General features: G+C 42.1%; 53 protein-coding genes (1 of these 53 only partly in view). 27 read left to right on the forward strand and 26 right to left on the reverse strand.

Annotation, left to right across the window (positions count from 1 at the left end; all coding sequences use genetic code 11):
• Positions 1-930: 930 nt before the first annotated feature.
• Positions 931-1,842 carry a polysaccharide deacetylase family protein gene (locus RRG12_RS06205; protein ID WP_069070109.1) on the forward strand — a complete coding sequence of 304 codons (912 nt, stop codon included), beginning with the start codon at positions 931-933 and terminating at the stop codon, positions 1,840-1,842.
• 149 nt (positions 1,843-1,991) lie between these two features.
• Here RRG12_RS06205 and RRG12_RS06210 read toward each other — a convergent pair whose 3' ends face one another.
• Positions 1,992-6,677, reverse strand: coding sequence for a glutamate synthase-related protein (locus tag RRG12_RS06210; RefSeq protein ID WP_420758698.1), 4,686 nt, complete (start codon positions 6,675-6,677; stop codon positions 1,992-1,994).
• A gap of 778 nt (positions 6,678-7,455) precedes the next feature.
• Between RRG12_RS06210 and RRG12_RS06215 the strand changes: the two genes are divergently transcribed.
• The 9 genes from RRG12_RS06215 to RRG12_RS06255 all read left to right on the forward strand — a co-directional run bounded on the left by RRG12_RS06215 (position 7,456) and on the right by RRG12_RS06255 (position 17,096).
• Positions 7,456-9,498 carry a phosphodiester glycosidase family protein gene (locus RRG12_RS06215; RefSeq protein WP_420758699.1) on the forward strand — a complete coding sequence of 681 codons (2,043 nt, stop codon included), beginning with the start codon at positions 7,456-7,458 and terminating at the stop codon, positions 9,496-9,498.
• A 268-nt stretch (positions 9,499-9,766) separates the two neighbouring features.
• The gene (locus RRG12_RS06220) at positions 9,767-10,186 is read left to right on the forward strand and encodes a cupin domain-containing protein (RefSeq protein ID WP_069070111.1); all 420 of its coding nucleotides are present in this window, start codon (positions 9,767-9,769) and stop codon (positions 10,184-10,186) included.
• Positions 10,187-10,434: 248 nt separating this feature from the next.
• On the forward strand, positions 10,435-10,758 hold the full coding sequence (locus RRG12_RS06225) for a HesB/IscA family protein (RefSeq protein WP_069070153.1): 324 nt from the start codon (positions 10,435-10,437) through the stop codon (positions 10,756-10,758).
• Positions 10,759-10,882: 124 nt separating this feature from the next.
• The gene (rpsL, locus tag RRG12_RS06230) at positions 10,883-11,266 is read left to right on the forward strand and encodes a 30S ribosomal protein S12 (protein WP_015214573.1); all 384 of its coding nucleotides are present in this window, start codon (positions 10,883-10,885) and stop codon (positions 11,264-11,266) included.
• A 524-nt stretch (positions 11,267-11,790) separates the two neighbouring features.
• Positions 11,791-12,261 carry a 30S ribosomal protein S7 gene (rpsG, locus tag RRG12_RS06235; RefSeq protein WP_069070112.1) on the forward strand — a complete coding sequence of 157 codons (471 nt, stop codon included), beginning with the start codon at positions 11,791-11,793 and terminating at the stop codon, positions 12,259-12,261.
• A gap of 138 nt (positions 12,262-12,399) precedes the next feature.
• Positions 12,400-14,478 carry an elongation factor G gene (gene fusA, locus RRG12_RS06240; protein ID WP_069070113.1) on the forward strand — a complete coding sequence of 693 codons (2,079 nt, stop codon included), beginning with the start codon at positions 12,400-12,402 and terminating at the stop codon, positions 14,476-14,478.
• A 23-nt stretch (positions 14,479-14,501) separates the two neighbouring features.
• On the forward strand, positions 14,502-15,731 hold the full coding sequence (tuf, locus tag RRG12_RS06245) for an elongation factor Tu (protein WP_069070114.1): 1,230 nt from the start codon (positions 14,502-14,504) through the stop codon (positions 15,729-15,731).
• Between the two features lie 187 nt (positions 15,732-15,918).
• Positions 15,919-16,236: a 30S ribosomal protein S10 gene (gene rpsJ, locus RRG12_RS06250; protein WP_008232935.1), complete on the forward strand. Its 318-nt coding sequence runs from the start codon at positions 15,919-15,921 to the stop codon at positions 16,234-16,236.
• 212 nt (positions 16,237-16,448) lie between these two features.
• Positions 16,449-17,096: an LON peptidase substrate-binding domain-containing protein gene (locus tag RRG12_RS06255; protein ID WP_420758700.1), complete on the forward strand. Its 648-nt coding sequence runs from the start codon at positions 16,449-16,451 to the stop codon at positions 17,094-17,096.
• Positions 17,097-17,210: 114 nt separating this feature from the next.
• Here RRG12_RS06255 and pheA read toward each other — a convergent pair whose 3' ends face one another.
• Positions 17,211-18,086, reverse strand: a complete 876-nt coding sequence (gene pheA / locus RRG12_RS06260) for a prephenate dehydratase (RefSeq protein WP_069070116.1) — start codon at positions 18,084-18,086, stop codon at positions 17,211-17,213.
• Between the two features lie 434 nt (positions 18,087-18,520).
• On the opposite strand from pheA, the gene RRG12_RS06265 reads away from it, so the two are divergent.
• On the forward strand, positions 18,521-19,108 hold the full coding sequence (locus RRG12_RS06265; RefSeq protein WP_069070117.1) for a DUF1997 domain-containing protein: 588 nt from the start codon (positions 18,521-18,523) through the stop codon (positions 19,106-19,108).
• A gap of 115 nt (positions 19,109-19,223) precedes the next feature.
• Here the strand turns inward: RRG12_RS06265 and RRG12_RS06270 are convergent, their stop codons facing one another.
• The 4 genes from RRG12_RS06270 to RRG12_RS06285 form a co-directional block, all read right to left on the reverse strand.
• Entirely contained in the window at positions 19,224-19,880 is a 657-nt protein-coding gene (locus RRG12_RS06270) for a ribonuclease HII (RefSeq protein ID WP_420758701.1), read from the reverse strand.
• A gap of 8 nt (positions 19,881-19,888) precedes the next feature.
• Entirely contained in the window at positions 19,889-22,063 is a 2,175-nt protein-coding gene (locus tag RRG12_RS06275; RefSeq protein WP_069070119.1) for an Rne/Rng family ribonuclease, read from the reverse strand.
• A gap of 934 nt (positions 22,064-22,997) precedes the next feature.
• Entirely contained in the window at positions 22,998-25,724 is a 2,727-nt protein-coding gene (locus RRG12_RS06280) for a TIGR03960 family B12-binding radical SAM protein (RefSeq protein ID WP_420758702.1), read from the reverse strand.
• Between the two features lie 150 nt (positions 25,725-25,874).
• Positions 25,875-26,204: an STAS domain-containing protein gene (locus RRG12_RS06285; protein ID WP_420758703.1), complete on the reverse strand. Its 330-nt coding sequence runs from the start codon at positions 26,202-26,204 to the stop codon at positions 25,875-25,877.
• A 472-nt stretch (positions 26,205-26,676) separates the two neighbouring features.
• Between RRG12_RS06285 and RRG12_RS06290 the strand changes: the two genes are divergently transcribed.
• Entirely contained in the window at positions 26,677-26,877 is a 201-nt protein-coding gene (locus RRG12_RS06290; RefSeq protein WP_069070122.1) for a hypothetical protein, read from the forward strand.
• A 299-nt stretch (positions 26,878-27,176) separates the two neighbouring features.
• On the opposite strand, the gene RRG12_RS06295 is transcribed toward RRG12_RS06290, so the two are convergent.
• Positions 27,177-27,530 (reverse strand): hypothetical protein, encoded by a 354-nt coding sequence (locus RRG12_RS06295; protein WP_069070154.1) that lies wholly within the window; start codon positions 27,528-27,530, stop codon positions 27,177-27,179.
• 305 nt (positions 27,531-27,835) lie between these two features.
• Between RRG12_RS06295 and clpS the strand changes: the two genes are divergently transcribed.
• From clpS to RRG12_RS06320, 5 genes are all read left to right on the forward strand, one after another.
• Complete coding sequence (gene clpS, locus RRG12_RS06300; RefSeq protein WP_069070124.1) at positions 27,836-28,117, forward strand: ATP-dependent Clp protease adapter ClpS; 282 nt, start codon at positions 27,836-27,838, stop codon at positions 28,115-28,117.
• A 66-nt stretch (positions 28,118-28,183) separates the two neighbouring features.
• Complete coding sequence (locus RRG12_RS06305) at positions 28,184-29,014, forward strand: CPBP family intramembrane glutamic endopeptidase (protein WP_420758704.1); 831 nt, start codon at positions 28,184-28,186, stop codon at positions 29,012-29,014.
• A 235-nt stretch (positions 29,015-29,249) separates the two neighbouring features.
• A complete protein-coding gene (locus RRG12_RS06310) occupies positions 29,250-29,753 on the forward strand; it encodes a pentapeptide repeat-containing protein (protein WP_420758705.1) in 504 nt (167 codons plus the stop codon).
• Positions 29,754-30,174: 421 nt separating this feature from the next.
• Positions 30,175-30,402: a DUF2281 domain-containing protein gene (locus RRG12_RS06315; protein WP_420758706.1), complete on the forward strand. Its 228-nt coding sequence runs from the start codon at positions 30,175-30,177 to the stop codon at positions 30,400-30,402.
• Complete coding sequence (locus RRG12_RS06320; protein WP_420758707.1) at positions 30,399-30,782, forward strand: type II toxin-antitoxin system VapC family toxin; 384 nt, start codon at positions 30,399-30,401, stop codon at positions 30,780-30,782. Before RRG12_RS06315 ends, RRG12_RS06320 begins: the two co-directional genes overlap by 4 nt.
• 70 nt (positions 30,783-30,852) lie before the next feature.
• Here the strand turns inward: RRG12_RS06320 and RRG12_RS06325 are convergent, their stop codons facing one another.
• Positions 30,853-31,041 carry a hypothetical protein gene (locus RRG12_RS06325; RefSeq protein ID WP_420758708.1) on the reverse strand — a complete coding sequence of 63 codons (189 nt, stop codon included), beginning with the start codon at positions 31,039-31,041 and terminating at the stop codon, positions 30,853-30,855.
• 269 nt (positions 31,042-31,310) lie between these two features.
• Here RRG12_RS06325 and RRG12_RS06330 point away from each other — a divergent pair, with 269 nt between their 5' ends.
• Positions 31,311-33,053, forward strand: a complete 1,743-nt coding sequence (locus tag RRG12_RS06330; protein WP_420758750.1) for an IS1634 family transposase — start codon at positions 31,311-31,313, stop codon at positions 33,051-33,053.
• Here RRG12_RS06330 and RRG12_RS06335 read toward each other — a convergent pair.
• From RRG12_RS06335 to RRG12_RS06350, 4 genes are all read right to left on the reverse strand, one after another.
• Positions 33,020-33,682 (reverse strand): hypothetical protein, encoded by a 663-nt coding sequence (locus tag RRG12_RS06335; RefSeq protein WP_420758709.1) that lies wholly within the window; start codon positions 33,680-33,682, stop codon positions 33,020-33,022. The two genes, RRG12_RS06330 and RRG12_RS06335, sit on opposite strands and share 34 nt — an antisense overlap.
• A gap of 172 nt (positions 33,683-33,854) precedes the next feature.
• On the reverse strand, positions 33,855-34,493 hold the full coding sequence (locus RRG12_RS06340) for a pentapeptide repeat-containing protein (protein WP_420758710.1): 639 nt from the start codon (positions 34,491-34,493) through the stop codon (positions 33,855-33,857).
• The gene (locus RRG12_RS06345) at positions 34,490-35,878 is read right to left on the reverse strand and encodes a DICT sensory domain-containing protein (protein ID WP_069070155.1); all 1,389 of its coding nucleotides are present in this window, start codon (positions 35,876-35,878) and stop codon (positions 34,490-34,492) included. The genes RRG12_RS06340 and RRG12_RS06345 overlap by 4 nt, the downstream gene beginning before the upstream one ends.
• 87 nt (positions 35,879-35,965) lie before the next feature.
• Positions 35,966-37,558 (reverse strand): photosystem II high light acclimation radical SAM protein, encoded by a 1,593-nt coding sequence (locus tag RRG12_RS06350; RefSeq protein ID WP_069070129.1) that lies wholly within the window; start codon positions 37,556-37,558, stop codon positions 35,966-35,968.
• Positions 37,559-38,145: 587 nt separating this feature from the next.
• Between RRG12_RS06350 and RRG12_RS06355 the strand changes: the two genes are divergently transcribed.
• The 4 genes from RRG12_RS06355 to RRG12_RS06370 all read left to right on the forward strand — a co-directional run bounded on the left by RRG12_RS06355 (position 38,146) and on the right by RRG12_RS06370 (position 40,633).
• Positions 38,146-38,541: a DUF1830 domain-containing protein gene (locus RRG12_RS06355; RefSeq protein ID WP_069070130.1), complete on the forward strand. Its 396-nt coding sequence runs from the start codon at positions 38,146-38,148 to the stop codon at positions 38,539-38,541.
• Positions 38,542-38,672: 131 nt separating this feature from the next.
• The gene (locus tag RRG12_RS06360; RefSeq protein ID WP_069070131.1) at positions 38,673-39,134 is read left to right on the forward strand and encodes a DUF4079 domain-containing protein; all 462 of its coding nucleotides are present in this window, start codon (positions 38,673-38,675) and stop codon (positions 39,132-39,134) included.
• Positions 39,135-39,237: 103 nt separating this feature from the next.
• A complete protein-coding gene (locus RRG12_RS06365) occupies positions 39,238-39,804 on the forward strand; it encodes a hypothetical protein (protein WP_420758711.1) in 567 nt (188 codons plus the stop codon).
• 55 nt (positions 39,805-39,859) lie between these two features.
• Entirely contained in the window at positions 39,860-40,633 is a 774-nt protein-coding gene (locus RRG12_RS06370) for an ABC transporter ATP-binding protein (RefSeq protein WP_420758712.1), read from the forward strand.
• A 102-nt stretch (positions 40,634-40,735) separates the two neighbouring features.
• Here RRG12_RS06370 and RRG12_RS06375 read toward each other — a convergent pair whose 3' ends face one another.
• Positions 40,736-41,509 (reverse strand): response regulator transcription factor, encoded by a 774-nt coding sequence (locus tag RRG12_RS06375; RefSeq protein ID WP_069070133.1) that lies wholly within the window; start codon positions 41,507-41,509, stop codon positions 40,736-40,738.
• Between the two features lie 588 nt (positions 41,510-42,097).
• Between RRG12_RS06375 and RRG12_RS06380 the strand changes: the two genes are divergently transcribed.
• Positions 42,098-42,346, forward strand: coding sequence for a DUF6761 family protein (locus RRG12_RS06380; RefSeq protein ID WP_069070134.1), 249 nt, complete (start codon positions 42,098-42,100; stop codon positions 42,344-42,346).
• A 577-nt stretch (positions 42,347-42,923) separates the two neighbouring features.
• On the opposite strand, the gene grxD is transcribed toward RRG12_RS06380, so the two are convergent.
• From grxD to RRG12_RS06415, 7 genes are all read right to left on the reverse strand, one after another.
• Complete coding sequence (grxD, locus tag RRG12_RS06385; protein WP_420758713.1) at positions 42,924-43,247, reverse strand: Grx4 family monothiol glutaredoxin; 324 nt, start codon at positions 43,245-43,247, stop codon at positions 42,924-42,926.
• Positions 43,248-43,338: 91 nt separating this feature from the next.
• Entirely contained in the window at positions 43,339-43,596 is a 258-nt protein-coding gene (locus tag RRG12_RS06390) for a BolA family protein (RefSeq protein ID WP_069070136.1), read from the reverse strand.
• Positions 43,597-43,816: 220 nt separating this feature from the next.
• Positions 43,817-44,425 (reverse strand): hypothetical protein, encoded by a 609-nt coding sequence (locus tag RRG12_RS06395; RefSeq protein WP_069070137.1) that lies wholly within the window; start codon positions 44,423-44,425, stop codon positions 43,817-43,819.
• Positions 44,426-44,920: 495 nt separating this feature from the next.
• Positions 44,921-45,676, reverse strand: a complete 756-nt coding sequence (locus RRG12_RS06400) for a lysophospholipid acyltransferase family protein (protein WP_420758714.1) — start codon at positions 45,674-45,676, stop codon at positions 44,921-44,923.
• 113 nt (positions 45,677-45,789) lie between these two features.
• Complete coding sequence (tadA, locus tag RRG12_RS06405; protein ID WP_420758715.1) at positions 45,790-46,275, reverse strand: tRNA adenosine(34) deaminase TadA; 486 nt, start codon at positions 46,273-46,275, stop codon at positions 45,790-45,792.
• Between the two features lie 239 nt (positions 46,276-46,514).
• Positions 46,515-46,829, reverse strand: coding sequence for a glutaredoxin 3 (grxC, locus tag RRG12_RS06410; RefSeq protein ID WP_420758716.1), 315 nt, complete (start codon positions 46,827-46,829; stop codon positions 46,515-46,517).
• Positions 46,830-46,877: 48 nt separating this feature from the next.
• Entirely contained in the window at positions 46,878-47,450 is a 573-nt protein-coding gene (locus RRG12_RS06415; protein ID WP_420758717.1) for a DUF981 family protein, read from the reverse strand.
• A gap of 353 nt (positions 47,451-47,803) precedes the next feature.
• On the opposite strand from RRG12_RS06415, the gene glpX reads away from it, so the two are divergent.
• Together glpX and RRG12_RS06425 are read left to right on the forward strand one after the other, a co-directional pair.
• Entirely contained in the window at positions 47,804-48,841 is a 1,038-nt protein-coding gene (glpX, locus tag RRG12_RS06420; RefSeq protein ID WP_069070142.1) for a class II fructose-bisphosphatase, read from the forward strand.
• Positions 48,842-49,073: 232 nt separating this feature from the next.
• Positions 49,074-50,360 (forward strand): glutamyl-tRNA reductase, encoded by a 1,287-nt coding sequence (locus RRG12_RS06425; RefSeq protein WP_069070143.1) that lies wholly within the window; start codon positions 49,074-49,076, stop codon positions 50,358-50,360.
• Positions 50,361-50,688: 328 nt separating this feature from the next.
• Here RRG12_RS06425 and RRG12_RS06430 read toward each other — a convergent pair whose 3' ends face one another.
• The 6 genes from RRG12_RS06430 to RRG12_RS06455 form a co-directional block, all read right to left on the reverse strand.
• Positions 50,689-52,674, reverse strand: coding sequence for an ATP-binding protein (locus tag RRG12_RS06430; protein WP_420758718.1), 1,986 nt, complete (start codon positions 52,672-52,674; stop codon positions 50,689-50,691).
• Positions 52,675-52,776: 102 nt separating this feature from the next.
• Positions 52,777-53,646 carry a substrate-binding domain-containing protein gene (locus RRG12_RS06435; RefSeq protein ID WP_420758719.1) on the reverse strand — a complete coding sequence of 290 codons (870 nt, stop codon included), beginning with the start codon at positions 53,644-53,646 and terminating at the stop codon, positions 52,777-52,779.
• Between the two features lie 209 nt (positions 53,647-53,855).
• Positions 53,856-54,431 (reverse strand): Uma2 family endonuclease, encoded by a 576-nt coding sequence (locus RRG12_RS06440; protein WP_420758720.1) that lies wholly within the window; start codon positions 54,429-54,431, stop codon positions 53,856-53,858.
• 66 nt (positions 54,432-54,497) lie between these two features.
• Entirely contained in the window at positions 54,498-55,061 is a 564-nt protein-coding gene (locus RRG12_RS06445) for a YfbM family protein (protein ID WP_420758721.1), read from the reverse strand.
• Between the two features lie 132 nt (positions 55,062-55,193).
• Positions 55,194-55,976, reverse strand: coding sequence for an ABC transporter ATP-binding protein (locus RRG12_RS06450; protein ID WP_069073151.1), 783 nt, complete (start codon positions 55,974-55,976; stop codon positions 55,194-55,196).
• Entirely contained in the window at positions 55,966-57,099 is a 1,134-nt protein-coding gene (locus RRG12_RS06455; RefSeq protein WP_069073152.1) for a branched-chain amino acid ABC transporter permease, read from the reverse strand. Before RRG12_RS06455 ends, RRG12_RS06450 begins: the two co-directional genes overlap by 11 nt.
• Positions 57,100-57,274: 175 nt before the next feature.
• On the opposite strand from RRG12_RS06455, the gene RRG12_RS06460 reads away from it, so the two are divergent.
• Together RRG12_RS06460 and RRG12_RS06465 are read left to right on the forward strand one after the other, a co-directional pair.
• Positions 57,275-57,472, forward strand: coding sequence for a hypothetical protein (locus RRG12_RS06460; protein WP_069073153.1), 198 nt, complete (start codon positions 57,275-57,277; stop codon positions 57,470-57,472).
• A gap of 51 nt (positions 57,473-57,523) precedes the next feature.
• A protein-coding gene (locus RRG12_RS06465) for a cytotoxic translational repressor of toxin-antitoxin stability system (protein ID WP_069073154.1) crosses the window boundary here: on the forward strand, positions 57,524-57,671 show its 5' portion. It continues 110 nt past the right edge of the window; only the first 148 of its 258 coding nucleotides appear in the window; the start codon lies at positions 57,524-57,526; its stop codon lies beyond the right edge, outside the window.

The raw sequence follows: 57,671 nt of genomic DNA on the forward strand, positions 1-57,671 counted from the left end.
GGTGACGGTAAATATTAAATTGTACTATTAATTGAGATATAAATTTCCTTAGTTATCGAGAAAAACATTAACAGGTAGAAAGCTACTAGTAATTTCGGCTAAAGTATCAGCATCCAAAAGAGAACTAAACAGGCGATAGAATTGCTTTTGCTGAATGAGTCAAAAGTATCTACATTAACGAATAAGTGCCCCCTGGCAATGAGAAACTATATTGAATCAATTTTCGTCTGATCTATTTCCTAGAAGGTACAAGATAACATTCTGTCACTAGAAAACTTAACTTTTTCTTAAAAAGGAAGTAATAGCAGCAGGCAGTAGAATATATCTTATCAAGAATAGAACTAATAGTTTACTAGACTCTTTTTTGAAAGATACCTCGCCCTTCTTAAGTAGTTTTGTATGTTAATCAAATAATTTGCTAAGTTGTAAATTATACAGCTTTACTGTCAGAATGCTTGACTATAAAAACTTCAGTTCGCGAAAAGTGCAAATTGTAGGCTTGACAGTTTAGCTCATCTTATTTGCAAAACTATAAAACTTGAAAGGATAATGCTGCCTTAGCGGTGAATTGAAAAACAGCAACTAATTCAGAACTCCTATTAAGAGGATTTTGGGGTGTGGTTAATTATCTGATTGTGCTCCTTCTTAGAGCTAGCGGTAATAGCGTGCAAGTGCAGACTTTACCTTTTATAAGTGGGTTGACGTTCAATATTACCAAGTATCGTATATTCAACACTCGTCCAAATCTAGAGTATCTAGATTTCAGTTGAATCAGTATAGTCTGTCTTCTCGATTCTGAATTTCCGTTATTCTCAATTTCAATTTTCATGATTACCAGAAAGCAACTGGTATCTAAATATCTAAATAAAATGTGCTATAACGTACCGTCATAACCGTGGTTGATGGTTCGATCTTTGAAGGAGCTATGAGGTGGAAAACAATAAGTCGTTTCTGTGGCCAGAAGGAATATTAATTGCACTGCTTGCATTAGGTGGTGTTTTTAGCCTTGCTTTTATGATGCTTTTAAGACCAAATGTTTCAGAAGCTCAAAGTAGACAAAGTATAAATGTAAAGCGTGTAGCTGCAAACGTAGGAACTCAGCAGCGCATTGAGAAATTAAAGGCGTCGATGCTTACAAGTTGGCAGCAAGAAGCACAAACAAAAGGATTATCATATGCTTTACCATCACGTTTTCAAGGGGCAATAGTTAAAGCAGCAAAACTCATTCAGAGTGAGAAAGTGATTGCTCTCACCTTTGATGATGGCCCTTGGCCTGAAACCACAGGGCAAGTGCTAGATATTCTGAAATCAAATAATATCAAAGGGACGTTTTTTGTTGTCGGTCAGAACCTAAAGAATTATCCAGAATTAGGAAAGCAGATTGTCGCTCAAGGTCACGTCATTGGCAATCATACTTGGCATCACTGGTATCACTTCTTTAATCAACAAGCTGCTGCTTTTGAAATTGATCGTACAACAGAGCTAATTTATCAAATTACAGGTGCTAAAACAAATCTGTTCCGACCGCCTGGTGGCAACCTGCACAATGGATTAGTTACTTATGCTAAAGGTCAAAAATATAGTGTGGTGATGTGGTCAGCTGACTCCATAGACTACAAGTTGCCAACTGTACCAAAGTTAATCGATAACGTAATTAAAGATTCAAAACCTGGTGGTATTGTGCTAATGCATGATGGTGGTGGTAACCGTTCCAGAACTGTGCAAGCTTTACCAGAAATTATTAGCAACTTTAGAAAGCAAGGCTATCGCTTTGTGACTATTCCAGAACTTTTAGAAATGGAAGATACTGAGCAAAAATTGCTTGCTAACAAAAAGCAATAATTATTAATTATGGGTAGTTAGTCAATAGTAATTGGCTAAAAACTAAAATTATATTTTTTAATTAATAATACGTTATTTCTGAATCAGTAGGCTCGTAGTAAGGGCTAGAGCCACTTACTACGAGTCTTTAATTCTTCACGCCCACTTACTTAATGACTAGTCACTAAAGTGAACTCAGTTGTTTTTTCAGGATTAGCTTCTGGACTATCAGCTTCAGAAGGCGGGACTAATTGCCAGAATTTCGGCAAAAATTCTTGCCAGTTTTGCAAAATTTTCTTCGCTTTTGGTGAACCAGTGCGTTCTGCATGAGTTTGAATTAACTCTTGCAGTTGCTTTGCACCGACTTCTGTGATCACTCGCTGGATTTTGACAATTTCCGGGTTGACTAACTCACGGAATGAGTCGTCTTCATCTAAGAAGTATGCCAGTCCACCAGTCATTCCAGCGGCTACGTTACGTCCGACTTTACCGAGGACGACAATCACACCACCTGTCATGTATTCACAGCAATGATCCCCAGCGCCTTCAATCACTGCTATGCCTTTGGAGTTTCTCACAGCAAAGCGCTCTCCTGCTAGACCATTGGCAAATAACATCCCACCAGTAGCACCATAGAGGCATGTATTGCCAACTATCACATTTTGTGATGCGTTATAGGTAGCATCAGATGGGGGTTTGATGATGATCTCACCACCATGCATTCCTTTACCTACGTAGTCATTTGCCTCTCCTTCAAGGGTCAAAATTAAGCCGGGGAGATTGAAAGCACCAAAGCTTTGCCCAACACTACCTGTAAAGTTGAGATTAATTTGTCCTTCAAAGTCACTGTCACCGTATTGGGAAGCGATCGCACCCGCTAATCTAGTGCCTACTGTTCTGTCAGTATTGACAATAGGATAAGTCTTATTAACAGTGGATTGATCCCTTATGGCAGCCAGAATTTCGGGATCGGCAAGGAAATCGTCATCCAAAACCACGCCGTTGCTGTGAACTTCTTCATGTACCAACCAGCTACGATTGTCTCTGCTATTTGGTAGCTGAAGTAAACAGTCGAGATTCAGCGATCGCGTTTTGGTGAGTTTTACCTCTTGGCGCAGTTCTAACAAATCTGCACGTCCAATGATTTCTGACAAAGAACGGTAGCCAAGTCGGGCTAACAAACTCCGCACTTCTTCGGCTATGAAGTAAAAGAAGTTGACAACCTGTTCTGGTATTCCCGTAAACCGCTTGCGGAGTTCTTCTTTCTGGGATGCGACACCCACGGGGCAATTATTTGTGTGGCAGATACGCGCCATGATACAGCCTTCGGCAATCATGGCAATGGAGCCGAAACCGAATTCTTCAGCACCCATCAATGCACCTATTACCACATCCCAGCCACTCTTGAGTCCGCCATCTACGCGTAAAATCACGCGATCGCGCAGGCTATTTTCCATCAAAACCCGATGTACTTCACTTAAACCCAATTCCCACGGTGAGCCAGCATGTTTAATCGAACTAAGTGGTGATGCACCTGTACCACCATCATGACCAGAAATCTGGATAATATCAGCGTTTGCTTTCGCTACACCAGCAGCGATCGTGCCAATGCCAACTTCTGAAACTAGCTTCACCGACACCTTTGCTTTGGGATTAATTTGGTGCAGATCAAAAATCAGTTGTGCTAGGTCTTCAATGGAATAGATATCATGATGTGGTGGTGGTGAAATCAGTGTCACCCCTGGCTTCGAGCGCCTTAACATCGCAATGTATTGGCTCACCTTTGGCCCTGGTAGCTGTCCACCTTCCCCAGGCTTGGCACCTTGGGCAATTTTGATTTCAATTTGTTTGGCATTGACTAGATACGCTGGTGTGACACCAAAGCGTCCCGATGCCACTTGCTTAATGGCACTATAAGCTTGATCACCATTCCGCAATCCTTTTAAATGAGGTAGGGTTGGCGAGTGTCCAGATTCATCTACATCATCTAGAATTGTGTAGCGCACTGGATCTTCGCCGCCTTCTCCAGAATTTGATTTACCACCAATGCGGTTCATGGCGATCGCTAAAGTTTCATGGGCTTCTCTTGACAAAGCGCCTAAAGACATGCCGCCGGTGCAGAAGCGTTTGACAATCTCATATACCGATTCCACTTCTTCTAAAGCAACTGGGGTGCGATCGCCTTCAAAATCCAGCAAGTCCCGCAAAGCTGTTACTGGTCTGCCTTGGAGGTGCTTCTTGTAAACTTCGTAGTGATCGTAGTTTTTGCCATCTAGAGCCTTGTGTAGCGCCTTAACCATTTCTGGGCTATTCATGTGGTACTCGCCGTTAGGACGGTATTGTACAAAGCCTAGGTTTTCTAACTTATTAGCAGTCAGTTCTGGGAAAGCCTTGCTGTGGAAGGAAAGCACTTCACCAGCAAGTTCGCTCACACTCAAACCACCGATGCGGGAAGTCGTACCACGGAATCCCAGTTCGATTAAATCTCCGCCAATGCCAATAGCTTCAAAAATTTGGGCTGCTTGATAGCTGGAGAGTAGAGAAATTCCCATCTTAGAGAGAATTTTTAGTAAACCTGACTCTACTGCTTTGCGATAGTTTCCTAAAGCTTGTTCTAGGGTGAGAGTCGGAATTTTTTGCACACCCATTAACTTTTGAGTTTTGGGATCAGACCACCAACTACGCACCGTATCTAAAGCCATATACGGGCAAACTGCGCCAGCACCATAGCCAATCAGACAAGCAAAGTGATGGGTACTCCAACATTGGGCAGTATTGACAATCAGGGATGTTTTCATTCGCAACCCTTCCCGAATCAGATGGTGATGCACCGCACCGACTGCTAACAAGGGAGGAATGTAGGTGGATTCTGTGTTGATACTGTTATTGCTCTGGTCGCTTAATATTAAAATCTTTGCGCCAGCCCGGACTGACTCAGCTGCTTGTGCTTGTAAAGATTGGACTGCGGCCTTCAATCCTTCTGGTCCGCTGGCGATCGCAAATAGGGTTGACAATTCAGCCGTGGCAAATCCTGACAGCTTAATTGCTTCTAGTTCAGCATCCGTTAACACTGGCGACTCAAGTTTTAATCTCCGAGCATATTCTGCCTTGGGTTCTAATAAGTTACCCCGTTCCCCCAGTTCGACTTTCAAAGACATCACTAGCTTTTCGCGCAGCGGATCGATCGCTGGGTTAGTCACCTGAGCAAAGCGCTGTTTGAAATAGTCATAAAGCAGGTGTGGTTTTGTTGACAGCACCGCTAAGGGAATATCATCACCCATGCAGAAAGTCGGCTCTGAACCTGCGATCGCCATTGGATGAATCACCATTTCGACATCTTCTGTGGTGTAGCCAAAGGCAGTTTGACGCTGAAGTAAGGTTTGCTTGTCAGTAGTCAATTGTCCTGAGTCATTTGTCATTTGTCCTTTGCCATTGCCATTTGCTAATGACGGATGATCAATGACTAATGACTTTAATTCTTGACGGTGCTGTTGCAGCCATTCTCCATAAGGGTGCTGCTTGGCGATGCGCCCCTTTATATCCCAATTCTTCAGGACTTCATGATTTTCTAAATCCACGGCAATCATTTGCCCTGGGCCGAGTCTACCTTTCTCGACAATATCGGCTTCTGGAAAGTCCACTACACCAGCTTCGGAAGCTACAACAATGTAGTCATCTTTAGTAATCACGTAGCGAGCTGGTCTTAAACCATTACGATCTAGTGTTGCACCAACTTTTTTGCCATCACTAAATACTAAAAGGGCTGGGCCGTCCCACGCTTCTTGCAAACCACTGTAATATTCGTAGAAATCAACAATTTCTGGAAATTCACGTAAAGAAGGCTGATTTTGGTAAGCTTCTGGAACCATAATCATTAAAGCTTCCAAAGGGCTGCGTCCAGAGCAAACTAGCAATTCTGCTACATTGTCTAGGGTAGCTGAGTCGCTGTTGTCAATATGAACTAATGGTTTGAGTTCCTGAATGCGATCGCCCCATACAGGATGATTCAGGCTCGCTTCTCGTGCCATCATCCAATTGATGTTACCCAATAAGGTGTTGATTTCGCCGTTGTGACCCAAAAGCCGCATCGGTTGCGCTAGAGGCCATTTAGGCATCGTGTTCGTACTAAAGCGGCGGTGATAGACAGCAAAGGCACTTTTGTAAACTGGATTTTTTAAATCTTCATAAAAGTTGCCCAAGACAGCCGAACGCACCATGCCTTTGTAGACAATTGTCCGACTTGACAACGAGCAGATATAAAATTCTTCTGAGATGTTGGTTGCAACTTTACTAATTCGGCGGCGGCTGATGTACAACTGCCGTTCCAATTCATCACCGCTTTTGTCAACGGAAGCTAACAAAACTTGTTCAATCTGGGGCTGATTTTCTCTTGCTTGTACCCCAAGTAAATCAGATTGCACTGGTACTACTCGCCAACCCAGTACAATCAATTTTTCTTCAGCAGCTACTTGCTCAACAGTCGCCCTAGCTTTTTGTGCTGCTTCTTGGTCTTGTGGTAGAAATATCATCCCCACAGCTATATTATTGGTGGATGTAAATTCCTTCCCCCTTTGGGCAAAGTCTTGTTGGAACAACTCCCAAGGGATAGCTGTCAATACTCCAGCACCATCACCAGAGTCTTGATCAGCGCTACAACCTCCTCGATGTTCTAAGCAAGTTAAAGCAGCTAAGGCTTTTTCGACAATTTCGTGGCTGGTATGATTTTGGCGATGAGCAATAAAACCGACACCACAGGCATCTCGTTCCTCTACTAACCACTTTTGCCCCTGATAGGTATCTCTTGAGTTTATGTCCGCTGTGATTTTCTGGTCTTGATTCATCGGTTTATTATTCATACCCTGTTCCTGAAGTATTGAGTTACCAATTTTGCCACTACATTGTGGGCAAAAATTTCTAAATTCAGCGATGGAAAAATATGTAAGCACCGAAATTTAGGGAAAAAAAATTTTAACTTCGGTTTTACTTTACTAGTTCACCCGTGTTAAAATATTTGCGTCTCTTTTATGTGTTTATGCGGTGTTTGACAAGTTACCTCCGCCAAGACATTATTTTTGCCCTGACAGTTTCTTTTTTATATTTTGAAGTTAAGTATTTTCTCAATCCCTTTTTTCCAGATGCACGCTAGCTACTCGTAGAGCCTATTTTGGCTCACCTGAAACAAAACTAAAACTAAGCGCTGTGCTATGTTCTAAAGCCAAAGTCATCCTGATCCAGCAATAAAATCAGCGTATTACAATATATACCCATTTGACAATTCCCAAATATTTTTGTTGTTGTCTAGAATTTTGCCGCTTATGAGTTGCCGCATGTATTACTATTAACTAGACATTACTGAAGTAACAACATTAGCAACATTCAGCAAGGATTAAATATCTTAATCCAGTTTTGATAACCAAAACTACCGTATATGGTGTGGTTAAAATTAGTGGGAGTTAAAACCTTGATTGCAGTGCCTTTAGCGTCTAAATAAATTGTTGTACGTCTAAAAGTGATAGCTAGCCAATATATAGATTATCATATTTATTCAAAAATAAAGTCATGTTTTTTTTATACTTCCAAATAATTGGTTAGTTTATACCTTGGATGATAGTTTTCAAAAGTACTTAGTAAATTATGGTAAAAATGCCGAATTATTGCCAATCAGGGATTAGCGATGGTGGAGCCATCGCCAAGGGCGAACGCATATTTTTCCGGGCTACTGTATCACCAATACTTTTGACAGTACTTTGCTTAACTACTACCTGTGCTACTAACGCCCAGCAGTCTCCAACAAACGCCCAATCAATACCCAGTTTAATTTCACAGTCATCTGCACCTCCTTTAACAGGTGTGGCATCCTCTGGTAATCAAATTTCCCTCAATGGGCGTACTTTACCAGGAACTTGGTTGCAGCGACCTGGAAAAGCCGGCCAGGTGACAACTCATTTCAGTGATGGTGCTTTTAAACAATTAATTGGAGTAAATTTTTTAAATAGTAGTAATTCAGCGAGGCAACCAGTACAGTGGTTTTCGTCGATGACAAAGCCACTGGTTTTAACCACCAGGCTAGTAGGAGCATATCGCTATCTGGATATTACTAATTTTGCTCAAACATCTGGATGGCAGATTCAAGCTAATGGCAACACCTTGGTGATTGCTACCCCAAAAGCACAAATCACGAATATTGTTCAGAGCCAGGAACCTCCAGAGGCGAGTGCCCCTTTGCAACAGGCTCGGATTCTTGTCGATTTAGATCGTTCAACCCCCTGGCAAGTTGTACAAGGTTTAGCGATCGCAAAACCCCAAACTCCATCCTCTGATCCAGACACGCCAACCCCAAAAGCCACTACACCGCCAAATCGCCAGTGGACAGTTACCCTGGATGGAATAGCCGCCCCTGTTTTGATAGAACGCTATACCCCCCAGCCAGCAGCACCACCAACATTGCTGCCAAACCTGCTTAAACAATTATCACCAGTTACACCAACACTAGATCCTGAACCACTGATTCAAAAAGTGGAGGTGCTGAAAAACCAAACGATTATTAGTCTGAGCGTTCCCTTTGGTCTATCACCTCAAGTTACTACTGTAGCTAATCCCAACCGCCTGATTATCAATATTCGACCCGATCCTCTAGAAGAACGAGATATTACTTGGGCCCCAGGATTGCGCTGGCGACAGAATTATGTGAACTTAGGCACAGAACGCTTTCCTGTGGTCTGGTTAGAAATTAGTCCCCGCAAATTTGGGCTAGCGTTAAAACCTATGTGGGCTAGTACTGATGGGCTGACGGGTACTGCTCCCTTAATTCAAACAGCACAACGTTACTTAGCAATAGCTGGAATTAATGGTGGTTATTTTAACCGCAATAACAGATTACCATTAGGTGCGATTCGTCAGAATAATCAATGGTTATCAGGCCCCATTCTGAATCGAGGTGCGATCGCTTGGAATGATTCAGGCCAATTTTACTTTGGTCGTCTCACCTTAGAAGAAACTTTAATTACAGCAAATGGCCAGCGTCTACCAATTCTGTTTCTTAACAGCGGTTACGTCCAGAGTGGTATTGCTCGTTACACACCAGCTTGGGGATCAACTTACACGCCCATAACGGATAACGAAATTATCTTAGTGGTACAGAAAAACCAAATTACTAACCAGTTACCAGGCGGCAAAGTTGGAGTCACAGCGGTTCCCATTCCCCAGGATGGCTACCTACTAACTTTACGCGCTAGTGCTGCTAGTGCTGCCTCACAACTACCTATTGGAAGCGCAGTAAATATTTCCAGCGTCACAACTCCAGCTGATTTTAGTCGTTATCCCCACATTATTGGAGCAGGACCGCTATTAATCCAAAATCGTCAAATTGTCCTTGATGCCAAAGGCGAAAAATTCAGCAATGCCTTTATTGCCGAAAAAGCTATTCGCAGCGGTATTTGCACAACAGCAACAGGCACACTGATGATTACTGCCACACATAATCGTGTCGGCGGTTATGGGCCTAATTTGGCAGAACACGCCAAATTGATGCAACTCATGGGCTGTGTGAATGCCCTAAATTTGGACGGCGGTAGTTCCACCAGCCTTTATTTAGGAGGACAACTACTCGATCGTTCACCTAGTACCGCTGCTCGTGTTCATAACGGAATTGGTATTTTCCTGCAACCACGAAAATGAGGGAATGGGAGAAGTCTCTTAATCATCAATACCCAATGCCCCATCCTTTTTTAAAGTTTAGAACAAGCTATCATTTTGCTTGATGAAGAATTGGTGTAGACATCACAGTTTTAGTAGTGATGGTTTACACCATAAGGTTTGATTTTGCTATGTTTATCAAGGTGCGACAAAACTGCTGATTTTCAAGGTTGCAAGATAGCACCAGATTTTTGATCAATAGTTAAGTTAAGAGTACCAACGGTTTGTTATGTCTCCAAATGAGGTAACTATGGCTCGATATCAAGAAACTACACAGACTGAAACTCTACACCTACCTCCAGCCATAACTTCTAGGGGCGTCGCTGCAACTGAATTACGTCCTTGGGGCGCTTTTACAGTTTTGGAAGAAGGGCGCGGATACAAAATTAAGCGCATCGAAGTTAAGCCTGGACACCGCCTCAGTCTACAAATGCACCATCACCGCAGCGAACATTGGATTGTCGTCTCTGGTACAGCTAGAGTAGTTTGTGGTGAGAAAGAAGTACTACTAAGCAATAATGAATCAACTTATGTACCCCAATGTACATCTCATCGTTTAGAGAATCCTGGCGTGATCCCCTTGGTGTTGATTGAAGTGCAAAATGGCGAATACTTGGGAGAAGATGATATCATCCGCTACCAAGATGATTATGCCCGCACCAAAGATTAAAACCAAAAAAACGCTAAAGCTCTAATCCCAAAACTGAATACATTTTTGTGCAAACCGTCTTTGTGTACGAATTACTGCACCCCAGAAGTCCCTACCTTATTAAGGTGGGGACTGAAGCATATTAGTGTTATAAATGTAGTAATAGCGATCGCGCTCATGCCTTCGATGAATTGGAATTTTGCAGAAGCGAGGGTCAACCCATCTGTAAAATGAAAGATGGGGTATTCAATATGCAAAAAACTAGTTCCATGATTCATCTGAGTCAAGCAGCCGCAAGTGAAATTGGGCGAATAAAGTCCAAGCAGCCAAATGTATTGTTTCGATTGGCAGTAAAACCAGGTGGTTGTTCCGGGTTATTTTATGATATGTCTTTCGATGAAGCAATAAAAGTTGGCGACCAGATTTTCGACTTGGATGAAATTCAAGTAGTCATAGATGCCGCAAGCTTAAATTACCTCAACGGTTTGAGGGTGGATTATTCAGAAGACTTAATGGGTGGTGGTTTTCGCTTCCAGAATCCCCAGGCGATCGCAACCTGTGGCTGTGGCAATTCCTTCTCCATTAATAATTAAGTAATCGTTCAAAGAAGCAATAAATGGCAAATGACAAATAACAATTGACATAAAACCGTAAAAAAAGATATAATCAGGATTTGTTAAAACTTAGACATATAAGCAGCTTTACGCGCTGTAACTCATGCCAACAATACAGCAGCTAATACGTACTGAGCGCGAACAAGCGCGTCAGAAAACCAAGTCTCCGGCTCTGAAACAATGCCCCCAACGTCGGGGAGTTTGTACCAGAGTATACACGACCACACCAAAGAAGCCTAACTCAGCTCTACGAAAAGTAGCAAGAGTGAGGCTTACCTCTGGATTTGAAGTCACAGCTTACATTCCAGGTATTGGTCACAACTTACAAGAACACTCAGTTGTGATGATTCGTGGCGGTCGGGTTAAGGATCTACCGGGCGTGAGATACCACATTATCCGTGGCACCCTAGATACAGCCGGAGTTAAAGACCGCAAACAAGGCCGTTCCAAGTATGGAACCAAGCGTCCGAAAGAAGCGAAAAAATAGGATTAGGCGATTAATCGCATCCAACACGATTAATCGTCTACCTTAAAGGCGCCCAAGGGCAAAAAAACTATCAGGGTATGTGTTCTAACAGCAGTTATGAAAGCTGTTAAAGTCTGTTTAAAAAAATCAAGCTACACCTACACTAAGCGAGCAAGTGTAGAATTTCTGAGGAGAACGCTGTAACCCACAGCAGAATTCTAATCTGGACATTAAGGTTTAGAATCTTTTCCCCTTGAGTATTTAGTTGCAGGTAGCAAGTCAATGAATTTAAGATTTTAGATTTGCGATTTTGGATTGGTCGAACCCACGTGGGGATGAGGCTTAAAGACTTTTGATTTTTTCCAATCCTTGTGGTCGGAACATTTACCAAAAACTCTAATCCAAAATCGGCAGTCAACAGGTCAGCCTTGCTGCAACAGTCGAAAACAAAATTGAGAAAGTCTGAGGGTTGGATTCCACAGCTTTTAGTTTCCGGTGTCTGATAGCATATAATTTCGTTGCCAATTCCGAATTAAAGGTGAAGTATGTCTCGTCGTGGTGTTATTCAAAGGCGCCCAGTTCCGTCTGACTCCGTATATAACAGTCGCCTTGTGAGCATGATTATCAGACGGATCATGCGTCATGGCAAAAAATCACTTGCCGCACGTATTGTTTATGATGCATTAAAAACTATTGAGGAACGCACTGGTGCTGGTGCTTTGGAAACCTTTGAAAGAGCAGTGCGAAATGCCACGCCTTTAGTAGAAGTAAAAGCTCGACGAGTAGGTGGAGCAACCTACCAAGTACCAATGGAAGTGCGTACAGAACGGGGCACTACCCTAGCACTGCGTTGGTTAGTGCAATATTCCCGCTCTAGACCAGGCCGGACAATGGCAAGCAAACTGGCAAATGAGTTGATGGATGCTGCCAATGAGACTGGCAATGCCATTCGGAAACGTGAAGAAACGCACCGGATGGCGGAAGCTAACAAAGCATTCGCACACTATCGTTACTAAGTAGAAAAGCGATATATCGCCTTGCCGAAGCGGTATATCGTGGATTTACAAAACAAAGACGGTTTTCCGTAAAAGTATAGAATCTTAACAAAGAGTAATATACAAGATATCATGAGGCAAAAACTATAGGAGGTAGCTGTGGCACGCACGATCCCGCTAGAGAAAGTACGCAACATTGGTATTGCGGCGCATATAGATGCGGGCAAAACAACAACAACAGAGAGAATATTATTTTACTCTGGGATAATTCATAAAATTGGCGAAGTTCATGAAGGAACTGCCGTCACAGACTGGATGGATCAGGAGCGGGAGCGAGGAATTACCATTACTGCCGCTGCAATCAGTACCAGTTGGAAAGATCATCAAATTAACATTATCGATACTCCGGGTCACGTAGACTTCACAATTGAAGTTGAGCGTTCCATGCGTGTGTTGGATGGTGTAATCGCGGTATTTTGTTCTGTGGGCGGCGTGCAACCGCAGTCCGAGACAGTGTGGCGGCAAGCAGAACGCTACAAAGTTCCTCGGATAGCCTTTATTAACAAAATGGATCGCACCGGAGCGAACTTTTATAAAGTTCACGAGCAAATCCGCGATCGCCTGCGGGCGAATGCGATCGCTATTCAACTACCAATTGGTAGTGAAAACGACTTCCAAGGTATTGTTGACCTAGTACGGCAACGTGCGTATATTTACGCTAATGACCAAGGAACCGATATTCAGGAAACTGATATCCCCGAAGCATTGCAAGCTCAGGTAGACGAATTCCGCACCAAGCTAATAGAAGCAGCGGCAGAAACCGATGATGCTCTGATGGCTAAGTACTTCGAGGGAGAAGAACTTACAGAACAGGAAGTTCGGACTGCCCTGCGTAAAGGCACAATTGCGGGGACAATTGTACCAGTACTTTGCGGTTCGGCATTCAAAAACAAAGGCGTGCAATTGATGCTCGATGCAGTTGTCGATTACCTGCCTGCGCCAAGTGAAGTACCGCCAATTCAAGGCTTACTGCCAAATGGCGATACTGTTGAGCGGCGGGCTGATGACAACGAACCTCTAGCAGCTCTGGCATTCAAGATTATGGCTGACCCTTACGGTCGCCTGACATTTGTTCGTGTTTATTCTGGTGTCCTGAAAAAGGGCAGCTACGTTCTCAACGCTAGTAAGAATAAAAAAGAACGGATTTCCCGCTTAGTTCTAATGAAGGCAGATGATCGGCAAGATGTCGATGAACTGCGAGCGGGTGATTTAGGAGCAGCTCTGGGATTGAAAGACACCTTGACAGGTGACACGCTCTGTGATGATGGATCGCCAGTAATTCTGGAATCCCTATTCATTCCTGAGCCTGTAATCTCCGTGGCGGTTGAACCCAAAACCAAGAACGACATGGACAAGTTGTCCAAGGCTCTGCAATCTCTCTCCGAAGAAGACCCCACATTCCGTGTCCGCGTCGATCCGGAAACAAACCAAACCGTGATCGCGGGGATGGGAGAGCTACACCTAGAAATTCTAGTAGACCGGATGTTACGAGAATTTAAGGTGGAAGCGAATGTAGGTGCGCCCCAAGTAGCTTACCGAGAAACAATTCGGAAAGCTGTGAACAAAGTTGAGGGCAAATTCATTCGCCAAAGTGGTGGTAAAGGTCAATACGGTCACGTTGTGATCAATTTGGAGCCTGGAGATCCCGGTACTGGCTTTGAATTCGTCTCCAAAATTGCCGGTGGTTCAGTACCTAAAGAGTATGTTGGCCCCGCAGAACAAGGGATGAAAGAAAGCTGCGAATCCGGTGTTCTAGCTGGATATCCGTTAATTGACGTCAAAGCGACGCTAATTGATGGGTCATACCACGATGTAGACTCTTCGGAAATGGCTTTTAAAATCGCTGGCTCAATGGCGATGAAAGAGGCTGTGCTGAAAGCTTCACCCGTCCTCTTAGAGCCTATGATGAAAGTTGAGGTTGAAGTTCCTGAAGACTATATCGGGAACGTCATTGGCGACCTCATCGCCCGCCGAGGGCAGATTGAAAGCCAAAGCACCGAACAGGGACTTGCTAAGGTCGCATCCAAAGTTCCACTGGCGACCATGTTTGGCTACGCCACTGATATCCGGTCAAAAACGCAAGGTCGGGGTATCTTCACGATGGAGTTCAGCCACTACGAAGAGGTGCCTCGCAGCGTAGCTGAAACTATCATTGCAAAAAGCAAAGGGAACGCTTAGTTAAAATAAGGAAATGAGTATTCATGGCACGCGCAAAGTTTGAAAGGAATAAACCCCACATTAATATCGGTACAGTTGGCCACGTTGACCACGGTAAAACTACCTTGACAGCAGCCATCACCATGACCTTGGCAGCGATGGGTCAGGCTGTAGCCAAAGGCTACGACCAAATTGATAATGCCCCAGAAGAAAAGGCACGGGGTATTACCATCAATACCGCTCACGTAGAGTATGAAACTGCAAATAGACACTATGCTCACGTAGACTGTCCAGGACACGCTGACTATGTGAAAAACATGATCACCGGTGCTGCTCAGATGGACGGAGGTATCCTCGTAGTTGCTGCTACCGATGGTCCTATGCCCCAAACCCGCGAACACATCCTGTTGGCAAAACAGGTAGGCGTTCCCAGTCTGGTTGTCTTCTTGAACAAAGAAGATTTGATGGATGACCCAGAACTCTTGGAACTAGTAGAACTAGAACTTAGAGAACTGCTTTCTAGCTACGATTTCCCTGGCGATGATATCCCTATTATCAAAGGCTCTGGTCTGCAAGCTCTGGAAGCAATGACCAAGAATCCCAAGACCCAACGTGGTGAAAATCCTTGGGTAGATAAAATCTATGAACTGATGGATGCTGTAGATTCTTACATCCCCACACCTGAGCGGGATGTTGATAAACCCTTCTTGATGGCTGTAGAAGACGTGTTCTCAATCACAGGTCGTGGTACTGTCGCCACTGGTCGGATTGAACGGGGTGTAGTCAAAGTTGGCGATAACGTTGAACTAGTGGGTATCAGAGATACTCGTGCTACTACCGTAACTGGGATTGAAATGTTCAAGAAGAGTCTTGAGCAAGGTATGGCTGGAGATAACGCTGGCGTACTACTTCGGGGTATCCAGAAGGCTGATATTGAACGGGGTATGGTAATTGCCAAACCAGGTTCAATTAAACCTCATAATGAATTTGAAGGTGAGGTGTACGTCCTAACAGAAAAAGAAGGTGGTCGTAAGACTCCATTTTTCGCTGGCTACCGTCCCCAGTTCTACGTGCGGACAACCGATGTAACTGGTACTATCAAAGCCTACACTTCCGATGAAGGTAAAGAAGTAGAAATGGTGATGCCAGGCGATCGCATCAAGATGACAGTAGAATTGATCAACGCGATCGCTATTGAACAAGGAATGCGCTTCGCTATCCGCGAAGGCGGTCGCACCATCGGTGCTGGTGTCGTTTCAAAAATTATCAAGTAGCAAGCACCTTTTTGCTCATAACGAAGGAGCAGAGATGGTATTTATTTTGCCTCTCTGCTCCTTTCTCTTCCCCCTATAAATAAGGTAATAGGTTACAGGGGACAGGCAATAGTTTTCTGTAACCTATAACTTGTAACCTTTAACCTGTAAATACTCCCCTAATTACGCAGAACCTGGAAAATTAAAGATGGCAACTCTACAGCAGCAGAAGATTAGAATTCGTTTACAGGCCTTTGATAGGCGCTTATTGGATACATCTTGCGAGAAGATTGTAGACACAGCTAACCGCACCAACGCTACAGCCATAGGCCCAATTCCTTTACCAACAAAACGCCGGATCTATTGTGTGTTGCGATCGCCTCACGTAGATAAAGATTCACGGGAACACTTTGAAACCCGTACTCATCGCCGGATTATTGACATTTACCAACCCTCTTCTAAGACTATTGATGCCCTGATGAAATTGGATCTACCATCGGGCGTAGATATCGAAGTCAAACTTTAATTTAGTCATTAGTCATTGGTCATTTGTCATCAGAAAAGACAAAGGACGAAGGACAAAAGACAAATTACATTAGTATTAATATTTACATAGCCCTGAAGAAATATATCTCAGGGCTTTTATTTAGCTAGGAAACAAATGATAGAATGTAGACAAAATACGGGAAAAGCAGAGAAAAGGAAAATTTTAAAGATTAAGTTTATACTAAGGTAACAATGACATCATCTTCTAAAATTGCAGTTCGCGAACTACCTCTGTTCCCGTTACCCGAAGTAGTTCTGTTTCCTACAAGGCCATTACCCCTGCACATCTTTGAATTTCGCTACCGAATCATGATGAACACGATTTTGGAGAGCGATCGCAGGTTCGGTGTTTTGATGTTCGATCCAGTCAAGGGTACAATTGCAAGCACAGGTTGCTGTGCTGAAATTATTCATCACCAACGGCTGCCAGATGATCGGATCAAGATGTTGACTTTAGGACAGCAAAGATTTCGTGTATTAGAATATGTTCGTGAGAAGCCATACCGTGTTGGCTTAGTAGAGTGGATTGAAGACCAACCACCTACTAAAGATTTGCGACCTTTATCTTCTGAAGTAGAACAACTACTGCGAGATGTTGTGCGTTTGTCAGCCAAGTTAACTGAACAAAATATCGAACTGCCAGAAGATTTGCCTGACCTACCAACAGAGTTATCTTATTGGGTAGCTAGTAACCTTTACGGTGTCGCTCCAGAGCAGCAGCTCTTGCTAGAAATGCAAGATACTGCAACTCGTCTAGAGCGAGAAGCAGAAATTTTGACCTCTACTCGTAATCACTTAGCAGCTCGTGCTGTTCTCAAAGACACATTTAATGAAAAGTGAGGAGTTAAAAATTAGGAGTGAGGAGTTAGGAATTAGGAAGAAATAACAAAAAATAAAAGATTGGCAACTTATAATTTATATTCCCTAACTGAATCACTGATAACTCTTAACTTCTCAAGTAACAGTGCTGATCGATAAAACATTGTAAGCACCAAGAATTTTTAAAATCTCTGTGTGGGTAGTTAATTCTGCTAAAGCAGATTGCATCTGTGCCTCCTTGGCATCCGCTTCTAAATCCATAAAAAATAAATATTCGCCTAGCGATCGCTTCGTCGGACGAGATTCAATTCGGCTGAGGTTAATTCCTAGTTGAGCAAATATTTGCAAAGGCTTGACTAGTGCTCCCGGTGTGTTGGCAGGCATACTAAAAGCCAGCGATGTGTGACTAGCAGACGCTTTTGATGTCTGGTATCCAGCATTAGCTTCGCCATGACTGACTACCCAAAAACGAGTAAAGTTTTCTGGATAGTCGTTAATGCAACTAGCAAGTATGGGTAATTTGTAGAGTTGAGCAGCTCTACTAGAAGCGATCGCTGCCGTTGTTGTATCTTGCCCTAATCGCTGTAATGCTTCGGTTGTAGAATTGCTGGGAATAATTTGTGCAGTCGGCAGAAACCGCTCTAACCATCCCTGACATTGTGCCAAAGCTTGCGGGTGAGAGTAAACAGTTTTTATCTTATCTAAATTAGACGCGCAGGAAATTAACATATGGGCAATGGGTAATACCAAAGCCAATTGAATTCGCAGACTGTCTAATTGCCAGAGTGTATCCAGTGTTGTGGTTACACTCCCTTCAATAGAATTTTCCACTGGCACAACAGCCAACTGGGCTTGACCATCAGCAACGGCGTGTAGTGATTGGGAAATACTGGGATAAGGGCATAATATAGCTTCAATTCCCGTACTTTTGCTCAACCAGTTGACATAAAAAATAGTTGCTTGTTCTGCGTAAGTGCCAGGAGGCCCTAAATGTGCGATGGATAGAGTCATGCCTTTAGCCTTAAGTTACGAGTTTAATCAGTAAATAGAGGTATGGTATTTTCGTCTTGGCAAATATATCTAAAATTTACGCACTAAAGAAATAGACAGAAATATGTATCCAGGAAAACAAGTCATGGAAATCAGTCTTTTTTCAGATAGATTTCCTGGCAGTTTTTTTGCTAAATTTCTCTGAAGATTTCAAAAGAATTATATTAGTTTCTGTATAAAAAATGATGCACATTTTGATTTTTGTGTCAAGAGTCAATTCCTAATGTATATTTATTGAACTAAAGATAGTAATGGGAGTACCAACTTTTTGCTAATGATGGATAGTTGAGAAACAACAATCATTTTTATGGTCAATAAATTTTATACTTTTCTCATAATCAGAACTAAGTTGTTAAAAAATATTAAAATTAAGAAACAGATATTTTTATTCGCTCATGGCTACCCGGTTTACTGCCTCCCAATCGGTTGAAATCGCTGTTCCAGAGCAGCCTATTCCCATTCAGCACTACTTGCGTCAGCCTCAACGTCTAGTTAAGGCTTTGGTTGACAATAGCCGGATTCAGCAGGTTTCTGAGGAGGTATTTCGCTTGAAAATGCGCCCACTAACTTTTATGTCACTAAGTATTCAACCTACTGTGGATATGAGAGTTTGGGCAGAATCAAATGGAATAATTTATTTGCGATCGCTAGGTTGTGAAATCCTGGGTTTCGAGTATATTAACCAGCGCTTTGCTCTCAATTTAAAAGGCTATTTGTCTCCCAAAGAGTTTAGCACTGGCACTCGCCTGCAAGGAAAAGCTGATTTAGAAGTGCTGGTGGATTTCCCGCCGCCATTTTCCTTCACGCCTAAGCCGATTTTAGAAGCTACTGGAAATGGTCTGCTTAAAAGTGTGCTGTTGTCGGTCAAACAACGGTTATTAAATCAACTTTTGGCGGATTATCGCTACTGGGTGATATCACAAACCAAAGATAAAGAACTTGATGGTGATAGTAATGAATTGCCAATCCTGAATGCTGAGTAATTTTTTAACAAACAGAATTCAGGAGTCAAAATTTAATTCTGTAATTAGTGGCACGACTGAATCCCCGACTAATTTATTCTGAATTCTGAATTCTGTATTCTGTATTCTTCTTCAATCACTCAACACTCAGGCGTTTGATTTGGCAAGGACGAAAAGACTGACGATGCAGAGGCGAAGGCCCGTATTGTTGCAAAGCCAGCAAATGCCGCTGACTACCATAACCCTTGTTACTTTCTAGGTTGTACATAGGGTATTTTAATGCCAGACGCAGTACCAAATCGTCACGCCAAACCTTAGCAACAATACTAGCAGAAGCAATAGCAAGCGATCGCTCGTCTCCTTTAACTATTGTTTGTTGTGGCAATAGCAAGTCTTTTATCAACTGATTGCCATCAACCAAGCAAATTTCAGGCTGTACCTTTAACTTCAGCACAGCCCGCTTCATTGCTAATAGCGTCGCTTGCAAAATATTTATCTTGTCAATTTCGGCAGTAGAAGCAAATCCAATTTTCCAGTCTATAGCCAGCTCGCAAATTTGCTGCGCTAGCTGAGTTCTTCGAGAACTAGATAACTTTTTACTGTCTTTAATTTTAGCTGCCATTAGTATTGGCAAAGCGTGATCTGGTAGAATCACTGCTGCCGCCACCACAGGGCCAAATAAAGCACCTCGCCCTACTTCATCCACACCTGCAACCAACCCTGGAATCCCTGACAAGCTAGAAAACTCTAGCCAAGTGGATTTTTCCAAAGGCGTTGGCGATGTTTCTACCATAAAGCAAATTAATTATCCTCGATCGCTGAGGAACGACGACGGCGGCGACGGCTGGCAGTAGCGCTACTATTAGCTTCGCTTTCATCTGCGATCTCGTTCGCGGCTGCGGCTTTCGCAGACAAGCGTCCCGAAGGCTTCACAGTTAACTCTGGTGATTCAGTTGTCTCTTCGATCAAAGATTTTTGTTCTGGTTCAATAACTTTTGGTGTCGGTATTTTGCTTGCGGTTATTTCAGGTGTTGCTTTTTGTGGAATAGGAGTTATTTCAGGTATTGCCTTTTGGACAATAGCGGTTATTTCAGGTATTGCTTTTTGGACAATAGTTGATTCTGAGGTTGATTCAGTTGGGGTCGTTGGCAATTGACCGGGCTGAATCACATTAATAATCACAGACTTGGTATTTTTAACCTCTTGCTCTAACTTCACCAAGGGAGATATGCCCATCAAGGCAAACATATCCTGTTCTTGGAGGCTCATTTCTACAGTTCTAATCTCCGGTGGTTCTACCACTGGTTTAACTGGTTCTGCCTTGATGATTTTAGTGCGCTCTACTCTTTCACTCCAACCTGGTTTACCAAGGGTGGGTGAGGGAATTTCTGGTGCAACTCCTAGTTCTGGTTCCATATCAAGGTCTAAGTCTGGCTCGTTGACAAAAGCCAGTGGATTGGGAACAACCCGAGCTTCATCTTTCCCGTTTAACCCATTGACACCAATGCGACTGCGGCGAGTGCGGGTACGACGCTTATCATTAAGCTCTTGATAACTAGGATGATTGATCAGATTTAGGTTACTCAATTCCGAGTCGCCGTCAAATGCTTCCCCAAATCCATCGTATGTTTCTCGTGGTTCAGGGGTGCGGGCAGATGGCTGACGTGGTTCTCGGTGAGGTAAGGATACAAAACGTTCGCGCTCTGGTGTCTCTGCCGGTATCGGTAATCGGTTTTCGATTTCTCCAGGCAGACGCACGGTATGTCCTAAACCACCACAGGTTGGGCAAGTTTCACCAAACAATTCGTAAATATTTTGACCCTGACGTTTGCGAGTCAGTTCTACTAGACCCAGTTCAGTAAGTTGGGCAATCTGGGGACGAGCTTTGTCTGCTTTGAGTGCTTTATTAAAGTGTTCGAGAACTTGTAATTGGTCACGTCGCGATTCCATATCGATAAAATCAACAACGATCACTCCGGCGATATTCCGTAGACGCAACTGGCGAGCAATTTCTGTTGCCGCTTCGCAGTTTGTCCACAAAACTGTTTCTCTAGCTGTTGCCGATCGCGTGAAGGAACCTGAGTTAACATCGATTACGGTTAATGCCTCCGTCGGCTCGATGATGATGTAACCTCCAGAAGGTAAGTCTACCCTTGGTTTCAGAGCTTCTCTAATGGCAGCAGTGATGCGGAAGTATTCTAAAATTGGGGAGCGATCGCGATGATGGTCAATCAACAATCCCTGCGGTGTTTGACCACCACTCCAATTCTGCAAGTACTGTTTGACGCGTTTCAAACCAGTACTGGAATCTACGACAATCCGATTTACATCCGCGCCGTACATATCCCGCAATACGCGCTGAATAAAATCATCGTCTCGGTTGAGCAGTGCTGGAGCACGGGTAGAATGGGCTTCCTGCTGAATGGCCTCCCACTGCTTTTGCAGCAACTCCAAATCTTCCATAATTGCTTCTTCGGGTTTGCCTTCTGCTTCTGTACGCACAAGCAAACCCATTCCCGCCGGTTTGACCAAAATCGCTAATGCCCGTAAGCGGTTGCGCTCACTTTCACTTTTAATTCGTCGGGATAAATTTACGCCCCTACCGTATGGCATCAGTACTACGTAGCGTCCAGGTAAGGTGATATTACCCGTGAGTCTGGGCCCTTTTGTCCCCGTTGGCTCTTTCATTACTTGCACCAAAACTTTCTGTTGTGGTGCAAGTAGTTCTGTAATTGCCGCTGCGGTACGCTTGAGCTTCAATGGCCCCAAGTCGGTGACGTGAATAAAACCGTTGCGCTCTGGGTCGCCTATATTGACAAAAGCCGCATCTATCCCAGGCAAGACGTTTTCTACTACTCCTAAGTAGATATCACCTATTTGATGATGACCTGTAGCAACAACGAGTTCCTGTATTTGATCTTCAGAAAAAACCGCAGCAATTTGGTGCTGCTCCGCGATGATAATTTGTTTCGGCATTCAATTTCCTCAAAAATTGGCAGCACTTACAGGTTTGAGGTTTGTTGTATCAAGTCCGGTTAATTACTTGTAATTCAAAACTCCCTGCGTCTCCGCATCAGTTTTAATTATTAGTATTTTCTCGGTTTGATATTATACTTTTGCTGCCCTCACAACCCTCAAAAGGCGCTACTGATAATAAAAATCGCAAATCTGAGCTTCTAAGTTAAATAGCTATTGGCGCTCTTAAGAGCGTTTCCACGGCTGATTATTCCAGAACGGCTGCATATCGTTTAAGCAATTAAATCAACCGTCCGTGGTTGATTTGTGATGCAATACCCTCAATTAAGAGAGTTCTGAGTTGAAAGTTCTAAATCCTGAGTGAGCATTTTAACTCAGGACGCTTCATTTGATAGTAACCTACTGAATTCGTGAAGAAAAAGAAACTATTTCTATTTTCCATTCCCCGGATTTATCTTAGGGTTATACTCAGCAGCGCCAGTTGCTACCCTGCCTTGAGCCGCTCTAGCCTAAGACAAGCCGCGCTTTGCGCGTCTGTGAAAGTCTACAAGTCGGCATAACCGACAGCAGTTGCTTTAACTCTAAAAAGTAATGCACTAGCTCTTAGGCACTACGTGGATTAGACATTCAGCAGTTGTTTCAAAAGCATGAATTTGGAGAAGCTAACCGAGCCTGCTGTTAGTTACTGATTCACAAGGTAGCTATAGAGAGAGTGTGCATTCTTTAATCTGCTTTTTGTTTGTCTGGGATAAAATCCTAGAAGTTGCACTCTAATATCTTTGCTTTCGCCCCCTGAATACCAGGGTAGTGAACCAGCTAATTCAATGCAGCGCCAGAAAATTTCTCTTCAACCCATTCTAACGCAACCTTGCTAAAAATCAATTCATATTAAATGCAATGTTAGGACAACTACTAGCAAGTTGCCCTACAGGGATTATACCCCTAAAATTAGCCGATTGCGGTGGATGTGTAGGAGTTGGAATTCTACATTAGCCACTGTCTCTAGCATAAACAGAATTTGTTCAGGACGCAACAGCAAACCGTCCTGGCGATAGCTACCTAGATAACGGATCACAGATGACATAGATTCTGCTTTGCTATTGGAGGTTTCTACTAATTCCAGTTCAAATAAGCGATCGCGCAGATTTATTAACTGGCTCTTGCCTGACTTAGTTATTTGCTCGTACCAAAGTTCCTCTTTCGCTTTGATTGTATCAATCCAGTTTTGCCATTGTATGGGTGTTGTTTCTGCAAGTGCTGCTACAGTAATCAAATACTCTGCGGACTCTAGCAGTTGGGTAGCGGCACTAGCTTTTAAATCTATCTGCTCCACATTATATATAGGTATGTCTGTGGGCATTTCACGAGCCAACTGTTCTTGGAAAGTATCAATTTCCATTGGCACAGTTAACTCAAAATCTGCAATTTCACCGCTGCTAGTAGCCCCTAAAGCCAAAGCAGTTGCTAGAGAAATCCGCGGCATTGGATGAAATCCACCAGTGAAAGCGATTGGTAAGCCTGCTCGCCGCACAACTCGGTCAAAGAGACGAATTAAATCCAGATGACTCATCAAAGCCATGTTACCCTGTTTACCAAACCAAAGTCGCAGTCTTTGCGCCTTTGTTGTGTTGGGGACAAACTCACCAGCGAATTGTGGGATAGCAGGTGATTCAATCACGATGTTATGCCCAAAGTCTGTGCCACAGACGCCACAGTGAGAACAACCTTCAAAGGAGCAATCGGGTACAATTGCAGCTTCTAAGGCACGTTGCAAGTCTTCTTGGAGCCACTTTTTGTCAATCCCGGTATCAATATGATCCCAAGGCAGGGGAATATCGAGGGAGTGGGGAGGGACGCGATTAATCGTGTCTGTACTAGGGAGTGAGGAGTTAGGAGTTAAGAATTGGTCATTTTCCGCATCTTTCGATCTCTTCTGCTCTTGGACATGAAATAAATTCCATTCACCATTCTCTATTTGACGGTATTTCCAATCTAGATCGGCTTGGGCGATCGCAGACCCCCAAGCACTAAAAGCTTGATCTAAATTTTCATACCAGGAATCCATACCTGCTCCCAATTCCCAGGCACGGCGGACGACTTTGCTCAAATTGCGATCGCCTCGTCCCACAAAATCTTCCATTGCCGAAATGCGGACATCAGTAAAATTTACCTTCACTGCCTTGATTCGGCGGAATTCTTGCCGTAACAAGTTTTGTTTACGCTTAAATTCAGCGGTAGAAACTGAGTGCCACTGGAATGGTGTATGGGGCTTGGGCGTAAAGTTAGAAATTGTCAGGTTAAAGTTTAGGGGTTTTCTACCCTTACCTCGACATTCTCGCTGTAGCCAGCTTACTGTTTCGGCAATGCCCAAAACATCAGCATCTGTCTCACCCGGCAAGCCAATCATAAAATACAACTTTATTTTATCCCAGCCTTGCTCCCAAGCGGTTTTTACTCCCCGCAACAATTCTTCATTCGTCAAACCCTTATTTACGATGTCTCGCATCCGCTGAGTACCAGCTTCTGGAGCAAAAGTTAGTCCACCTTGGCGCGTACCTCCAAGGATGTTGGCAATATTCTCATCAAATCTGTCTACCCGTTGGCTTGGTAGAGTCAGAGAAATGTTTTCATTTTTTAAGCGATTTTTGATTTCCATCCCCACTGCTGGTAGGGACAAATAATCAGAACAACTCAGAGATAGTAGAGAAAACTCATTGTAACCAGTTGCCCGCATTCCCTGTTCAATTGCTTCTACAACCTTATCGGGTTCTACATCCCGTGCTGGTCGAGTCAGCATTCCTGGTTGACAGAAGCGACAGCCACGAGTGCAACCACGTCGAATCTCAATGGTTAAACGGTCATGCACCGTTTCTACATAAGGAACTAAACCAATGGAATATGCTGGTATGGGAGTTGCCACCCTTCGCAGAATTCGCTTCGGCACATCTAGGCGACAAGGATGAACTGAGCCATCCTTTGCCATGTCGTAAAACTGAGGCACATATACGCCTGGTATCTGTGCCAAATCCAGTAACAGATGTTCTCGACTTAATCCTGCTTGTTTGCCTTCTCCCAATACCAAACCAATTTCTGGCAGTAGTTCCTCTCCATCTCCAAGGGCGATAAAGTCGAAAAAGTCAGCGTAAGGTTCAGGATTTGATGTCGCTGTTTGCCCACCAGCGAAAATCAACGGAAATGAGGACTGGGTATCGGTAGATTCCCTACCCCCCTGCCCCTCTGCTCCTCTGCTCCCCTGCCTCTCTCTCCACGTCAAGGGAATTCCAGCCAAATTCAACATTTCGAGGATATTAGTTGCACCCAGTTCGTAACTGAGGCTAAAGCCTAAAATGTCAAATTCTGTTAGCGATCGCTTTGACTCTACCGCAAACAATGGCGTATTAGTTTCGCGTAGTTTGTCTGCCAGGTCTTTTCCTGGGAGGTAGGCGCGATCGCACAATTGACGTGGTTGGGCATTCAAAATGTTATAAAGGATGATGTGCCCTAAATTAGATGCACCGACTTCATACACTTCCGGGTATGTTAAAACCCAATGTATTGCTGTCGTATCCCAAGGTTTATGTACTGCTAACAGCTCGTTACCCAAGTAACGAGCTGGTTTTGAAATACCCGACGTTATTAATCTTTCAACTGCAACAACCACTGTGCTATCTTCTAGCTACCTTAATTACAGCTACTCAATCCCAACCTTAGCATTGAATTAGGTCTTCTAACAGAGTTTATCGTTGCAACTTACAACTCCTTTACATAAACTCCACTTAAATTTCCCGAACCTTTGTGATTTTACATAAATTTATATTTGGGACAACTCGGCTTCACCGTCTAATATTTCAAATACCCTATCGAGTTGCGTCAGTTCAAAAATAATTCTAATTGTTGGAGCAACAGCGCAAAGCTGGCAACTCCGTCCTAAAGTAAGAGCCAGCTTGTGTGTAGATAACAATGCCATCAACCCCGCACTGTCTAAGGATTCTACTGCTGCTAGGTCTACTACCAAGATGGAAATACCATTTTGTGCCAACGCTGTGGTCATATCTCGTTCAAATTCCAAGGCGTTTGCAGCATTCAAACACCCTTGGGGGCGAATAACTGCAATCTTGGGATAGTTAAGCACTGCTTGCATAGTTACATCCTGTTGAGAATTGTCGAAGCGTCAAGCTAAAGATTATTTGAACATAAACTCTATTTTGTTGCATCGACCATACGTCTTAGCTCTCTTTGCTGAATCTTTATTGGTTTAGTATGTCTGTTTAAAGATTGTTATAATTCCAGGTTAAAATGTGTTTATATATACTTTTTTTTTATCTCAGTTCAAAAACAATCAACTATAGACAGCCATAGAGCAGACAAATTATCAGTAACTATGCTGAGAAACCTTGCCTAGTCTATAACTAGAGCTAATTTAGCCAAGTCTTAACGGTAGGTTAAATCTCCCACTTTAGCGTTGCTAATGGTATACCGGAAAGTCATAGCGAATTATCTATCTAACTAATTAAATTGTGATATATATCACTAGCAAGTTAGTATTTGGATCACTCTTTATACTGAGACTGATCTGGGATGATTAGTATCATATTACAGTTGGGTTATTACTTATGAGAACTCAGTACGCTATTCGTAAATTGGTAGAAAAAGCTCTTGACATTAAAAAACTAACTCCTGAGATAGAAAATGAAATAAACTCAGAACTGACGGAACTTGGTTACATTTCTGATGTTGATTACGAAGCCTTAGAATTATTAATGGCAGAGATGGATGCTGGACGAGTCCAGTTGGTTCCTAGCCTGGGATTTTAAAATAATTTGTAATTCGTAATTCGTCGTCATGATGCTCTCTCTCTAAGAGAAGCTCTCGATAGCTTGCTTCTCTGTAAGGATAAGTAGACTCGCTACCGTTACGCTAACGTAATTAAGTTTTGTAATGGGGATTGAAAAAGAGCCATGAAACTTGTTTATGACGAGAGATTCTTGACTTAAAAACTTTTCTATGAGGCTAATTATTTAAATATTTAAGGTGGCGTAAACTTTGATAATGAACCTCTACATCGTGCATTCATAGTAAATCGCCAGTCATTGCTAAGTAAAAAACTCAGCACTTAGCACTCAGAACTATCTTGGTATGCTTGCCAAAGTTGGTGAATAAACTGATTGAGTTGCTGTTTGGCTACTGAGTCAGGTTCAGTTTTTGGTTCTTTTGCTAAAAGTTGGCTCAAGAAGGTAATCACTTCTGTATCTAAAGCTGGTCGAAATAAATTGGCAGGCCAAAGCAAGTCAGATGCATCTCGCAAATCGGTAATTAACGGCGATTCTTGAGTCCACGTGACCATTAATAAAGGACGCACCCAGCACAGCTGGCGGGAAACTACAAATTGAATAACTTCTGCATACAAATTTCTGTCGCCATACTTTAAAGACACAATTTGTCCCGGTTGAAGAAAATCTAGGCTCATGTCTATCATTATGCAGTTTGGGCAGGGGCAAGGATTATTTTGCAACTTCCTTAATCTTAAAAGTGAAAATGCGCTACGTTAAGGAAAGCTTCTGTAAAATTAGGGTAGCACTCTTATGGCAGCCATGTCTTAGACATCTGTCTCACAAGTGGCTACGCAAAACTAATACAACCAATCCCTGGCAGCAAAGAGTTTTCCTAGCATAGTATCTGAGCAGAAATACTATAGAATAGGTAAACGACTGTTAAGCGATCGCAAAACAGAGATTTTGTTGTAGTGAAGTAACGAGAAAAGAGCAAAGAGCCGTGTCAGTTGAAACTATTCAAAAGCCTTCCACAACCCGCAAGCTCGCGCCTCGGTATCGCGTTTTGCTCCATAACGACGACTACAACTCTATGGAGCATGTTGTACAGTCACTAATAGCCACTGTACCAAGCCTTACCCAACCCCAAGCTGTGAGCATCATGATGGAAGCCCATACTAACGGGCTAGCTTTAGTCATTACTTGCGCCCTGGAACACGCTGAGTTTTATTGCGAAACATTGAAAAGTCACGGTTTAAGTAGCACGATTGAACCTGATGAATAGTCATTGGTCATTGGTCATTGGTCATTAGTAGAAATATAGAGTATTGACTGGTGACTTAACATTGGTATGAAAAAAAACCTTGTCCATTTAGCTGAACGCCCTGCCCCTATTAGGCTGGGTGCTTTTATTTTGACTTTACTGTTGCTATGGTTGCCATTTGCTACACCAATATACTTACTAGTGCATGATTCAAACTTAGAAAGTATATTGACTTTGGTATTGTTATATGGAATATTTATTTTTCTCCTGAGACTATGGGGTAAATATGTCTACCAGCAGCCCCAAATTCTGAGGCATTATGGCTTAGAATTCACGCGGCAAAACGGTGTGGATTTACTGCGTGGCTTGGCTCTGGGGATAATTAATATTCTGATACTTTTTGGGGTACAAAGTTTGTTGGGTTGGTTGGTGTGGCAACAACCGAAAGTTTTTTTGCTGAAAGTTGTTTTTGAGGGTTTACTTGTTGCTTTGGGCATCGGATTTGCTGAGGAATTGTTATTCCGAGGCTGGTTGTTAGATGAGTTACAACGAGATTACAGTCTGCGTGTGGCACTGTGGACAGATGCAACTGCGTTTGCTACATTGCACTTTATTAAACCTTTGGAGGCAATTATTCATACACTGCCGCAATTTCCAGCTTTAGTACTACTGGGGTTAACGCAAGTATGGGGAAAGCGTTGGCGGAGGGGACGCTTGGGTTTTCCAATTGGTTTACATGGTGGTTTAGTTTGGGGTTACTACATTATTAATGTAGGTAAATTAGTGAAATATTCTGGTCAAGTTCCTGATTGGGTAACTGGTGTGAATAATAATCCCCTACAAGGAGTTATGGGAGTGTTGTTAATGAGTGTACTAGCTTTGTGGATACGAGGAAGAACAGAGCGATCGCTTGTCTGATAAGATAAGCGTTAGTTTTTTACGGCAGCAAAAGAGTCAGTTAGTATCTTCTTAAAATTATCTTGATACATATTTACAGGAAATAGTATTCACACCAAATTAATTGATTTTGCTATTATGCATCCCATGATTAAATTGTACAGTGCGTAAGTAAGTCCTAATATTAATGCTTAATTGCTGTGGCAATAGAGTAGTAAAGATAGGATTGTAAATTTAAAAATGATTTAATGAGCTTATGGAAGATAGAAGAGAAAATATCAACAGTCGAAAGTTACTCAAAAGATATGCGGCAGGAGAAAGAGATTTTGCTGGAATTCGCTTCAGTTCGTCAGCATTGGATGGAGTCGATCTGCGCGAAATTGACTTGAGTGAAGCTGATTTGATCAGGGTTGATTTAAGTGGTAGCAACTTGAGTCATGCCAACTTGAGTGGAGCCAGATTGCTGTGTGTAAATTTGTATGCTGCTAATCTCGAAGGTGCTAATTTGCGTGGGGCTGACTTGAGTGGTGCAGATTGCATAGGAACTAACTTCAGAAATGCAGACCTGAGCGAAGCTATTTTAAGTGGTACTGATTTCACTGGGGCTGACTTGTATGCGGTAGAAATGGATGATGCTATTTTGATTGCAACCGACTTTAGAGCAGCCCAAAATTTTAGCAGTCCCGGACAAGGTTCTTTGATTTGTAAAACCTTTTGGGCAGACGGTGAATTCTTCAAAGGCCCCGACTGGCTCGAATGATGTATTTATCAATACTTTTCGATTATGCAGTTTATTAAGTTAATACTCTACTGTTAATTCTCCATAAAATTCGGATGGGAATAAAAACGATCGCCATAATTCACCTTGCGCGATCGCACCTACGCCACATTTTTGACTGAGATAATTCCTTCACTACACCACTGGATCATGGGTAACTGGTGTGAATAAAAATCCCCTGCTAGGAGTGATAGGGTATTGTTAATGAGTGTACTAGCTTTGGGGATACGAGGGCGAACTGAGCGATCGCCTCTTTGATAGGATAAGCACTGGCTTACATACACACTAGTAATCAAGCGGACATGATATTAAAGTGCTTATCCAAACCGTATTAAAATGTATTTGACATTCAAACAAATATAGCTGTGATGTTTTTCATAAAAATTGCCAAGGAGAAAAAACAATGATACAGCCAGTCATTTTAGAAAAATTAGAAGAACTCCCTGAGTCTCTTCAGACAGAAGTGCTTCATTACATTGAGTTTTTGATAGAGAAGCACGTTAAAAACTCTACCGAAGAAAAGCAGACAAACAAGCGTCGCGTTGCTGGAACGATGAAAGGAATGTTTGTTCTGCCATTGCCTAATGACTTTGATGAGCCGCTTCAAGATATGAAAGAATATATGGAATGAATAGATTACTATTGGATACTCATGCTTTTATCTGGTTTGTCTCGAATGATGCCACCCTGCCAGTGTTAACTAGAGAAAAAATTGAATCTGCTGAGGCTGTTTTCTTTAGTATTGCCAGTCTTTGGGAAATGGCGATTAAACTCAACATTGGAAAACTATCCCTACAGGGTGCTTTTGAAGAGATTGAACCTAAAGTAATTGCTGCGGGTATAACGATTCTCCCTATTACCTTTCCCCATACTGTTCAATTCCGTTATTTACCACTCCATCATCGAGATCCGTTTGATCGTATTCTGGTGGCACAGGCGATAAATCATTCCCTTGTTTTGATTAGTCGTGATTCGGCTTTTGATGCCTATAATATTCAGCGGGTTTGGTGATGAAAAAGTGGTTACGGCACGTAGCATCAAATATCCTCCCGTGGAAAGCTAGCCCATTCTTCACTACGGGCTATATCGATTCATGTGCGGAAGGTGCATTTCCTAAATCAGCACATAGTCCCCACAAGGATTGGCGAGGAAGAGTAGAGAGTTTATCTGTTAACTCGCGTTCTATATCAGGAGCAATTTGCTGGATCAAACGTACTTTATCTACAGTTGAAAGCTGCTTTGCTAGTTTGATGATTTCTTGTAAACTCACAAATTTTCACCTGCTTCATCTGCAAAAATTTTAACAATAGCTAAGAATACTGCAAAACCACGAAGTAGTGACCTTCGGATGGGAATAAAAACGATCGCCATAATTCACCTTGCGCGTTCTTTTTTACATACAAACTTAATTTAATTACTGTGCGTTCGCTGATTTTAAGGCAGTCAAAGGAATTAATTCCTTGAGGGGTAATGATTAAGAGGATTTTTGAAGCAACTCCCTGATGAGAGTGGATTTGGGGGTAGTTTGAGTAGAGAATGATGTCAGGTGGTGGTGCATCGATGAGTGAGACAGAAGTAAAAATAAGCTCCGAGCGGATAGACGATATTCCATTAATAGTTGAATGGCTTGCTCAGATAGAGATAGCCAAACATATCGACCAAAAACTGAAGAAGCCGCACGGAAACCACCAAGGAATGAGCTACGGGCAGTTGAGTGTATTATTACTAACGTATATAATCACTCAATCAGACCATCGGTTATGTGCAGTCGAAGAATGGGTAGAAACACATCGAAAGATTTTGGAATTGACAACGGGGTGGTCGATAGGAAACAAAGATGTCAGTGATGACAGATTGGGAAGGGTAGTAGAAGAATTAGGCAAGCAATCACTTGCTAGACAAGAAATAGAAATTAAATTAGGAAGGCAGATAATTAGAGCATACGAATTACCGACAAAAATTGCACGCACAGACACAACAAGCTTCAGTGTAAATCATGAAAACACAAGTCATCTAGAAGACAATCTATTGCGTCATGGCTACTCCAAAGATAAACGCCCAGACTTATTGCAATATCGTCAGTTACTAGCAACGCTCGACCCGATGGGAATGCCGTTAGTCAGCGCCACTCTTGAAGGCAATGGAGCCGATGACCCTTTATATTTTCCCACCTGGCAAAAGATACAAAAAGTAATTGGGCACAAACATTTTGTCTTCATCGCTGACTGTAAGGCTGGTTCGATCTCAACCCGTGCCAACATCGCATTAAATGGAGGATTTTACTGTGTTCCCTTGCCAATGAGCGGACAAAACCCCCAATTGCTCAAACAATGGGTAAAACAATCATCAACAGAAATCATCGATATTCGTTTACCCCAACAAGAAGAACAAGAAACTGCTGTTGGTAAAGGTTTTGAGGTTGAGTTGGGTAAGTTTTGGTTAAATCCAGAAACAAATAAATGGGTTCGTTGGCACGAACGCTATTTGGTAGTTTATTCCCACAAGCTTGCTCTAGGAGCGATTGATAGTCAAAACAAACGCATCAATCAAGCTCAACTTGCCTTGGAGAAATTAGCCAATAAACCAGGAACCGAGCTAGATGTGCTTACTTATAAGGTTGAGAATATCCTCAAACGCCATCGCGTTACTGATTTTTTCTCAACTACGATTACAGAACAAACACGAACAGAAACTCGCCATCAAAGACGAGGACGACCCTCGAAAAATACTCTACAACAACAGGTTACTTCGACACGGCTTCAACTCCAAATTGAGAAAATTGATAGTGCAATTGTTGAAGCAGAAATTTTGGCTGGTTGGCGATTGTACGTAACTAATGCACCTACCGAACAGCTAACTTTATCTGAGTCGGTAATGTATTACCGAGACGAATGGCTTCTTGAACGCGGTTTTCATCGCTTTAAAAGGGGTTCTTTGCCTGCTTTACCGATTTACTTCCAGAATCAAAACCGAATCACTGGCTTGATGTTTTTATTAAACATTGCTTTGCGCGTTTTTACCCTTATGGAGTTTGTTGTCAGGCAGGCACTTCAACAAGCTGAAGATTCTTTGCAAGGTCTTTATGATGGCAATCCCAAACGAAAAACTCCTCGTCCTTCTGCCGAACAAATGCTTAAGGCTTTTTGTCACCTAACTCTTTACTTCCTCCCTGATTCTACGGTCTTCATTACCCCTATTAACCAGCTTCAAAAACAGATTCTTTTATTGATGAAAATCCCTGAATCCATTTATGAGCTTGAACTTAAGCCCTGTAAGACATAATTCTCACTCACAAGGTCAAAATGAGCGAACGTCCAGTAATTAGGCTTGACAATGGGTAATCCCAACCAGTCATTTAGTTCAGTAACTAACCAATCAAGTTCATCTTCAGACACTAAAGATATAGAAATCCTGTATTTAGATTCTCCCGCCCAAATAATAATTTCAGATTCATATATGCTACCTAAGTAGTCAGGTGCATAGTCAGATAAAGAACTAAGTTTTATATGGCGTTTAATACGTTCTAACTTGTTAATATCTTGCCGGGCATTGGAGTTTTCTTCATATATCCTCACTCCCAATATTTCCTGAATTAAAGAAATTTTTTTCTGATTAATCTCTAGCCGTGTATTTGCCAAAATCTTGCCAATATAATTAGCAAATATAAAGAACATTGCTATGGCAAAAATCCCCCAAGGAATAGAGAATAAAACTAAGACAATTTTAGAGGACAAATCAGCCCAATAAATACCAAAGAGAATTGCAACCAAGACTATACTAGGAATAAGAAACATTATCCCGAAGGTAATTAGAGCCACATAAACTTTGCTAAATCCTGGTAAGGGAAATATGATTTCCAAAGACTCTTCGTCTTTCTTTAATATGACTCTACTATTTTGTGGTTTTGGCATATCAGATTGGACTTATGAGGAGCAAGCAACTTGATATCCAGAAGGTGCTATTTGGGCTATAGTATTTTGGGCAGATATCAGGAGGTTGGGTTACGCAAAGCCTCCACCCAACCTACAATTTCTTTGCAACTTTGTTCCATGAAGGAGAAAAAACTACACCTTTCCGCGATCCTCATAAACTCGTCTCAACCACAGTACCCACCAAACAGGCTTTATTCAAATTAACACCGCTCAAATTTGCACCTTCTAACTCTGCACAAAGTAAATTAGCTCCCGTCAAATTCGCCCCTGCCAAATTCGCCCCCCGTAAATCAGCTTCTTCCAGGTTTGCTTCACTCAATAAAGCCCCTTGCAAATCGGCGCGACTCAAATCTGCACCTTTGAGATTTGCCCCTGTCAAATTTGCACCGCGCAAGTCAGCACCGCGCAAATCAACGCCTTGTAAGTTGACGTTCATCAAATTAGCACCACTCAAGAAAGCACCCACCAATGACACATCACTGAGTCTGGCTCCCATCAAGTTAGCGCCGCGCAAATTACTACCCCGCAAGTCAGCGCCCGTTAAATCTGCTTGCATCAGGTTTGCTCCCATCAGATTCGCCCGCAAGTCAGTTTGTTGGAGGTTGGCTCCCATCAAATTTGCCCCCTCCAAATGTCCACCTTCGAGTTTAGAACCAGCAAAATTAGCACCTACAAGGGTAGCGCCAGCAAGATTAATCCGGCTTAAATCCAGTCGGGAGAGTTCCTCGTCTTCTAAATTTGCGCCTGGAAGTTGTTTGAGTTTTCCTAATTTAATGGCTTCAATATTCATGTAAAGTAACTACTAATCTCTTCACTGATCTTGCTGTGGCTATCCCATTGGGAATCAAGTATCCAGATGCCGGCGCTGAATTTGGGTGTCATCAAGGGTAAGTCGAGTCCCTGTTGTAAACCCATAACTAATAAAGCTAGGGTATCTACAAGTTTAGGGTCAAAGCGCGTAGATTCTTGCTGTTTGCACTCATCTAAAGCTTGAGTAAATATCTGTTCCCGGCTTTGATTTGACGATTTTCGCTGATTGACTCGCCACTGAAAGTCTGCCAATAATGCCAAAATTCTCGACTCTAGGGGAATTTCATCTCCAGCTAAACCTGCTGGTTCCCCTGTGCCATTCCACCACTCGCTTTGGTGAGTAATAATTTGGGCAACTGCTCGTAATCTTGGCATAGTTCGCAATACTTGCGCCCCTGGTATTAAAGGACAACTGGGGGCATCTTCTTGATAGCGTGTTGGTATATTACCAGAAGTCAGGACACTTTCGGCATTTTGTAATGGATCTATGCGATGTAACAAAGCCGCTAGCCGCAATCTCTTAATCTGCCATGCGGGAAGATCCAAAAGCTGGGCGATCGCTTCAGCAAGTACTACTACTTCCGCAGCTGCCATTGGATTGTTGACATCTGCCATATCCATCAGTTGCGCCATTCGCAAAAAGGCTTGGATTTCGTTAGAAACCAAGTTGCGATCTAGGGTTTGTTTCTGAAGGGCTGTAGGGATGGATAAATTCTCTTGCCCAGTCTGGAGATAATCTACTACACGAGAGACAACTGCACCTAAATTTTGGGATCTATCCATTGACGGTACAATTTGCTGCTTATCGCTTGTGAGTTTTTCCGCCAATTCTGGATTGTATTTTTTGATGTGAGCGATCGCAATTTCTGCTGTCTCTTGTACTAACTCTGGCTCAAATGTCCACAAGCCATAAAATTTACGCTCTAAATCTGATGTCGGTACTCCAGCGCTGCCATAATCAGCCTCAGATAATTCTTGACAAATTACCATTGCTGTGTATTTAGACGATAAAATAATTAAGTGCCACTCTTGCGCCACCGGATCGCCTGCATCTAATCCTACCAAGTCTACATTGGGTAGCTGGCTGGTAGGATGTTCAGCAAAGCCAGATTCCGCAGCTGCCATAATCGCAATTTCGCGGCTGTACTGGGCGATGTCTGCATATCGATCAGCTTCTTGTAGATACCATTTACCTTGTTGAAAGGCTGTAATGACTAAGGGTGTACCGTCATCGGTTAAGATATGGTCTTCTAAAGCGTGGCACAGGGCAACTAAGGTATTTTTGTAGTAAACACCGAATCGAATTGGCCTGGTGGTATGACGATGGGCTGCTTCAAGCTGTTGTAGGATTGAACCTTCTAACATGGGATTTGGTAAAAATAACCGCAGAGGCACTGAGGAAGATAGAGGGAGAAATTCAGAATTCTGAATTTCCCCACATTTTAGTGTTTTCTAGGATACACCCGCTAACTGTTTTTCTTTCGTCTCTAATGGTGCTGTCAGTGCTGCTTCTAAGTCAGCACAACCCAGTTTTTCTTCTAAGATTTTCATGACTTCGCGTCCGAAGTCGTTGGGGTTTTGTTGCCAAGCTTGCAAGCAGACTTCGCCGAAGAATGAACCAAGGGGTTCGGGATTCCAGAGAAGTTTTTTGGCTGTCCACGGCATCAAACTCATTGGATCGTACCCTGGTTTGAGGATGCCTTCTTTGAAAGCGTATTCTTCTAAATGGGTATGGGGTTGTAGTCCAATAAAGAAAATGGCGGGTTCGACTTTATCAGCACCAAAAATCCGTTCTAGTTCGCGGTGGTAAGCGATGGTTTGACGGATGGTTTCGGGACGTTCGTCAATCACGTTAAAGGAGTAATTGACGGAAACTACGTCGTTGAAACCAGCAGCTTTTAAGTCACGGCAGTTTTGCAAGACGGTTCGCAAGTTATACCCCATCCGCATTTTCCGCACGAGTTCTTGAGAACCACTGGTAATCCCGATTTCAAAGTAGTTCATCCCGGTTTTCGCCATCAAGTCACACAACTCTGGTGTCAAATTGTCGGCTCTGATATATGCTGCCCAGTGGATATCTGTCATACCAGAATCAACTATTTTTTGCAATAGTTCTACAGCATCGGGGATAAATTTTTTCGCGGGGATGAATTGGGCATCGGTAAACCAGAAATTGCGAATGCCGCGATCGTATAATTGGCGCATCTCAGCAACTACTTCATCTGCTGGGTTGATGCGTACTTGTTTGCCTTCGACGACGGTGTAGACGCAATAACAACAGTTGTGAGGACAACCACGCTTCGTTTGTACACCTATATAAAAGTCTTGTTCTTGCAGGTAAAAGTTAAATTCCGGCCAGATGCTTTCGATATAGTCGTAGTTACAAGCTGTTTTTTCTATTGGGGTGGGTTGTTCGTGAATTAGCCGTTTTCGTGGTTGAGTTTCTCCGGCAACGTAACAGCGTTCATCTCGAAAATCTCTGCCACTTAAAAGTTTTTCCAGCAGAGTTTCGCCTTCACCCACAGAAATAATTGTTCCTTGGGGTAAGCTTTTACCCAATTGTTCGTAAAATACACTGACTGCACCGCCACCGACAACTACACGAGCATCAGAATTATATTTTTGGGCACGCTTTAAACCGCGTTTGATTAAGCCCTGATTTTGCCACAACTCTACATAGTAAGCGATGAAGATTCGCAAACCGCCCAATCCCCCACGTAGTTTCAGTAGAGGATTCTTGGCGTAGTAAAATTCAAAGGCGTTTTGCAGTGGGTTGCCACCACGTCCACCAACTGGGGCATAAATTTGAATATCCCGCCAAGAGAATACTAGTAGTGTCGGTTTAAATTCATCAATACAGCGATCCAGAGCCGAACTGTAATCTAAAGGTGGCACTGTTCCTAAATCAAAGATGCGCTGTTCAATATTAGGAAACTGCTTGTGGACATGATCGCTCAGGTAGACAACCCCAATAGGAAAGATGGGGTTACAAGGAAGGCGAACGTAAAGAATTCGATTTTCCATCATCTGTGTTTTAACTTCCATCTTGCCAATCTGTGGAGAAAGCGAGAGAAACATCTAGTCTTACAGTGTGTGCTTGTTTTATTTGGTTTTATTTATCACAATCGTGCTTGACATTTCAGCCGATTGTTGGTATTAGAAACCTGCTGTTAGCAACTGCGGAAAACGCTAAAATTGCTGTGCATAAAACATACATAGAATCTATAGAGAGGTTTATGAAGACATTTTTCATATAGCTTTACCATAACATCGAGTTTATTCATTAAGTGATGATCCCAGGCGATTAATTCTGAGATAGATGAAACAGCAAAACTCACTTCCTCGCTATGATAAAAGCAAGGGGATCGTTGTTATGTCAATTCCCTAACAATCTGCTTTCAGAGAATTTAAGCTTTTATACCAGGATAAAATATTAAAAACTTTTATTTATAGTGTATAATTCCGAAAAAGGTGTGAATAATTACAAAATTTTCATAACTAAAAATATATCTTTAGACAGAAATAATCTACAAATACTCAGTTGGTATTCGCAGTTACAACAACTGGGGATCAGTGGATGCTAGGCTTGGCTAGTGTAATGTAAAATTGTGGCGTAAAGCTCCTCAGCAGTTATGGCTCAAATATTAGATCCTCTACCACCTGAGCAATCAGGAAAAATTCTCTGCTGCTACATTAATGCCACGAGCAAAATACAGGTAGCTCGCATCTGCAATATTCCCAACTGGTACTTTGAAAGGGTTGTTTTCCCTGGACAACGTTTAGTTTTTGAAGCTCCGCGAAAAGGTCAAGTGGAGATTCATACAGGGATGATGGCAAGTGCAATTTTATCCGATAAGATTCCGTGCGATCGCCTGATGCTCGAAGAACCCAGTACTTATGAGTTTGATACAGACTCATCAGATGGAAAAGACCCTATTAATACCAAATTAATGGTGCAGCAAATTAATACAAAAATCGGAGATACTACAAAACCCTTGCAAATCCTTGGTTTAGCATCGGTTGATTAAAAAAAACAATTTTATCTAAATTTAAGGGTTGCTAATTCAGCAGCCCTTTTTGTTTATATATTTATTGGTCATTTGTCATTAATTATCCTCCTCTGCTCTCCTGCCCCCCACTCTCATTTACAATCAATCTTATGAATCTGCCTTCATTTCTTTGGTTGTGGAAAATAGCCGCCTGGTCTATGGGGTTGTCCCTGCTGGCATATCTGATGTTAGCAGTCACCGGCGTTTGGATGTTTCGGGCGAGAACTTCGCAGCAATTTCCTTTTATCACGCCATTTATGGGCGGTAATAAAGGGGTGCGATCGCTCCACTATGCAATGGGCATCAGCATGGTAAGTTTAGTGCTACTGTTGCTAGCAATTGGCATTGTTGGCACTTGGGGGCACTTTGGTTCACTAGGACACTCGTCACACTTAGTTGCTGGGTTAATAGTCGTAGCATTAGTTTTACTATCTGCTTTTAGCGCCACACAAATTAGTGTCAGACGACCTTGGGCTAGACCCTTACACATCGGCGTAAATATTATTCTATTTATAGGATTTGCCTGGGTATCCCTTACTGGTTGGATTGTAGTACAAAAGTATTTACCCTAAAAAATTACGAATTACGAATTATTAAAGTGGCATACCTTATTTGCAACACTCCAGCTAAAACATAGACCTACCCTACAATGAAGAAAAACATTGTAATTGAGCCGTGACAGCAAACTCAGCCAATATCTCAGCTTCTATTTTTCGTCTGTCTCCTTTGATTCGGATAACGTTGCTAAGTCTATACATAGCACTCACAGTCCCATTACCTTTTTTATCGCAGGTAACAGCCGCACCCGTACCTCCAGAATTATTGTGGATAGGGATTGGTATAGGTTTTGTTGCCTTGTACGCAGTATTAACTGAACAAGTAATGGTAGATGACGAGGGAATTCAGGTTACTTACCCCGCCTGGGTGCCGAGGTTTTTTCGTAAAGGCTGGTATTTACCTTGGTCACAAGTCAAAGAGATAAAACCCCGCAGCACTGGACAAGGAGGGCTAGTTTATTACTTCCTCAGCCAGGATGGGAAAGCTTATTTATTACCGATGCGTGTAGCTGGATTTGCCCGTTTGGTGCAAATTGTCCAAGCAAAAACGAGCATTGACACCACAGATGTTCGCCCTTTAGCGCAGCCGTGGATGTACCTGATTTTACTAGTATTCACACTGCTGCTACTATTAGTCGATGGTTGGGCGATCGCTACAGCATTAACTACTGCACAATTAACTTAAAATTGGGTGTGGGTATTGTTTTATCCCCACTCCCCACTCCCCACTCCCCACTCCCTTGAACACAGCAAAAGCCACACTCAGGCTAGAGCAAGTTAATCTGTTTACAAAGCTGAAAACCCAACTTCCTGGCAATCAGCAGGGATACCCCATATTGCAGGATATTTCCTTAGAGGTATTCCAGAGCGATCGCATTGTAATTGTAGGCCCAGTAGGCGCTGGAAAAACTTCGTTATTACGCCTTATCAACCGCCTAATTGAACCCACAAGTGGTAAACTCTATCTCGAAAATCAAGAATATCGCCAAATTCCTGTCATCCAGCTACGCCAAATAGTGACACTTGTATTGCAAGAATCTAAACTGTTGGGGATGACAGTTGGGCAATCCTTGGCTTATCCTTTAGTTTTGCGTGGTTTGCCCAAACAGACAATTCAGCAACGAGTCAATTACTGGACAGACCAACTGCACATTCCCAATGAATGGTTAGAGCGAACAGAGGTGCAACTTTCTGCGGGACAACGACAACTAGTAGCGATCGCTCGTGCTTTAGTCATCCAGCCTAAAATATTATTATTAGACGAGCCAACCTCTGCCCTAGATGCTGGTACGGCTACTTATCTAATGCAAATCTTAACCCAGTTGAGTCAAACTCATCAAACCACAATTCTGATGGTAAATCACCAACTGGAACTAGCCCAGATGTTTTGCAATCGGTTATTACACCTGCAACAAGGTCATTTATTCGCAAATCAAACAGCCTCAGAGATAGACTGGATTGAATTACGAAAAAGCCTGATTCAAGCAACAGAGCAAGACGATTTTGGATTTTAAATTTTGGATGAGTCAATTGTCATTGGGCATGGGGCATTGGGTATTGGGCATTGGACATAAGTTATTTTCCTCATCTCCCTCATATCCCACTCCCCATTTCCATCACACTTGACTACTACTAAGTGTTGAACGTTGATTACTAAATCTTTCTCTAGCTAACTTTGTTGTTTGTGACTGTGAAATATTAGTATTCAAAATTTCCATGTTAAAACGGTATCCAACATTGCGGATAGTTTGAATCAAATTGGGTTGCCGGGGATCAAGTTCAACCTTTTTCCGCAGCGACAAAACATGAGTATCAATGGTACGAGGGTTATCGATAGCATCAGGCCAAGCACGACGCAGCAATTCCGACCTACTCAGAGGTACTCCCCCAGCTTGTGCCAAAACGTACAGCAAACTGAATTCCTGGGGCGTTAAGTCAATGAACTCCCCTTGGAAACGGACACGACGCTGAACTAAATCGATTTGCAAAGTGCCATAATCCAAGTAAGCTGGTGCAGTAGGTGTGCGCTTCCGCCGAATCAGTGCCTCTACCCGTGCCAAAAACTCTTGCATCCCAAAAGGTTTGCTCAAGTAATCATCTGCACCCGCCTTTAAACCTGCAACGATATCAGCTTCACTATTACGGGCAGATAGCATTAAGATTAGAGGCTGTTGCTGACGATGCAACCAACGACAAAACTCAATGCCATCACCATCAGGCAGGTCTGCATCTAAGACTACCAGTGTTGGTTGATGGCTTAAAAATACTTCCCTTGCTTGATAAATGCTGGCAGCTTGATGCACACGGTATTCCAGTTGTTGCAAGTGCCAACCCAACAACGACCTCAGATGGGGATTCCCCTCAATGATTTCTATACAAACCGAACCCACGGCGGCAAGACCCCTTAGCGTCTGATGACTTTCAAAGTAACAAGCCCATCTCTAAGGTTTTGTAGCCTTTGTTACTTCAATTACTATTAGCTTTACATTTCCTCATAAAAAGAGTGGCAATATCTTTAATTTATGCCTTGCTAAAAGGCGATTAGAAATATTGTTAAATTTTTATTAAATTTATCGAAAGTTTTGTTAGACTTATCAAAAGTTCTTTTAGCTTAATATTCTGTTTTTAGATAGGTGTAATGTGGAAAATATTTATAATGCAACCAGCTAACCATTACTACAACAGCTTTTTAACCTGATGATGAAAGTAGATTTTTTCCACAAAAATCTAGCGTCCCCTATCCAGGAATATAACACCAATAGAATTGGGCTGTTGATCATGAAAATCACAAAAATAACTTAGCTAGTCACTAGAATCGATGTTTTCTGGAATAGGATTAAAGTAGCTTGTAGCTGCTAGGAGGGTACTGATCAAACGTATATGTGTTGACTTTGAGTTGATGCCAAAGTGAAATTACACTTCACATTTGAGCGTGAATCATTTACAATTCTCATTCCAAAGAGATTAATACAGCAGTTATGCTCCAAGACACACAAACCATCCGCTATTACCAAAGACTCACCGACGCCTTCGCCGAGTTATGGAATCGCGGTTATCGCACGGATGATATGCGGATGTATTTGGATGGATATCTAGCCGCATTGCGACATAGCAACGTCATTGAACCATATCTGATTCATCGCCTAGAAGAGGAAGCCAGCCGCTACTTGTACGATGGGTCAAATTTTGCAGTGCCGCAACCACAGCCACAACCCGATTACTACTAAGTACCATTTACTTGGTTATTGATAGTAACCGTTAATTACCGCAGATAACTATAGCATATTATCTGTATTGGTCAACGGGTTGCTGTGGTGTGAAATTTGGAGAAATTATTGTATTGATAAAACGCATCCCCTCAGCCCTATATTGGTCTTGCCAATGCGACTGAGGGGATTGTTGACCTAAGTAAGTGGGCGTAAATAATTAAAGGTTTGTAGTGGGGACTTTAGTCCTCATAAAAAAATATCCAATTATTTATTGTGAGGTGGGGATCTCGTCATTGATGTCAACTTAAGCCGAAACCCATTTAAAACCTCGTTTCTAGCTTCTAGCTGTAATTGTGGGCTGTAGCCTCATTAGGTATTCCTAGTCTTTGACTGGGAACAAGATAATTTCTAAAATCTTGTTCTAAACGGGCTTTCTGGTTATTTCGGTCAAGTCTTTTGATCAGAAACCTATTAAAAAACCTTGAAAGGGGAGGTATATATATTTCCCCTTTCAAGGACATTAAAAACGATACATTGCCTTGATTGCAAAGCACAGATTTAACAACAAACCAAAGGGTATGTTGTTAACCAGAGATTACGAGGCTAGAGCTACTTCTACCTTTTGTTGCAATTCACCTTTCTGGTACAGTTCAATCAAGATGTCAGAACCACCAACGAATTCACCATTGATATACACTTGGGGAATTGTCGGCCAGTTAGAGTATTCTTTAATACCTTGACGGATTTCAGAGTCTGATAGAACATCAATCGTCTCAAAGGGAACTCCCAAGGTATTGAGAATCTGCACAACGTTGTTGGAGAAACCACATTGGGGCATTAACTTGTTTCCCTTCATGAAAACTAAAATCTTGTTCTGTTGTAGCAAGTTATCAATTTTGTCTTTGAGTTCTGGTGTCATGGTACTTGTGTTTCCTATGTTGCATTAGTAGAGTGAGGAGTGAAGAGTGAGGAGTTAAAAATTCATAACTCCTAACTTCTAACTCATAACTTTAGGAACTTGCTGTTGCTTGCCAAGCTTCGGGAGTGTATGTTTTTACCGCCAAGGCATGAATTGCTTCAGTTGACATAGCTTGACCCAACGCACCATAAACTAACTGGTGCTGTTGCACTAGTCCCTTACCTGCAAAGTGCGATGAAACTACTGTCACCTGATAGTGGTCACCGCCACCAGTCAAGTCTTGCACCTGAACCTGGGCGTCTGGCAGTTCCGCCTTGATCATTGCCTCAACCTGCTGCGGACTAATCATCGCAATTCCTGAAAAAACTTACTTTTCTATTATTAACAGATATGGAGCAAATGCCTGTGCCAACTTTAGGTTTTGGCAAGGCTGTAGATAAACACGCCTCTGAGGTGTATTTTTGAGAACGCTCAGTTTTTGGCTACGGTAGATAGCTCTATCCTAGCACTGGGGGATTCCCAGGCGACTGGTTGGGGAGATAAGGAAAAACAGGCAACGCCAATTTAATTTATTTTTTTGGGGATGAGGAAGATGAAGTACCACCTTCTCTGGGATAGGGAGAATCAACAAAACCCAATTCAAACAACTGTTTATAGGCTTTCTTGCCTAAATCCCGCGTCGGATTTTGACTCTTAATTATTTGAACTAACAACGGTACAGCTAATTCTGGCTGATTTTGGGCGCGATGTACCAATGCTAGCTGAAAGGTAGCTTCATCTCGCTTTTGGGCTGTTAATAGAGCTTTTTGACGTTGAGAATCAGAAACTCTATTGTCAATTCCCGAAAAGCTAGAATTTAACTCTTGATAAAAATTAGATAGCTGATTATAAACTTGGCGTGCTTCTTGCAGTTTCTTAGCAGCTAAAGGGTAGTTTTGAGCAGAAACGGCTTGTTCTGCATCTTTTACTAAGCGATCGCCACCTTCAATGCTCAAAAGGCTGTTACTTTGGGTTATGGGGCGGAGGTTATTGGGATCGTTGGGGTCAATGGGTTGTGGTTGGCTGGTAGTGCCTGGTGACTGTGATACCTGAGCATTCACAGGTGATAGCAGACTAAGGACTGCTATGACTGATAAAACAGTACGGTGCATCAAGGTAACAGCGGCAGCAGTGTTCATGGGATCAATTAGTGCGACAACTATATAAACAAGTTATGGAAACTTCGGGTATCTTAACTCTGTTTTGGTCTTGGACAAAGCAAAGTTACATCCTAAGTATCTCTGATTTAGGACTGAAAATCGGTTTAATAGAGTTCCCATTACCCCTGTATAGTAACTAACTTAAATAGTTGTGATTAGCGATACCCACAGTGGACTGAGTTAACACGTTAATTCTCTATATATCATCAATCAATTCAATAGTTTGCAGACAACTCTTAGCTATTTACTCAAAAAAATGCCAATTTGGCTGAATATCGCGTAGATAGAGAGTAATCTATATATGTATACATCCTCAAAGGTTACAAAATATCACTAATCTTTTGTGACTTATTCAGGATGGATATAGCAGTTAACAATTAGTGTCAAACCTTGAAAACGTGCAGTTTCTTAATCATGCACGGTTAATGGTCAATGCTTAAGAGCCAGTCTTGGAACTCTTGATGTTTAACTAGATCAAGAATTAGTAATTTCTGCAAATGCGTGATTAGTAACTTTTGTTTCTTGATGGCTTAATTGTTGCAGTGCCTTTGCCAAATCAGATGTGATGCTTTTGGCATCTTGTTTTATACAGCCACTCATGTAATCCGTCACTCTGATTGGGGAGCCAATGTCAATACTTACATCTGTACCCCAATTTGGATAGGGTTGGCTGTAATTAATACCTATGGGTATAATTTTCACTCCCAGCCCGGAATAACTAGATTCAGCACTCAAAGCAAGACGAGCAATTCCCGGCTTTAACTGGTGAACTTGGCCATCGCGAAAAATATTACCTTCTGGAAAGATTACCAGGGTTTTGTGCTGCTGAAGTAACTCTACTCCATGTCGCAGTGTGCGAATTGACGGATGCTTAGAATTCACAGGAAACCCCCCCAAGCGTCGGACAAACCAGCCTTGCAAACCTTGGCATTCGTCAATAGTCACCATAAACCGCAAGTCTTGCTTTCTCAGACAAGCAGTAGCGTAGGGTACAAGCAACGCATCCCAACGCGCCCGATGGGTAGGCGCAAGGATCACAGGCCCGGTTGTGGGGATATTTTTTTGTCCGGTTATTCTAATTTGTCCAAAGAATAATGGTAATAGGCAGTGACGCCCTAATAAATATGCCAGGGGACTTAACCAAGGAGAAACCCTTGAGGTAGTACGATCTACCTGAGGATTTCCTGGTGGGTGCTGGCAGGTATCGGATGAAGAGTAAAATTCCATCATGACGGATGCAGCTGATTGACGGGTAAAAATTTAACGAAAAGCCTGATTAGTTACACCGTAGATTCTCTTGCGTGACTTGTGTCGTACTAGATGGACAGTTTTACCTCTGTCCGTTAGTTTACCCTACGCCGCTTAGTGGCAAACCAAGTCTGTAATTGCTGACGACAAGCTGACTCTAGAATGCCTCCGATTACTTGGAGACGGTGATTAGAAGCAGTACTGTCGGGTATGTTAATAACTGTACGAATTGCGCCAGTTTTTGTATCGTCTACTCCATATACAAGTAATCCTAGACGCGCTTGGACGATCGCACCCGCGCACATCGGGCAAGGTTCAAGAGTTACATAGAGTGTGCATTCATTAAGATGCCAATTTTGTAAAGTTGTTGCAGCTCTCTTGAGAGCGAGAATTTCCGCATGGGCAGTAGGGTCTTTGTCGCGTTCTTTTCTGTTTTCTCCTTGTGCCAGCAATTTGCCTGTTGGATCAATGATAACAGCACCTACAGGGACTTCACCTGCATCACCTGCTGTTTTTGCTAATTTTAGGGCATAACTCATCCATTGTTGATGTATAAGATATTCTGTGTATTTAGTTAGCATATTCTTATCAAGAAAGGCAGAGGGCAGAAGGAATACTGCTTCTTGCTATCTGCCACAACTTCTCATAGAGCAAGGGTTTAAAACAAAAACGCCAAATTTTAAGGGCTAATTGTACAAAATTGTGGGTTTTTGAGACGCGATAAATCGCCGTCTCTACAAGTGTTTTGGTCTTATCTGAACTGTATTGGGTCTGAATCCCCAACTGAGGTAAAACCTCTTGCCCTCTGCCTCCTTTAATACTAAATAGCGGCTTGGGCTAAAAGGGGATCGAGTTGACTTTGTGTGTCTAGCTGATATAGGTCATCACAGCCGCCAATGTGCTGGTTATTGATAAAAATTTGTGGTACTGTACGGCGGCCGTTAGCGCGTTCTGCCATTTTAGCTCTGGCTGCTTCGTCGCCGTCGATTTTATATTCAGTAAAGTTTACACCTTTCCACCACAGCAATATTTTGGCACGAATACAGTAAGGACAAGTTGCCCATGTGTAAAGTTCGACGTTGGCTTTAACTCGCTCTGGATGGCGATTTAAGAGGGGATTAAGAAAGTCCAGCATATTTTTATTAAGCAAGGTTTTAACCATGTCTCTAGCCTAGAACATTGCTTACCGCATCGGCGCTGGAACCCACTTTTGGAAACCCTCTAAATGATTCCAATAAGCTAAATATCCAGTCAATGCCCAAATTAGAGCGGCTACTATCAGCACTGCTACACCAATTAGCCGCCAAGTTCGGTTGGTTTTCCAATAGAGAGTTGGCGCTGCAAAAACACCACCTAACCCGGTTAAAATAAAGCCGATTCCCGATAAAAGCGGTTGCTTTGTCATATTCAAGTTGATGATGCGGATACCGACTACGATCGCAACTACGCCAGCAAAAAAACCATAAACTGCTATTGTCAATAAATCCCAATTTTGAGCGAGTGCGATCGCAGCTGCTACAAACAAGATTCCAAAAAGAACACTTGTTTCACCGAAGGCAATGTTAAAACTACCGGTAACAGGCCAGGTAAAACTCATGTGTAAACCAGTTGTGAGTGCGATCGCGCCTGTAATCCCAAAACCGGGAATCCACTGCCTCTGATTAGAACTATTTATACCCCGATATACATAGTCAGCCAGTAGAAATAACCCAGCTACCATATTGATCAACATGAGTGTGATGTAGTCTATAAACACGATTAACCTCTTAATTTGACAAGATATTTACTTTGTGTATCGTTTTTCAGTTTTTAGTGAATCTACTAGCTTTCTTGTTTGTTATTTTATACCTAAAGATAGACCTGAATAAAAGCAACATTATGGATATACACTGCTAAATATTTGTACCAGTTCTTAACTTAGTAACTTTTAAACAGGTTTTATACTGGAGTTGTAGGAGTGAAAAATTAGGATGTCTTAACTGGCACTTTTCTAACGAGTTAGCAGTAAAACTTAACTTTCTTCCACGTGTATCCGCCCTTTGGTAGACTTGAAAACTGAAATAGGCAGATAAAACGACGCAAATTCAAGCAGCTGAGAGGGCAAACTCTGTGGAAAATACACTTGGTTTAGAGATTATTGAAGTAGTAGAGCAAGCCGCGATCGCATCTGCAAAGTGGATGGGCAAAGGCGAAAAAAACATCGCTGACCAGGTAGCTGTGGAAGCTATGCGGGAGCGGATGAATAAAATCCACATGCGCGGTCGCATTGTGATTGGGGAAGGCGAACGTGACGACGCGCCTATGCTATACATCGGGGAAGAAGTTGGTATCTGTACCCAACCAAATGCCGAAAGTGTCTGTAACCCTGATGAATTAATTGAAATTGATATCGCCGTTGACCCCTGTGAAGGTACCAACTTGGTAGCTTATGGACAACCTGGTTCGATGGCTGTCTTGGCAATTTCTGAAAAGGGTGGATTATTTGCTGCTCCTGACTTTTACATGAAGAAGTTAGCAGCACCCCCCGCAGCTAAGGGCAAGGTAGACATCAACAAGTCAGCAACAGAAAACCTCAAGATTCTCTCTGAGTGTCTAGATCGGAGTATTGAAGAACTTGTGGTCGTAGTCATGAAGCGCGAACGCCACAACGATTTAATTAAGGAAATCCGTGAGGCTGGAGCGAGAGTCGCCCTAATTTCAGACGGTGATGTGGGTGCAGCTATAAGCTGCGGTTTTGCTGGAACCAATATCCACGCTCTGATGGGTATCGGTGCGGCTCCTGAAGGCGTAATCTCAGCAGCAGCAATGCGTGCTTTGGGTGGACACTTCCAAGGTCAACTGATCTACGATCCAGCTGTAGTCAAAACAGGTCTGATTGGAGAAAGCAGAGAAGCCAACATCGATCGCTTAAAGTCTATGAATATCAATGACCCCGATAAGGTCTATGATGCTCATGAACTGGCATCTGGTGAAACTATTCTGTTCGCGGCTAGCGGCATTACCAGTGGTAATCTCATGCAAGGTGTACGTTTCTTCAAAGACGGGGCAAGAACTCAAAGCTTGGTAATTTCTAACCAGTCTAAAACTGCTCGATTTGTTGATACAATTCACTTGTTTGGTGAACCAAAAGTTCTCCAACTGAACTAATTTTTAGGGAATGGGGAATGGTAAAAGTAAGGGTAAAGCATTTGGAAAGAAATGTTTCTATAAAACGGAAAAATCATCACCGAAATGCTTTACCTTTACAGTAGTTAGTAGTTAGTAGTTAGTGATTAATGGTTGGTTAGAAAACTATCAACCAATAAACAAAAATTCCCCATTCCCTATTCTTACTTAATGCCAGATTGCCAACTACCAACTAGTAACTACAATTTAGCAAATGAATATAGCAGTGGTGGGGTTAAGCCATAAAACAGCCCCAGTAGAAGTCCGGGAAAAACTGAGCATTCCAGAACCACAAATTGAAAGTGCGATCGCTCAACTGGCCAGCTATCCCCATATTGACGAAGTTGCAATTCTTAGCACTTGTAACCGCCTGGAAATTTACATTGTCACCAGTGAAGCAGACCAAGGTATCCGGGAAGTAACGCAGTTTCTTGCAGAATACAGTAAATTACCCGTGCTTTCTCTGCGACAACATTTATTTATGTTGCTACATGATGATGCAGTAATGCACGTTATGCGGGTAGCTGGTGGTTTAGATAGTCTGGTACTTGGAGAAGGTCAAATTCTGGCTCAGGTGAAGACTACTCACAAACTGGGACAGCAATATAGTGGTATAAAAACCATTTTGAATCGATTATTTAAACAAGCGTTAACAGCTGGTAAGCGGGTTCGTACTGAAACTAGTATTGGTACTGGTGCTGTCTCTATCAGTTCGGCTGCTGTGGAGTTAGCACAAATTAAAGTAGCAAATTTAGCTGCTTGCAGAGTAGTAATTCTGGGTGCTGGTAAAATGTCGCGGCTGCTGGTGCAACACCTAATTTCTAAAGGTGCTGTGGAAATTAGTATTGTAAATCGCTCTCGCGATCGCGCCCTAGAATTAACAAAGCAATTCCCTCAGCAACCGATCAATATTCATCCGCTATCGGAAATGATGAGCGTAATTGCCGATAGTGATTTGGTGTTTACAAGTACTTCTGCTACAGAGCCAATACTTGACCGTGCCAAATTGGAAATGGTTTTAGAAGTTCAGCGCTCTTTAATGTTATTTGATATTTCTGTGCCGCGTAATGTTCATGCGGATGTGAATGAACTAGAAAATGTGCAAGCGTTTAATGTCGATGATTTGAAGGCAGTAGTAGCGCAAAACTACGAAAGCCGTCGCAAGATTGCACAAGAAGCCGAGCGACTTTTAGAGGAAGAAGTGGAAGCCTTTGATATTTGGTGGCGCAGTTTAGAAACTGTTACCACTATTAGCTGTCTGCGAAATAAAGTCGAAACCATCCGTGAACAAGAGTTAGAAAAAGCTTTGTCGAGATTGGGTTCGGAATTCGCGGAAAAACATCAAGAGGTGATTGAAGCATTAACACGGGGAATTGTCAATAAAATTTTACATGACCCGATGGTGCAATTGCGATCGCAGCAAGATGTTGAAGCTAGACGGCGCTGTATGCAAACTCTGCAAATGCTGTTCAACCTCGATGCAGAGGAACAATTTAGTTAAACTGAACAAAAAAATCCCCGATTTCTATGAGAAGTTGGGGATCTGAGCTTTTCAATTAGATATAGGAATCCGCTTTGATTTCTGAACGAATTTGCGTAGACAGGCAATAGGCAATAGACAATAGGAAAGAAGGCTTCTTAGTTGTACTGAGTTTTTTCAGAAATCAAATATGAGTCCTATATAGTTCTAATTAGATAGATATCTAATTAGAAGTTAATTGCTCAAGTCTACTGAAGTAGACTAAAAATTTTCGCGCTCTTTAGTCCTCTTCAGAGGACTTTAGCTATGAGACAGGGATTTACAATCCCTGGCTATTTTGCAAAATCACCTATCGAATCGGGATTGTAATTACAAACTCTGCACCCTGTCCCGGTAATGAAATGCACTGTAACGAGCCGCCATGTTTTTCAGTAATAATTTGGTAGCTAATAGATAATCCCATACCAGTACCTTTACCAACTGGTTTTGTAGTGAAAAAAGGGTCAAATAGATGTGATTGGATTGCTTCTGGAATCCCTGTGCCATTATCAGCAATCTGAATAACGACATTTTCATTCACCTGCGCTGAAGAAATACGAATTATTGGTTCTGGACAAAGCCCATTTTGAAAAGCCTCTTCTAAAGCATCAATAGCATTTGCCAAAATATTCATAAATACTTGATTTAATTGTCCTGCAAAGCACTGAATTTTAGGGATTTCAGCGTACTCTTTAATCACTGTGATTTGAGGGCGATGACTTTGGGATTTGATCCGGTGTTGTAAAATTAATAGAGTACTGTCAATCCCTTCATGGATATCAGCAGTTTTAAACTCGGCTTCATCCAAACGAGAAAATATTCGTAAACTGAGGACAATTTCCCGGATGCGACTGGCTCCAATCTTCATGGAAGTCAACATTTTAGGCAAATCTTCTGTTAAATATTCAATATCAGCTTCTTCTTTAGCTTTTTGAATTTCTGTTTCTGGGTAGGGATAATGTTTTTGATAAAGTTGAAGTAACCACAATAACTGTTGTGTGTAATCATCGGTATGCTTAAGATTACCGTAGATAAAATTAACTGGATTGTTGATTTCATGAGCAATGCCAGCAACCAACTGTCCCAAAGAAGACATTTTTTCATTCTGGATTAATTGAGACTGAGTATGCCTGAGTTCTTGTAAAGTATCCTTGAGAGCAATATTTTTTTGTCGTAGTGCTTGGGTTCGTTCTTCTATTTTTTCTTCTAGTGTTTGGCTGTAAAACTCTAATTTTTGTTTCGCCTCATATTGTTCTACTAATAGTCGCTTTACTTGTTGAATTAACTGGTTAAAAGCAATAGCTAAGATTCCCACCTCGTCTTGAGTCGTTACAGGAGCTTGCAGATCAAAATTAGATTCTTGGGTGACTCGTTGTGCTACTTGTGTAACAGCTTGCAGATGGCGAGTAATAGTCTGTGCAATTAAAAACCCAATAACTGCCACAATACTGCTTCCTGACAAAAACAACAATCCTAAATGCGTCCATAACTTCCATTGAGCAACTTCTAGAAGCGAGGTAGGATACAATACTGTGGTTGTTAAAGATTGACTTACTCCTCTAAATATGATGCTTTTAGCTAAATAGTTTTTGTGATCAATAGTGATTTGTCTAGGAGGTAAATTAGGATGAGGAAATTCCCAAGTTCCATCTTTGGCTATCAACAAGGTTGTTGCAACTACACGATTTTGTCTGTGGACAATCAGTTGTTTTGAGGAACCCTCAGCAATTTTTTGTATTAGGGTATCGTCTACTAAGTTACCAATGATGATTCCTCCCAAAAGTCCTGCTGATGATTTGATTCCATTTGTTACCACTTCGAGAACTTGTTGCTTGCTTTCTACATTTACCAAATCGACTAAATGCGCTCCTCTACTGGCAGTGCTGGTAACTACTTCGTCTAAGAGATTGGCTTGACTTAAGGAATTATTTCGTAAATCTACGAGGACATTACCCTGAGTATCAATTACCTTAATCCAATCCAATTTCAATATAGATTTGAGTGGTAGCAATACTTGCAAAAGCAAACTTTGATCTCGCTGTTCCACAGCCTGATTTAGCATATCTCGATTAGCAATAAGTTCGATTTGAGTTTCTAGGGTTTGCTGTTCATACTGAAAATCCTGATAAACTCGTTCAGCAAAACTTTCTATTTCTTGGTGAAAATTCTGCTGTAAACTATCGGTAAACCAATTTCCTAGCACTACTAAGCCCAGCATAAATACGCTCAGGCAAACTGCAAGCATCGGTAGAACAATTTTTTGGCTGAGTTTCAGCCCCCTGAAAAATCTCTGCATGGCACATTCAACAATAATTACTAATTCGTAATTCGTAATGGTCTGCGCCCCGCTGCGCTAACGTAATTCGTAATTACGAATTACGAATTACGAATTGTTCATTTATTTAGCCGGAACAAAGCCATTATTTTGTAGTACTTTTTCACCTTCTTTGCTCAATATAAAATCAATAAAACCCTGAGTAGGTGCGGAAGGTACTTTGTCATAGAGGATACCTATATGACGCACCATTTGATATTTACCATTGGCGAAGTTTTGCGATTTGGGAGCAACACCATTGAGACTGAGATGATTGACAGGTGATTTATTGATGAGAGAATAAGCCAAAGAAAAGGCGCCGATAGAATTAGGAGTACTTTGTAAGGTTTCGATTAATTCTCCCTCTTTGTTCAAAATCACGGCTTTAGTTGTGGTTTTCTCTGTTCCCAAATAATATTTCCGCAATAATTTTTTCGCTGATTCGTCTTCAGGTCTATCCAATACTACAATATTTGCGTCAGCACCGCCTAACTCTCGCCAATTTGTGATTTCACCTTTGTAAATTGCTTTTAATTGCTTGGTTGAGAGGTTATTAACACCTTTAACACTATTATTAGTGGCAACAAGTAACAAATCTTGTGCAATTTCACGATATTGAATTTTTCCGTTATCTTCTTCTGGTTTGAGTTTGTGACTGCTACCAGCGATATCAATAATATCGTTTTTTAAGGCTGCGATCGTACCTTCGGATTGACTATTGGAGATAAACTCAATTTTGACAGTTTTGTTTTGAGATTGATAAGCTTGCGCTAAAAGTTTTAAAACTGTGATTGTTGAACTAGAACCACCAATTTTGATAATTTTTTGTGATTGAGAATCAGCTTGGTTAGTAACTTGATTAGAAGTTGTTAAATCAGTCGGTTTGACTGAGTTACAACCGCACATACCAAAGAAGATAATGCTGATGATCGTTGACTGAACAATCTTTTTCATAAGTGAGTCTTTAAGTATCTAAAACACTATATATAGTGCAAGCTTTCATAACTTAATATTCCCAGATTTTTATAAAATGTAACGGTAAAATTAAATCCTTCATGATAAGCAAGAAAAAGATCCCCGACTTCTTTAAGAAGTCGGGAATATGTGGCTTTAATTTGAAAATATATTTTTAGCTCACAAATTATTTTCCCAAATCAGCTTCACTAAATTTGTGTTTCTTCCTCGGTAAAGATAGGAGGCCACAATTCAGTAACGGGCAATTCCCAACCGGGAAAAAGTTCTGGTATAGTTAAAATCTCGCCATTTTCTAAAACTGTCGGTTCGCCTGTAGAGCGATAAATTGTAACTGTCTCTTCATCAGGGTCAATCAGAATACCGACGATCGCTCCTAATTCTATAAATTTCAGAATTTTGGCTGCTATAAGTTTAATTTTATCGCTCTGAGATTTAATTTCTACCACCAAGTCAGGGACAAGTTCTCCAAAGTAACGAGGACTTTGGAGAAGTCGGGAAGCTCGAACAAAGGAAACATCGGGTGCTTTGAGGTTTGTATCTGGCATGATGAAACCGCCAGCAGAATCAAATACTCTTCCCCAGCGACGAGGATTTATCCAAGCAAAGAGAAAGGCGATGAGACGACTACTGATTTCGCTGGATAAAATATCTGACGGGCCTATGACTGAAATTTTCCCATTTTCGAGTTCCAGCTGGTAATCTAAACCTGCTTCGGTAAAAGCGGTTTGAACTTGCTCTAAATCTTTGATTGTCATCATTGACATAAAAAACTTTTTCTACTGAGATATACAACTTGATTTTAACAAAAGCCAAATTTCCGAAAAAATTAATCAATCAGATGACAGCAAAACAATATCACCTTCTTTAGCAGCATTCTGAAAAAATTCTACCAATTGTGGATATAGCTCAAACAACGGTTCTATCTCTTCTTCATCCCATCCTCCAGGGCTAGGATTTGGGTATATTTCTGCTGCATTAAACACGCTAGAATTAAATCGACTCTTCAATTCTTCAACAGAAATTTGACTTAAGGCATCTGCAACATCTCGAACCTCTTCAAGTGTGAGATACCGTACAAATCCGTAAGTCGCTTCAAACTGCGTCGGCGTACCTCCCATGACTACATTAGAAAGAGGTGGCAATGTTTGGGTATCACCTTCCAAACTTGACTCTCCAGTGAGAAGAAAATGTAGTGCGTGCCAATCTTCAAGCCTGAAGTAATGTTCATTGCGTCGCCGATCTTGTAGTTTGGCAATCATTACCTGTGGATTACTAAAATCAAAAACTAAATTATCTAAATCAAGCTTAAAGAAAGATGCTGCCGCTTCAGGAGCATTCTGAATTTCTGCAAATTTTTGTGGTGTAATGCGTTTATAGCTAGCTGTAATACCCATAATATTTACTCTAATCTAAGCACTATTAATAGTGTTAAATTTGACTTTGAACAAGTAACAGTATTCATGTACTTTTATTTGTCCAAAGTCCGATCGCTAAATACATTGCATAAACAGAAAGTCAATCACACTCTATTTTCCCAAATAAGCTTCTAGAACTTTGGGATTACTCTGAATCTCTGCTGGTGTCCCATCAGCTAAATTCTGTCCTTCGGCAAGTACCCAAACGCGATCGCACAAGGACATAACAACATCCATATTGTGTTCGATAATCAAAAAGGTCATCCCATCTTGGCGGTTCCAAGTGATAATGCGATCGCAAATATCATCAATCAGTTTCGGATTCACGCCAGCAGCCGGTTCATCCAACAAAATTAACTTGGGATTAGTCATCAGCGCCCGTCCCATTTCCAGCAGCTTACGTTGTCCACCAGACAAGCAACCAGCGTAATCGTGTGCTTTTTTTGCCAAGCCCACTGATTCTAATAAAAACATTGCCCGTTCTTGCAGTTGCTTTTCTTCCTTAGCAACAATGTGCGGTTGCAATTGTACTTGCCAAAAATTTTCACCAGTTTGTTTTTGCGCCGCCAGCAGCATATTTTCTAACACCGACAACCGCGAGAGAGTGCGTGCAACCTGAAAAGTACGGATTACTCCCTGCTGGGCGATTTGGTATGGTTGCAAGTTTTGAATCGGTTCACCATCAAAAATTACTCGTCCCTTATCTGGGCGAATGAAGTTTGAGAGTAAGTTAAACAAAGTGGTTTTACCAGCACCATTGGGGCCAATCAAGCCCGTAATACTGCCTTTAGCAACTTCGATTCTTGCCTCATTAACTGCTTTGACACCACCAAAGCTTTTAGAAAGTCCAGTGGCTACCAAAAGGGGAAGTGGCGATGACTGGTTATTTACCAAGGGTAAGTTCCTCCTTTTTCCCTAAGATACCTTGAGGACGCCAAATCATCAGTACCATCAAAATTAGTCCGATTACCATGATCCGAAATGCGCCCAAACGTGCTTCATCAAGGGTAACGATTCTGGGTAAGACTTCCCGCGTCAGCGCATCGTAAGCAAAGAAAATTACCGCCCCTAAGATTGTGCCAACGTTATTGCCAGAACCGCCTAAAATCACCATGATCCAAGTGTCAAAGGTGATCTGTGGTTGAAAATTATCAGGGTAAATGGCGGACAGTTGCCAAGCAAAGAAAGCACCAGCGATACCTGCGATCGCACCCCCTAACATTAATGATTGTAATTTATACCAAAAGACATTTTTTCCCAGTGCTTTGGGAATTTCTTCATCTTCACGGATAGCTTTGAGAATTCTACCCCAAGGCGATCGCACCAAAATTTCTAAGCGCCAGTATACAAATGCTAAAACCAACAGCAACACCAGCATTAAACCCGCTTTTGGGTTGTAATTATACAGTCCGATTACCCCAGAAACATAAATCGCTGCTGCCAAAGCTGCTAACACAATTCCCACAACCAAGCGGGATATAAATTCTTGTTTACTAGTTGTCCTTTTGCCTAAATCAGTAGTCCGAGATATTTGAGTAATACGAATCCATCGCCATAACGAAAAAAAAGTTACAGCAGCTAGCAGCGTTAACAACCCAATCATCACGAATCTTACAAACAAACTCGGCTCTGTAGATAAGGGTATGGGATAACTTTGCACACCAAACGCCCCAGAAATCCAGGTGTCACCCACAGGTAATTCCTGGTTATTTACTACTAAACGAATTAATTCGCCTGTACCAATGGTGACAATTCCTAGATAATCTTCCCGTAAGCGGAGAGTTGCAAAACCAATTATCAAACCCAACAAGGCGGCGACAATTGCCCCAGCCAGTGCCGATATTAGTAGGGGTACGCCCTTTAAGCTTAATAATACCGTTGTATATGCTCCCAGGGTCATGAAAGCAATATGACCAAAGTTAATTAACCCCGTAAAGCCCCACTGTAAATTGAGTCCCAGACCGAATAGAGCAAAAAGTGCTGTAGAAATTGCTAAGAAAATGAGATAGTCAACCACTCCAACCCTCCACCACGCGCTCCCGATCGTCCCCCTACTCCCTACTCCCCACTCCCTACTCCCTACTCCCCACTCCCACTCACTAAGCGAATAAATTTTAGCGTAGCTTGAGCGTAGCTAATTTTGTGGGAATACTATTTATTGTTGGTGTTTGCTGGTAGGGAATAGTTGACGTATGAATTTGCTGCGACTGAGAATGCATCACTTAATCGAGCAGTTAGCCGATGACGATTTGCAAGACATTTGGGATGTTCTCGAAGCTTTACATTGTGACTTTTATATGCTTAAAGCGATACAACAAGTTAAGCGATCGCAGCAACCGTGGGATATCTTAACCCATGAAGAAGCAGTAAGACTGTTGATGTTTTTCTGATTCAGCAGCACTCTTTTGGTGTCCCTCAAGTTTTGGTTAAGGTAACGCCTAGTGAGTCTGGAAATGCGCTATGCAAGGTCTTTTTTACTAGACCTGAAAAATTTAGAACCTGCCGCCTACGAGCGGGTACATGATTTTGTGTTTATTGAGTTAGCCCAAAAGTGGCAACTGACTGATTTAAAAGAACTGCGACAGCTTG

The sequence above is a fragment of the Nostoc sp. CALU 546 genome (assembly GCF_048836525.1).

Coding starts and splice junctions, on each gene's coding strand:
- RRG12_RS06270 (WP_420758701.1), bottom strand. CDS start 19,880: ATGGTAGAAACATCGCCAACGCCTTTGGAAAAATCCACTTGGCTAGAG.
- RRG12_RS06310 (WP_420758705.1), top strand. CDS start 29,250: ATGGAAGATAGAAGAGAAAATATCAACAGTCGAAAGTTACTCAAAAGA.
- RRG12_RS06290 (WP_069070122.1), top strand. CDS start 26,677: ATGAGAACTCAGTACGCTATTCGTAAATTGGTAGAAAAAGCTCTTGAC.
- rpsL (WP_015214573.1), top strand. CDS start 10,883: ATGCCAACAATACAGCAGCTAATACGTACTGAGCGCGAACAAGCGCGT.
- RRG12_RS06225 (WP_069070153.1), top strand. CDS start 10,435: ATGATTCATCTGAGTCAAGCAGCCGCAAGTGAAATTGGGCGAATAAAG.
- RRG12_RS06345 (WP_069070155.1), bottom strand. CDS start 35,878: ATGTTAGAAGGTTCAATCCTACAACAGCTTGAAGCAGCCCATCGTCAT.
- tuf (WP_069070114.1), top strand. CDS start 14,502: ATGGCACGCGCAAAGTTTGAAAGGAATAAACCCCACATTAATATCGGT.
- RRG12_RS06430 (WP_420758718.1), bottom strand. CDS start 52,674: ATGCAGAGATTTTTCAGGGGGCTGAAACTCAGCCAAAAAATTGTTCTA.
- rpsJ (WP_008232935.1), top strand. CDS start 15,919: ATGGCAACTCTACAGCAGCAGAAGATTAGAATTCGTTTACAGGCCTTT.
- grxD (WP_420758713.1), bottom strand. CDS start 43,247: ATGACACCAGAACTCAAAGACAAAATTGATAACTTGCTACAACAGAAC.
- grxC (WP_420758716.1), bottom strand. CDS start 46,829: ATGCTGGACTTTCTTAATCCCCTCTTAAATCGCCATCCAGAGCGAGTT.
- RRG12_RS06355 (WP_069070130.1), top strand. CDS start 38,146: ATGGCTCAAATATTAGATCCTCTACCACCTGAGCAATCAGGAAAAATT.
- RRG12_RS06435 (WP_420758719.1), bottom strand. CDS start 53,646: ATGAAAAAGATTGTTCAGTCAACGATCATCAGCATTATCTTCTTTGGT.
- RRG12_RS06330 (WP_420758750.1), top strand. CDS start 31,311: ATGTCAGGTGGTGGTGCATCGATGAGTGAGACAGAAGTAAAAATAAGC.
- pheA (WP_069070116.1), bottom strand. CDS start 18,086: ATGACTCTATCCATCGCACATTTAGGGCCTCCTGGCACTTACGCAGAA.
- RRG12_RS06395 (WP_069070137.1), bottom strand. CDS start 44,425: ATGAACACTGCTGCCGCTGTTACCTTGATGCACCGTACTGTTTTATCA.
- RRG12_RS06215 (WP_420758699.1), top strand. CDS start 7,456: ATGGTAAAAATGCCGAATTATTGCCAATCAGGGATTAGCGATGGTGGA.
- RRG12_RS06425 (WP_069070143.1), top strand. CDS start 49,074: ATGAATATAGCAGTGGTGGGGTTAAGCCATAAAACAGCCCCAGTAGAA.
- RRG12_RS06340 (WP_420758710.1), bottom strand. CDS start 34,493: ATGAATATTGAAGCCATTAAATTAGGAAAACTCAAACAACTTCCAGGC.
- RRG12_RS06275 (WP_069070119.1), bottom strand. CDS start 22,063: ATGCCGAAACAAATTATCATCGCGGAGCAGCACCAAATTGCTGCGGTT.
- RRG12_RS06440 (WP_420758720.1), bottom strand. CDS start 54,431: ATGTCAATGATGACAATCAAAGATTTAGAGCAAGTTCAAACCGCTTTT.
- RRG12_RS06380 (WP_069070134.1), top strand. CDS start 42,098: ATGCTCCAAGACACACAAACCATCCGCTATTACCAAAGACTCACCGAC.
- rpsG (WP_069070112.1), top strand. CDS start 11,791: ATGTCTCGTCGTGGTGTTATTCAAAGGCGCCCAGTTCCGTCTGACTCC.
- RRG12_RS06295 (WP_069070154.1), bottom strand. CDS start 27,530: ATGAGCCTAGATTTTCTTCAACCGGGACAAATTGTGTCTTTAAAGTAT.
- RRG12_RS06400 (WP_420758714.1), bottom strand. CDS start 45,676: ATGATGGAATTTTACTCTTCATCCGATACCTGCCAGCACCCACCAGGA.
- RRG12_RS06210 (WP_420758698.1), bottom strand. CDS start 6,677: ATGAATAATAAACCGATGAATCAAGACCAGAAAATCACAGCGGACATA.
- RRG12_RS06350 (WP_069070129.1), bottom strand. CDS start 37,558: ATGGAAGTTAAAACACAGATGATGGAAAATCGAATTCTTTACGTTCGC.
- RRG12_RS06320 (WP_420758707.1), top strand. CDS start 30,399: ATGAATAGATTACTATTGGATACTCATGCTTTTATCTGGTTTGTCTCG.
- RRG12_RS06285 (WP_420758703.1), bottom strand. CDS start 26,204: ATGCAAGCAGTGCTTAACTATCCCAAGATTGCAGTTATTCGCCCCCAA.
- RRG12_RS06255 (WP_420758700.1), top strand. CDS start 16,449: ATGACATCATCTTCTAAAATTGCAGTTCGCGAACTACCTCTGTTCCCG.
- RRG12_RS06305 (WP_420758704.1), top strand. CDS start 28,184: ATGAAAAAAAACCTTGTCCATTTAGCTGAACGCCCTGCCCCTATTAGG.
- RRG12_RS06220 (WP_069070111.1), top strand. CDS start 9,767: ATGGCTCGATATCAAGAAACTACACAGACTGAAACTCTACACCTACCT.
- RRG12_RS06445 (WP_420758721.1), bottom strand. CDS start 55,061: ATGGGTATTACAGCTAGCTATAAACGCATTACACCACAAAAATTTGCA.
- RRG12_RS06390 (WP_069070136.1), bottom strand. CDS start 43,596: ATGATTAGTCCGCAGCAGGTTGAGGCAATGATCAAGGCGGAACTGCCA.
- RRG12_RS06265 (WP_069070117.1), top strand. CDS start 18,521: ATGGCTACCCGGTTTACTGCCTCCCAATCGGTTGAAATCGCTGTTCCA.
- RRG12_RS06460 (WP_069073153.1), top strand. CDS start 57,275: ATGAATTTGCTGCGACTGAGAATGCATCACTTAATCGAGCAGTTAGCC.
- RRG12_RS06335 (WP_420758709.1), bottom strand. CDS start 33,682: ATGCCAAAACCACAAAATAGTAGAGTCATATTAAAGAAAGACGAAGAG.
- tadA (WP_420758715.1), bottom strand. CDS start 46,275: ATGCTAACTAAATACACAGAATATCTTATACATCAACAATGGATGAGT.
- RRG12_RS06360 (WP_069070131.1), top strand. CDS start 38,673: ATGAATCTGCCTTCATTTCTTTGGTTGTGGAAAATAGCCGCCTGGTCT.
- RRG12_RS06315 (WP_420758706.1), top strand. CDS start 30,175: ATGATACAGCCAGTCATTTTAGAAAAATTAGAAGAACTCCCTGAGTCT.